At 63.1% G+C, this 57671-nt stretch carries 51 protein-coding genes and 1 pseudogene (1 of these 52 running past the window's edge); 26 read left to right on the forward strand and 26 right to left on the reverse strand.

The features are described from left to right. The 7 genes and pseudogenes from PAN31117_RS08225 to PAN31117_RS08255 all read right to left on the reverse strand — a co-directional run. Window positions 1-724, reverse strand: a pseudogene (locus PAN31117_RS08225) (hypothetical protein); the annotation flags it as partial. A gap of 467 nt (window positions 725-1191) precedes the next feature. Beyond that, a complete protein-coding gene (locus tag PAN31117_RS08230; protein WP_150737765.1) occupies window positions 1192-2400 on the reverse strand; it encodes a porin in 1209 nt (402 codons plus the stop codon). Between the two features lie 92 nt (window positions 2401-2492). Then, window positions 2493-3068, reverse strand: coding sequence for a TIGR00725 family protein (locus PAN31117_RS08235; protein WP_246188974.1), 576 nt, complete (start codon window positions 3066-3068; stop codon window positions 2493-2495). Beyond that, window positions 3049-3882 carry an ABC transporter permease gene (locus PAN31117_RS08240; RefSeq protein WP_370855741.1) on the reverse strand — a complete coding sequence of 278 codons (834 nt, stop codon included), beginning with the start codon at window positions 3880-3882 and terminating at the stop codon, window positions 3049-3051. Before PAN31117_RS08240 ends, PAN31117_RS08235 begins: the two co-directional genes overlap by 20 nt. 71 nt (window positions 3883-3953) lie before the next feature. Further along, a complete protein-coding gene (locus tag PAN31117_RS08245) occupies window positions 3954-5069 on the reverse strand; it encodes an extracellular solute-binding protein (RefSeq protein ID WP_150737766.1) in 1116 nt (371 codons plus the stop codon). 70 nt (window positions 5070-5139) lie between these two features. Then, window positions 5140-6177, reverse strand: coding sequence for an ABC transporter ATP-binding protein (locus PAN31117_RS08250; RefSeq protein WP_150737767.1), 1038 nt, complete (start codon window positions 6175-6177; stop codon window positions 5140-5142). Beyond that, complete coding sequence (locus tag PAN31117_RS08255) at window positions 6174-7073, reverse strand: ABC transporter permease (protein ID WP_150737768.1); 900 nt, start codon at window positions 7071-7073, stop codon at window positions 6174-6176. The genes PAN31117_RS08250 and PAN31117_RS08255 overlap by 4 nt, the downstream gene beginning before the upstream one ends. 261 nt (window positions 7074-7334) lie before the next feature. Here PAN31117_RS08255 and PAN31117_RS08260 point away from each other — a divergent pair, with 261 nt between their 5' ends. From PAN31117_RS08260 to PAN31117_RS08270, 3 genes are all read left to right on the forward strand, one after another. Beyond that, on the forward strand, window positions 7335-8231 hold the full coding sequence (locus PAN31117_RS08260; protein WP_150737769.1) for a LysR substrate-binding domain-containing protein: 897 nt from the start codon (window positions 7335-7337) through the stop codon (window positions 8229-8231). A 65-nt stretch (window positions 8232-8296) separates the two neighbouring features. Next, window positions 8297-9271, forward strand: a complete 975-nt coding sequence (locus tag PAN31117_RS08265; RefSeq protein ID WP_246188975.1) for an alginate lyase family protein — start codon at window positions 8297-8299, stop codon at window positions 9269-9271. A 359-nt stretch (window positions 9272-9630) separates the two neighbouring features. Continuing rightward, a complete protein-coding gene (locus PAN31117_RS08270) occupies window positions 9631-10149 on the forward strand; it encodes a hypothetical protein (RefSeq protein WP_150737771.1) in 519 nt (172 codons plus the stop codon). Window positions 10150-10211: 62 nt separating this feature from the next. Here the strand turns inward: PAN31117_RS08270 and PAN31117_RS08275 are convergent, their stop codons facing one another. The 4 genes from PAN31117_RS08275 to PAN31117_RS08290 all read right to left on the reverse strand — a co-directional run bounded on the left by PAN31117_RS08275 (window position 10212) and on the right by PAN31117_RS08290 (window position 14344). After that, on the reverse strand, window positions 10212-11225 hold the full coding sequence (locus tag PAN31117_RS08275) for an ABC transporter substrate-binding protein (protein ID WP_246188976.1): 1014 nt from the start codon (window positions 11223-11225) through the stop codon (window positions 10212-10214). A gap of 55 nt (window positions 11226-11280) precedes the next feature. Then, on the reverse strand, window positions 11281-12369 hold the full coding sequence (locus tag PAN31117_RS08280; RefSeq protein ID WP_150737772.1) for an LLM class flavin-dependent oxidoreductase: 1089 nt from the start codon (window positions 12367-12369) through the stop codon (window positions 11281-11283). A gap of 140 nt (window positions 12370-12509) precedes the next feature. Continuing rightward, a complete protein-coding gene (locus tag PAN31117_RS08285; RefSeq protein WP_150737773.1) occupies window positions 12510-13667 on the reverse strand; it encodes a DSD1 family PLP-dependent enzyme in 1158 nt (385 codons plus the stop codon). A gap of 11 nt (window positions 13668-13678) precedes the next feature. After that, complete coding sequence (locus PAN31117_RS08290) at window positions 13679-14344, reverse strand: HAD family hydrolase (protein WP_150737774.1); 666 nt, start codon at window positions 14342-14344, stop codon at window positions 13679-13681. Between the two features lie 107 nt (window positions 14345-14451). Between PAN31117_RS08290 and PAN31117_RS08295 the strand changes: the two genes are divergently transcribed. Then, window positions 14452-15426: a LysR substrate-binding domain-containing protein gene (locus PAN31117_RS08295; RefSeq protein ID WP_150737775.1), complete on the forward strand. Its 975-nt coding sequence runs from the start codon at window positions 14452-14454 to the stop codon at window positions 15424-15426. A 5-nt stretch (window positions 15427-15431) separates the two neighbouring features. Here the strand turns inward: PAN31117_RS08295 and PAN31117_RS08300 are convergent, their stop codons facing one another. Together PAN31117_RS08300 and PAN31117_RS08305 are read right to left on the reverse strand one after the other, a co-directional pair. Next, window positions 15432-16697 carry an MFS transporter gene (locus tag PAN31117_RS08300; RefSeq protein WP_246188977.1) on the reverse strand — a complete coding sequence of 422 codons (1266 nt, stop codon included), beginning with the start codon at window positions 16695-16697 and terminating at the stop codon, window positions 15432-15434. A 101-nt stretch (window positions 16698-16798) separates the two neighbouring features. Next, window positions 16799-17773 carry a LysR family transcriptional regulator gene (locus tag PAN31117_RS08305; protein ID WP_150737777.1) on the reverse strand — a complete coding sequence of 325 codons (975 nt, stop codon included), beginning with the start codon at window positions 17771-17773 and terminating at the stop codon, window positions 16799-16801. A 147-nt stretch (window positions 17774-17920) separates the two neighbouring features. Here PAN31117_RS08305 and PAN31117_RS08310 point away from each other — a divergent pair, with 147 nt between their 5' ends. Next, window positions 17921-18655 (forward strand): SDR family NAD(P)-dependent oxidoreductase, encoded by a 735-nt coding sequence (locus tag PAN31117_RS08310; RefSeq protein WP_150737778.1) that lies wholly within the window; start codon window positions 17921-17923, stop codon window positions 18653-18655. A gap of 65 nt (window positions 18656-18720) precedes the next feature. Continuing rightward, window positions 18721-18936, forward strand: coding sequence for a tautomerase family protein (locus tag PAN31117_RS08315; RefSeq protein ID WP_150737779.1), 216 nt, complete (start codon window positions 18721-18723; stop codon window positions 18934-18936). 68 nt (window positions 18937-19004) lie between these two features. Here the strand turns inward: PAN31117_RS08315 and PAN31117_RS08320 are convergent, their stop codons facing one another. The 5 genes from PAN31117_RS08320 to PAN31117_RS08340 all read right to left on the reverse strand — a co-directional run bounded on the left by PAN31117_RS08320 (window position 19005) and on the right by PAN31117_RS08340 (window position 25243). Further along, window positions 19005-21215 (reverse strand): TonB-dependent receptor, encoded by a 2211-nt coding sequence (locus PAN31117_RS08320; RefSeq protein ID WP_174990876.1) that lies wholly within the window; start codon window positions 21213-21215, stop codon window positions 19005-19007. Between the two features lie 97 nt (window positions 21216-21312). Then, a complete protein-coding gene (locus tag PAN31117_RS08325) occupies window positions 21313-21693 on the reverse strand; it encodes a hypothetical protein (protein WP_150737780.1) in 381 nt (126 codons plus the stop codon). 269 nt (window positions 21694-21962) lie between these two features. Beyond that, window positions 21963-22958 (reverse strand): aliphatic sulfonate ABC transporter substrate-binding protein, encoded by a 996-nt coding sequence (locus tag PAN31117_RS08330; RefSeq protein WP_150737781.1) that lies wholly within the window; start codon window positions 22956-22958, stop codon window positions 21963-21965. 104 nt (window positions 22959-23062) lie between these two features. After that, window positions 23063-24604, reverse strand: a complete 1542-nt coding sequence (locus PAN31117_RS08335; protein WP_150737782.1) for a glycosyltransferase family 39 protein — start codon at window positions 24602-24604, stop codon at window positions 23063-23065. 225 nt (window positions 24605-24829) lie between these two features. Next, a complete protein-coding gene (locus PAN31117_RS08340; protein WP_150737783.1) occupies window positions 24830-25243 on the reverse strand; it encodes a hypothetical protein in 414 nt (137 codons plus the stop codon). A gap of 300 nt (window positions 25244-25543) precedes the next feature. Between PAN31117_RS08340 and PAN31117_RS08345 the strand changes: the two genes are divergently transcribed. Then, window positions 25544-26449 carry an alpha/beta hydrolase gene (locus tag PAN31117_RS08345; RefSeq protein WP_150737784.1) on the forward strand — a complete coding sequence of 302 codons (906 nt, stop codon included), beginning with the start codon at window positions 25544-25546 and terminating at the stop codon, window positions 26447-26449. A gap of 88 nt (window positions 26450-26537) precedes the next feature. Here the strand turns inward: PAN31117_RS08345 and PAN31117_RS08350 are convergent, their stop codons facing one another. Next, entirely contained in the window at window positions 26538-27839 is a 1302-nt protein-coding gene (locus PAN31117_RS08350; RefSeq protein WP_150737785.1) for an aspartate aminotransferase family protein, read from the reverse strand. Window positions 27840-27940: 101 nt separating this feature from the next. Here PAN31117_RS08350 and PAN31117_RS08355 point away from each other — a divergent pair, with 101 nt between their 5' ends. From PAN31117_RS08355 to PAN31117_RS08365, 4 genes are all read left to right on the forward strand, one after another. Further along, window positions 27941-28831 carry a LysR family transcriptional regulator gene (locus tag PAN31117_RS08355; protein WP_174990877.1) on the forward strand — a complete coding sequence of 297 codons (891 nt, stop codon included), beginning with the start codon at window positions 27941-27943 and terminating at the stop codon, window positions 28829-28831. A 214-nt stretch (window positions 28832-29045) separates the two neighbouring features. Next, complete coding sequence (locus PAN31117_RS27710; RefSeq protein ID WP_257125724.1) at window positions 29046-29174, forward strand: hypothetical protein; 129 nt, start codon at window positions 29046-29048, stop codon at window positions 29172-29174. A gap of 208 nt (window positions 29175-29382) precedes the next feature. Then, window positions 29383-30921 carry a methyl-accepting chemotaxis protein gene (locus tag PAN31117_RS27715; RefSeq protein ID WP_217429640.1) on the forward strand — a complete coding sequence of 513 codons (1539 nt, stop codon included), beginning with the start codon at window positions 29383-29385 and terminating at the stop codon, window positions 30919-30921. Between the two features lie 114 nt (window positions 30922-31035). Then, on the forward strand, window positions 31036-31428 hold the full coding sequence (locus PAN31117_RS08365; protein ID WP_039398304.1) for a carboxymuconolactone decarboxylase family protein: 393 nt from the start codon (window positions 31036-31038) through the stop codon (window positions 31426-31428). A gap of 35 nt (window positions 31429-31463) precedes the next feature. Here the strand turns inward: PAN31117_RS08365 and PAN31117_RS08370 are convergent, their stop codons facing one another. Then, window positions 31464-32711: an NADH:flavin oxidoreductase/NADH oxidase family protein gene (locus PAN31117_RS08370; protein ID WP_150738056.1), complete on the reverse strand. Its 1248-nt coding sequence runs from the start codon at window positions 32709-32711 to the stop codon at window positions 31464-31466. Window positions 32712-32803: 92 nt separating this feature from the next. Between PAN31117_RS08370 and PAN31117_RS08375 the strand changes: the two genes are divergently transcribed. Further along, on the forward strand, window positions 32804-33259 hold the full coding sequence (locus tag PAN31117_RS08375) for a MerR family transcriptional regulator (protein ID WP_150737788.1): 456 nt from the start codon (window positions 32804-32806) through the stop codon (window positions 33257-33259). A 23-nt stretch (window positions 33260-33282) separates the two neighbouring features. Here the strand turns inward: PAN31117_RS08375 and PAN31117_RS08380 are convergent, their stop codons facing one another. The 3 genes from PAN31117_RS08380 to PAN31117_RS08390 are packed head-to-tail and all read right to left on the reverse strand — an operon-like array spanning window position 33283 to window position 36719. Continuing rightward, entirely contained in the window at window positions 33283-34107 is an 825-nt protein-coding gene (locus PAN31117_RS08380; RefSeq protein WP_150737789.1) for an HpcH/HpaI aldolase/citrate lyase family protein, read from the reverse strand. Between the two features lie 3 nt (window positions 34108-34110). Continuing rightward, window positions 34111-35298 carry a CaiB/BaiF CoA transferase family protein gene (locus PAN31117_RS08385; RefSeq protein WP_150737790.1) on the reverse strand — a complete coding sequence of 396 codons (1188 nt, stop codon included), beginning with the start codon at window positions 35296-35298 and terminating at the stop codon, window positions 34111-34113. A 50-nt stretch (window positions 35299-35348) separates the two neighbouring features. After that, window positions 35349-36719 carry a 2-hydroxycarboxylate transporter family protein gene (locus tag PAN31117_RS08390; protein WP_246188978.1) on the reverse strand — a complete coding sequence of 457 codons (1371 nt, stop codon included), beginning with the start codon at window positions 36717-36719 and terminating at the stop codon, window positions 35349-35351. A gap of 248 nt (window positions 36720-36967) precedes the next feature. Here PAN31117_RS08390 and PAN31117_RS08395 point away from each other — a divergent pair, with 248 nt between their 5' ends. Then, entirely contained in the window at window positions 36968-37942 is a 975-nt protein-coding gene (locus PAN31117_RS08395; RefSeq protein WP_150737791.1) for a LysR substrate-binding domain-containing protein, read from the forward strand. 31 nt (window positions 37943-37973) lie between these two features. Here the strand turns inward: PAN31117_RS08395 and PAN31117_RS08400 are convergent, their stop codons facing one another. Continuing rightward, on the reverse strand, window positions 37974-38405 hold the full coding sequence (locus PAN31117_RS08400; RefSeq protein ID WP_150737792.1) for a carboxymuconolactone decarboxylase family protein: 432 nt from the start codon (window positions 38403-38405) through the stop codon (window positions 37974-37976). A 147-nt stretch (window positions 38406-38552) separates the two neighbouring features. On the opposite strand from PAN31117_RS08400, the gene pdxR reads away from it, so the two are divergent. Together pdxR and epsC are read left to right on the forward strand one after the other, a co-directional pair. Continuing rightward, complete coding sequence (gene pdxR / locus PAN31117_RS08405) at window positions 38553-39998, forward strand: MocR-like pyridoxine biosynthesis transcription factor PdxR (RefSeq protein WP_150737793.1); 1446 nt, start codon at window positions 38553-38555, stop codon at window positions 39996-39998. A 202-nt stretch (window positions 39999-40200) separates the two neighbouring features. Beyond that, complete coding sequence (epsC, locus tag PAN31117_RS08410; protein ID WP_150662707.1) at window positions 40201-41142, forward strand: serine O-acetyltransferase EpsC; 942 nt, start codon at window positions 40201-40203, stop codon at window positions 41140-41142. 18 nt (window positions 41143-41160) lie between these two features. Here epsC and PAN31117_RS08415 read toward each other — a convergent pair whose 3' ends face one another. Next, window positions 41161-42183: a MerR family transcriptional regulator gene (locus PAN31117_RS08415; protein WP_150737794.1), complete on the reverse strand. Its 1023-nt coding sequence runs from the start codon at window positions 42181-42183 to the stop codon at window positions 41161-41163. A 218-nt stretch (window positions 42184-42401) separates the two neighbouring features. Here PAN31117_RS08415 and PAN31117_RS08420 point away from each other — a divergent pair, with 218 nt between their 5' ends. Continuing rightward, window positions 42402-45077 (forward strand): penicillin acylase family protein, encoded by a 2676-nt coding sequence (locus PAN31117_RS08420; protein WP_150737795.1) that lies wholly within the window; start codon window positions 42402-42404, stop codon window positions 45075-45077. Window positions 45078-45091: 14 nt separating this feature from the next. Here PAN31117_RS08420 and chrA read toward each other — a convergent pair whose 3' ends face one another. Next, a complete protein-coding gene (chrA, locus tag PAN31117_RS08425; RefSeq protein ID WP_150737796.1) occupies window positions 45092-46336 on the reverse strand; it encodes a chromate efflux transporter in 1245 nt (414 codons plus the stop codon). 398 nt (window positions 46337-46734) lie between these two features. Between chrA and PAN31117_RS08430 the strand changes: the two genes are divergently transcribed. The 10 genes from PAN31117_RS08430 to vgrG form a co-directional block, all read left to right on the forward strand. Further along, window positions 46735-49863 (forward strand): deaminase domain-containing protein, encoded by a 3129-nt coding sequence (locus PAN31117_RS08430; protein WP_174990878.1) that lies wholly within the window; start codon window positions 46735-46737, stop codon window positions 49861-49863. A gap of 182 nt (window positions 49864-50045) precedes the next feature. After that, window positions 50046-51785, forward strand: a complete 1740-nt coding sequence (locus PAN31117_RS08435; RefSeq protein ID WP_150737798.1) for an ABC transporter ATP-binding protein — start codon at window positions 50046-50048, stop codon at window positions 51783-51785. A gap of 258 nt (window positions 51786-52043) precedes the next feature. Beyond that, window positions 52044-52619, forward strand: a complete 576-nt coding sequence (locus PAN31117_RS08440; RefSeq protein ID WP_150737799.1) for a Pvc16 family protein — start codon at window positions 52044-52046, stop codon at window positions 52617-52619. A 14-nt stretch (window positions 52620-52633) separates the two neighbouring features. Further along, window positions 52634-53566, forward strand: a complete 933-nt coding sequence (locus PAN31117_RS08445; protein ID WP_150737800.1) for a hypothetical protein — start codon at window positions 52634-52636, stop codon at window positions 53564-53566. Window positions 53567-53588: 22 nt separating this feature from the next. Next, window positions 53589-55319: a phage tail sheath family protein gene (locus tag PAN31117_RS08450; RefSeq protein WP_150737801.1), complete on the forward strand. Its 1731-nt coding sequence runs from the start codon at window positions 53589-53591 to the stop codon at window positions 55317-55319. A 127-nt stretch (window positions 55320-55446) separates the two neighbouring features. After that, window positions 55447-55905, forward strand: a complete 459-nt coding sequence (locus tag PAN31117_RS08455; RefSeq protein WP_039398341.1) for a phage tail protein — start codon at window positions 55447-55449, stop codon at window positions 55903-55905. A 142-nt stretch (window positions 55906-56047) separates the two neighbouring features. After that, window positions 56048-56512, forward strand: a complete 465-nt coding sequence (locus PAN31117_RS08460; protein ID WP_150737802.1) for a phage tail protein — start codon at window positions 56048-56050, stop codon at window positions 56510-56512. Between the two features lie 31 nt (window positions 56513-56543). Further along, a complete protein-coding gene (locus tag PAN31117_RS08465; RefSeq protein WP_150737803.1) occupies window positions 56544-56738 on the forward strand; it encodes a DUF5908 family protein in 195 nt (64 codons plus the stop codon). Between the two features lie 3 nt (window positions 56739-56741). After that, the gene (locus PAN31117_RS08470; RefSeq protein WP_150574167.1) at window positions 56742-57425 is read left to right on the forward strand and encodes a CIS tube protein; all 684 of its coding nucleotides are present in this window, start codon (window positions 56742-56744) and stop codon (window positions 57423-57425) included. A 4-nt stretch (window positions 57426-57429) separates the two neighbouring features. Further along, window positions 57430-57671, forward strand: the 5' portion of a protein-coding gene (gene vgrG / locus PAN31117_RS08475; protein ID WP_150737804.1) for a type VI secretion system tip protein VgrG. Its footprint extends 1549 nt past the window's final position; the window shows 242 of its 1791 coding nt (coding positions 1-242); its start codon is at window positions 57430-57432; its stop codon lies off the right edge, out of view.

Here is a 57671-nt window from a genome sequence, read left to right on the forward strand (position 1 = left end):
TAATGGCCACGCGCAAATTCAGCACTTCGGAGTGAATGACGGTGGCGCCGCGCGTGATCGTGTAGAAGATTTGCACGATCTTGCCGATCCACAGATCGACCGTTTCTTTCTGCACGCGGAACCGGAAGTCCATCGGCGACGAGATGGGGATGCTGTCCGTGTATTGATTTCCCTCGCCCTCCCAGAAGAGCTTGATGACGTCGCCCGCTTGCATGTCCTCATGCCGTGGCACGACCGTGCGCACCCCACGCGCAAACGCGTCCTCGGGCAGGTCATCCCCCACGGCCTCCTCGACATACGGGGCAGGCCAGCGCATCGGTGTCATGACATTGAGCACCAGGTCTTCCGAGCGAGCCCACAGCACACCATCCCGGTGCACCGCGTAATAGACCGTCACCGTTGCCGTATCGAAGAACGACACCTTCTCCTTCGGCACATCCATTTGTACCGACCGGCCGACCAGATTATCCGAAATCAAGACGGTGTCGATTTCCTCGCCGCCGCTGCCCTGCCCGAAGAAGATCCACACGATATCGCCGGACGTCATACCTTCATACGGCATGACCGTCACAGTGGCAAAGTCGTCGACATCCTCAGGATTGAGCATGTCGCCTACCGCTTCTTCGACAATCGGCTTGGGTAACTCGGCCGTCGGAAAAGGCAGCAACTTGTCGTCCGGAAGAGCGTTGTTATCGAGCGTGGAGCGGTTGTCGTGAGTCTTCATGACGGACCTCCGAATGACCGGCGAAAAGAGGGGGGCCTCGCACGGCGTGGCGCGATGTGCGAGGTGATCGAAATCGGAAATCGAATACCACTTCTCCATTTCGCCCTCACAACACTCGCCCGACAACTGTCAACGTTGACAGGTGCCGATATTCGCGCTGAATCGTCCCGGGATTTCCGGCCTCCGGGCGCACTGTCTGGTGCGGCCACCCGCGAGGCACAAAAAAAGCGGCACGCCTGCGCACAGCACGGCTTGAGGTAAGGCCGTGCGAGGGGTGTGCGAAAGCGTGCCCAAGGGTGAGCCGGTCCGTCATGCAACGCCACACCATGTCCACAACGTTGCGCGCCGATCCGGTTCTCGCGAAGTCCCCGAGGTGAGGCTCAAGCCCCCCGCCGTGGGGCGGCGGGGGACAGTCCAGCGTGACCCTACATTTACAGCGGTGCTACCACTACGATCCGCTCAGACGCTTAGAACGTCTGGCGGACACCCACGCGCACGAACGTCTGCGTCGCCGTGGCGGAGGAGATGCCGTTGCCCACGTCGCCGACCGAAGCCGTCGCCGAGACAACGTTGCCGAACGTGTCGAGCGTGTTGCCCGACGCCTTCTGATAGCCGACCAGACCGTACAGCGACGTGCGCTTGGACAGCGCGTAGTACGAGGCGAAGTTCACCGTGTGGTACTTCGGACCGCCCGAACCCTTTACGTCGCTGCCTTGCGTGTAGTTGTACGCGGCGGCCAGGCGCAGGGCCGGCGTGAACTGATATGCGATGCTCGTGCCGATCGTGTTGAACGTGAAGGAGCTGGCGAACGTCGACAGCGAGCCCGGCGTGTACTGCACATTGCCGTACTGGATACCGACCTGCGTGGCACCGAACGTGTAGCTACCGGCGGCCGAGATGATGCGCTGGCTGGCGGCCGAAGCGAAGCCTTCGTTGATCGACGAAGAGAACGTGCCGTCATACGAACCGGACCACGTGCTCGACGACGTGCCGTAGGCGTTCGTTGCCTGCAGGTAGCCCACGGCCACGGCGAACGGGCCGCTGGCGTACGAACCGCCGAAGCCCCACGTGTTCTGGTTCTTCACGCTGCCGGGTTGACCACCGAAGCCATAGATCGCGCCGAACTGAAAGCCGGCGTAGTTCGGGCTGGCCCACTTGACCGAGTTGTTCACGCGCGACTGGTTGTCCTGGTTGTCGATGTCGCCCGGGTGTGCACCCATACCGGTCACGAACGTACCGGCGCTGATCGGGCCGACGTAATCGACGATCGGATCGTACTGACGGCCGAACGTGAGCTTGCCGAGCGTGGCGCTTTGCAGACCCATCCACGATTGACGGCCGAACTGACGGTTACCCTGACCTGACGTACCGTTACCGATGTTGAAACCGTTTTCCAGCTGGAAGATGGCCGAATTGCCGCCACCCAGATCTTCCGAACCCTTCAGGCCCCAACGGTCGCCCGACCAGGTGCCGCTCGCAAAGCCCCAGACCGAACCGTTCGTGTAGTTGATCGGTGCGCCGACGCCGCCCTTGGAGTTGGCCGTGCGCTGACCGCTCGCATAACCCACGCCGGCATCGACGATGCCGTACAGGGTCACGCTGCTCTGAGCGTAGACGGGAGCCATGATGCCGGCCATACCGCCAAGGCCGAGTGCAGCGAGAAGAATACGTTTCATAATATTAGTGATCCTAAATTTATATTGCAGGAACATCACGAAAACGCACCGGCAGTTCCCCGGTGTGGGTCGGTTTTATCGAACTGCCGGTGTTACTTTCCGGGGTGGTCACCTCCGGGAAGTCCGGTGACGCTCAGCCAGGTGGCCACCGCCACGACCAATGCGTCGATATCGTCGAAGCTCTCGGTACCCGGCACGGCCGGGGCGTCGAGGACGGTAAAGACCGGTTTGCGCCACTGAAGTCCGAGCGCGATTTCCGAGAGCGTGCCCAGCCCGCCACCCACGGCTACGAGGCAGATCGACGCGCGCGCGATCAGGGCGTTGCGCGTAATGCCCAGCCCGGTGGGCAGCGCCACGCTCAGGTGAGGATTGGCGTCGTTGGCATGCTCCTCGGGCAGCAGGCCGATCACGATGCCGCCTGCGGCCGACGCCCCGGCGGACGCTGCTTCCATCACGCCGCCCTTGCCGCCGCATACCAGTGCGACACCGGCTGCCGCCAGCGCTTCGCCGATGCATTGCGCGGCGTAGAGTTGGGCGGGAGAGGCTTCGCGCGGGCCGATGAGGCCGACGGGCGTCACATGACGCGAGGGACCCGCCTGTCGGGCTGAGAGTTGATCGAGGGCGTGGCGGGCCGCAGCCGACCACTCATTAATGATGACGCCGTACAAGACACTCTCCGAGAGCGAGCACACCGCTGCATACCGCCATCAACACGAGCGACAACGCGGCAGCCTGAGGGAAATCCGTTTGCCCGTCCGACATCTTCAGGAACATGAGCAACGGCAGAATATTGATCTGGGTACCGGCGAGCGCCAGCGCTGTGCCGTACGTCCCGAGCGCAATCGCCGTGACGAGGCACCACGCGGCGACCAGCGTGGGCCACAGTTCGCGCAGGGCGACGTCGACGATCGCGCGCAACGGTGTTGCACCCAGCGTGAGCGCGGCTTCGATGGGGCGGCGGTCGAGGTTGGCGATGGCTGGATACACCATCAGCGCCACGCGCGGGATCAGGTAATACGCATAGGCGGCGACGAGTCCGGGAGCGGTGTAGATCAGGGCGCCGAAGCGCACCGGATCTGCGCCAAGCGACGCGAGGGTCATCGTCACGAAGCCGGAGCGTCCGAACGCCAGAATGAAGCCATACGCAATCACCAGCCCCGAGAAAGCGAGCGGCACGCCCATGGCCGCCAGCCAGATCCGGCGACGGCGTGGCGTCTGACGCGCAAGCGTCACGGCGATCAGCGCGCCCACGATCAGCGAGACGGTGCCTGCACCGACGGCCAGCGCCAGCGAGTTGACGAAGGCATCGCGCACCAGGGGATCGAGGGCGATGGCGGAAAACGCTGCGCCATGCCCCTCGAGCGCCGCCACGACCAGCGACGCGAGCGGCAAGCCGAAGCCCAGCGCGAGCACCACGGCGGCGGGCAGACCGCCGAAGCGGCGTACCCAGCCGCGCGGCGTGTCTTTCGCACGCTGCAGCATTGGCGACACGTGGGGATCGGGGGGCTCGACGATGCCGGTCGATGCGCGCGCTGACGTCATGGTCTGCGAACTCACTTGGCGAGTGCGGCGGCCGACCACAGACGATCGACTTCGGCCTTTTGCGCAGCGGCGCGAGCGACGTCGAGCGGATGCACCTGTGGGGCGTCCGGCATGCGTGCGCGCATCTCGGCGGTGAACGGCGTGCCGGGCACGGCCGGGCGCACATAACCCTGCGCGAACAGCGACTGACCTACCGGACTCATGATGAGGTTCAGCCACAACTTGGCCGCTTCCGGATTGGGGCCGTTCTTCACGAGACTGATGGCGTAGGGCGCGGAGACGCTGGCTTCCTTCGGAATCACGACCTGAGCCGCGTCGCCCATGCCGTCGGTGTACTTGGCCTTCAGGCCGTCGTTCTCGTAGCCGATGAGAATCGGGATCTCGCCCTTGACGAACTTGGCATACGGCGTGGTGCCTTCGACGCGCATCACATTGCCTGCATCACGCAATTTGCCGAAGAACTCGGCACCCGGCTTCGGATTGTCGACGTTGCCGCCGAAGGCGTAAGCCGCAGCAAACACGGCGACCTGCCCCTGACCGGTCGAGCGCGGATCGAGGTACACCACAGAGTTCTTGTACTCGGGTTTGAGCAGGTCGGCCCACGACTGAGGCACGTGCTTGACCAGCTTCGTATTCACGAGGAACGCAATGTTGAGCGAGTGGATGGTGAACCAGCGACCGTCGTTGTCGCGGAAGACCTTCGGCAGCGTGTCGAAGTTGATCGGCTTGAACGGCGCGACCACATCCTTCTGCACGGCGTCGAGCGCCGAGCCTGCGAAGTAGTAGGCCGTATCGGCTTGCGGACGTCGACGGGACTTGTCCAGTGCGGTGACGGTCGCGGCAGAGCCGATGTCGTTGTACGTGATCTCGACCTTCGGATAGCGCTTGCGGAATTCGGCGAACAGCGCCTTCCAGTTGGCCCATTCCGGACCGGTGTCGAACGACACAACCAGACCTTCTTCGGCCGCCTTGGCGTAAAGCTCGGATTCGCCCGGATACAGCGGTGCTGCAGCGTTGGTTTGAGCGAACGCGGAACCTGCGGCGCCCGAGAGCAGCGCAAAGGCAGTCGCGAGCGTGGCCAGTGATGGCAGGGCGCGCGGGCGCAGAGAGGGGGCAGGGTGGATCATCGACATAGCTCCGTCTTGGACGTGAATCGGGAAATGTTTGGTAGATCGCGCGGTCATGAGGGCAGGCATTTCAGGCCCCCACCGGCGGCAATACGCGCAGATGCGCGGGGTCAAGCGCGATGGCGAACGACGCGGGCGTGCGACTCTCGCCGAGGAGCGGGGTTGTCGCGCCTTCAGGCAGGAAGTCGAATCGGCAGGTCGCGCCGAAGAAGCGCACCGCGCCCGGATGGCCGCCGAGGCGGTTGATGGTGCTCACCGGCGGGTCGCATTGAATGTGTTCGGGGCGCACCAGCAGCGAGACCGCCGCCCCCGGCCGCCATGTGCCGGTCTCGACGTGCAGCTCGGCGAAGCCGGTGTCGACCATGCCGGGACGCGTGACCCGCGCAGGCAACACCGTCGACAGCCCGGTAAAGCTCGCTACCGTCGCGCAGGCCGGCGCGTCGTACAGGCGTTGTGGCGTGTCGATCTGCAACAGGCGACCGTTGTCGATGATGGCAACGCGATCCGCCATGCTCAGCGCCTCGTCGCGGTCGTGCGTGACGATCAGCGTGGTGGCTCCGCTGGCCTGTTGCAGCGCGCGAATTTCGTCGCGCAATTGCTGTCGGATACCGGCGTCGAGCGCGGCGAGCGGTTCGTCGAGCAGCAGCACGCGCGGCGAGATCGCTAGGGCGCGGGCGAGCGCCACGCGTTGTTGCTGACCGCCCGAAAGGGACGTTGGGCGACGCGTTGCGAATTCGGCCAGCCCGACACGCGTGAGCATGTCGAGGGCCGAACGCTGACGCTCTGCGGCCTTGACGCCTTGCATCCGAAGTCCGTAAGCGACGTTGTCGACGACGCTCAGGTGTGGGAACAGCGCGTATTGCTGGAATACCATGCCGACGTGACGACGCCAGACCGGCACGCCGCCGACGTCTTCGCCGCCGATGGCGATGCGTCCGCGATAGCCGTCGAGCAGACCTGCGACGAGGCGCAGTACGGTTGACTTGCCCGAGCCGCTGCGGCCCATCACGGCAAGCAATTCGCCCTGCCGCGCTTTCAAGCTGACGTCGTCAAGGCCATTGGCCGCGCCCGCGTAGCGGAAGCTGACGTTTTCGAGAGTGAGACTCATGAACTGACCTTCTGGCGGGAAGCCGCGACGATCGACATGCCGGTCGCGGCCAGCGCGAGCACGAGCAGTACGACGGTGGCGGCGCAGGCGAAGCCGGTCGCACCGTAGAACGCCTGAAGCAACACCACCGGATAGTTGCGATAGCGGAAACCCGCGATGAGATTGGAAATCTGGAATTCGCCGATTGAGAGCGCTGCGACCATCACCAGCCCGGCCACCAGGCTATGGGTGAGGTTCGGCACGGCAATCGTCAGGAACTGACGCAGCGGCGATGCGCCCAGCGTGGCCGCGCAATCCTCAAGTTTGGCAATGTCGAGATGCCGCAGATCGGCAAGCAGCGTCTGTGTGAGGTAGGGCAGCGTGAGCACGGCGTGCGCCAGTACGAGCAGCCAGAGCGAGCCGAGCCACGGCAGCGTGTCGCCGCTGAAGACGGCGATGTAGCCGAAGCCGAGCGTGAGGGCGGGCACGGCGACGGGCAGCAGTGTCACCAGCCGTGCAATCGCCCCGCGGCCGCTGCGCGAACGGTGATGCAGCGAGTACGCCAATGGCAGGCCGATCAGTGCGGTCATCGCACAGCAGCTCAGCGCGACGATCAGGCTCGTCGAAAAGGCCCGGCGAAACGACGGGTCGCCCGCCAGATCGGTGAACCAGTGTCCCGTTACGCCCGTCGGCAGTACGGTATTGGTCCACGTCTGGCCGAACGCGCCGATCAGCAGCAACAGCACGGGCAGGCAGAGGTAGATCAGAAATAGGGCTGCGACGGCGCGCACGACCCAGATCAGCAGACCTGTCTTCGCGCGCGGTGCGGCATGCCCCACGGCACCTGCAACGGCAGGGGCTGGGTTGTGCCGGGGTGGCACAGTCTGGGCAAGGCGGTCGGCGTGAACGTCGGACATCGGGGAAACCTGAACGGCATACGGTGACAAATTCGCATCGGTCGGCCGGGAGTCTTGCAATCCCTTACTGCAAATGGGCTGGCAGGGAGACAGCCGGATCGACGTTGGGCGAGAGTTTCACGGTCTGAAATGTCATCGTCATGAAGAAAACACACGATTCGGGCATCGTGTTGTGCGAAAACGGAACAGTTGCCGCGCCACCGCGACGCGTCGCGAATCGCTGTTTCTGACCGGAAACCAACGCCAGCCTGACATTCCCAGATGCGCCATTGCTATCCGAACATCGCCGAGCTGCTTGCCTTCACCAGCGCGGCAAGACATTTGAATTTTTCTCGCGCCGCCCGTGAGTTGGGCTTGACGCCGAGTGCGGTGAGCCGACAGATCGCGGCACTGGAGACACTGGTCGGCACGCCATTGTTCGTGCGTGAGGGGCGTCATCTGGTGCTGACCGAGGCGGGGCGTCGCTATCACGACCGCGTCGCCGAGCCGTTGCGTGAGATCGGGAATGCATCGCTGGAACTGATGACGTCGCGTGGCGAAAGCGATCTGCTGACGATTGCCAGCGTGCCGACGTTCACCACCAAATGGTTGATCCCCCGTTTGCCCGACTTCCTGGCGAGCACGCCTGGCGTTACGCTAAGCTTCAGCCGTCATCTGGCGCATGGCGACGCTTTCCCGTTCACGCTGGACGCTGCCGTGCGCTATGGCGACGGGTCGTGGGAAGGTGTGGTGAGCGAGTATCTGGACGGGCGTCGTTTCGTTCCGGTGTGTGCGCCGTCGTTCGTCGCACGGTATCCGCTGACGTCCGCGACAGATGTGGCCCGCGCACCGAGGCTCGTGCACAATCAGGCGGAAGAAGTCTGGGGAACATGGGCCACGTGCTACGACGTTGCGCCCCATGCGCAGCGCCCGGGGCCTCGTTTCGAGCAGTACTCGGTGCTGCTACAGGCGGCCGAGGCTGGGATGGGCGTGGGACTTGTGCCGGAGTTTCTGGCGCGTGAGGCGATACAGGCCGGTCGCCTCGTCGTGCCGGTCGATGCTGGTGTGGATGTGCCGCGTCATGGGCATTACCTCTGCTACCCGAAGGAGCGTCTGCAACAACGTTCGGCGTTGCGGTACTTCCGCGAGTGGATGCTCGGTCAGGCATCGCAGGGGTAAGTTATCTATCAGGGAATTGCGTAATGGTTTTGCGTCTCGTCAGGATTGCAGGAGTTACCGCCGCTATGTCGTTCACGATCGGTGCTTACGGCGCACAAGGCGAATGTCCCGCGCCCCCACCGGGCAACCCCGACATCCGGGCGATGGGCTACTACTCGGACGCTGCCAGCTCCGTCATCGATCCTAGGCTCAAGGCCGAAAGCGACGCGGCGGCCAAACCGCTGAACGACTTCGCGTCGCATGTCACTAATTCGGCCGATGCATACGCCCGAACCGCCGACGCGGCCGCCGCACGTTGCGCGTTGACGTGGCTCGATGCGTGGGCCAGCAGCGGCGCGATGCTCGGACGTATGGTGCACGTGAACAACGACCAGTCGGACTACATGCGCCAGTGGATCCACGGCGCGCTCGCGTTGGCGTATCTGCGCACGCAAGCGGAGGCGACACCACAGCAGCGCGCGTCCATCGAGCCGTGGCTGCGCAAATTGTCGTCTGCCAATCTGGCTTACTGGGACAACCTGAAACACAAGCGCAACAATCACTATTACTGGACCGGGATCGGCATCATGGCGACGGCTGTCGCCACGCGCGACGACGCGTTGTTCAAGGCAGCTCAGAGTATCTTTCGCACTGGCGTCGACGCCATCGAGCCCGATGGCAGTCTGCCGATGGAGATGGCGCGCAAGCGTCGCGCGCTGCATTACCACGACTACGCGACGGCACCGCTCGTGATGATGGCCGAGCTGGCGCGTCTTCGCGGCGAAGACTGGTATTCGTACCGTCAGGGGGCGCTGGAACGCCTCGCCGCACGCGTGGCGGATGGTTACCGCGATCCGGCGTGGTTCAATGCGCAATCCGGTTCGGTACAGGAGACGGCCAGCCCTAAGGCGTCCAGCGGCTGGGTCGAGTTCTATCGTCTGCGCTCGCCCGATCCCGTTCGGTTCCAGGCGATGCATGAGGCCGGGCCATTCCGGGATCCGCGCATGGGGGGTAATCTGACGTTCATGGCCACGAACGGCATCGTGTCGTCGGCGAACTGACCGGCTGAAGTCCGTCGTTCTTCCGACGGGCGTCGCGCGGCACGCTGGAAACGGTGGCACTAACGCACGGTAACAGGGAGGTGCAACTGGCGGGGTTCAGGGCCGGGTCTGCGCTTAACGTTGTGCCGAAGTCGGTGCACTAGTCGTTAAAGGATCGACCGGACGGTGGAGTTTGCGGGGACGCCTCGTCCGGCGGCCTTGCCAGCGAACATCTTGAGCGGTTGCCCCAAGGTTTTGTTGGGGAAAGACGCCCCCTTTCGCTACGGGTACGCAAATACCGAAGGCGGAGGGATGTAACGTAAAGCGATGCGCGTTATGGGTGCCAAAGTGAAGTCTCCACTTACCGATGGAGAACCTTTATGAATCCCTCGACAGTCTCGTCAATGGGTGTTCAGCCACCCGCACTCACCTTGTCTGACACCCAGCCTCAAGCGCCGACCAAAGAGGACGTCGCCAGTGACTTGGTCAAGGCCAGTCGAGTGAGCTACCAGACGCTCGAACCCGACTACAGCTACCAGCAGCCGAACTACCAGCAGCCGAACTACCAGCAGCCGAACTATAACTATTCCGCGCCACACGACCCCAGCGCTCATCCAAACGACGCCGGTCAGCCGGGGGCCGGAGGTGCCGTTGGGATGTCGGGCGACCTCTTGGCAAAGACGTCACCACAACATGGGAACAATCCGCCTGATGTTAGGCGCTGGTCTGGCGTTGTTGGCAGGGATGACGGTAGGCCCGTGACTGCGAGCCTATCGGACGCGGTTCAAGAGACGGCTGCCGTGGAGTTCCAACTTAGTTCCGATGGCGCTAACCGCTACGAGTCGGATGAACAAGCGTATTGGAATGCACTAAATTCAAGGAACACCTTGAGCAAATGAGTAAGTGCAAGCCGCCCCTTAAGGCGGCTTGTGCCCGTGTCCCGGAGGTACAGCGATTCCGGTTATCGCGACGCGCTCTGACGCGTCGCCTGTCCCTTCGCCTCAAGCACGGCGTTGAACGACGTGTCGACGATCTTGCTGACATCGAAGCGGTTCGGCAGTGCGCCGGTTTGCGTAAGGAAATCGCTCGTGCCCTGATAATCGACCAAGGCTTGCTTGTCGACGGCATCGAGCGTCATGCCCGCCTGACCGATCCAGTGCCGTGCGACATCGCGATCCAGCCCGGCTTTCTTCGCCCATTGATCGGCATAAACCTCCTTGTGGCTCTCCACCCAGGCACGCGCTTTTTGCAACCGTGCGAGGAAGTCGGCAATTGCCGCGTGCTTCGTACTGACCGACGGCGCATATGCCGCGACGCTGCTCAGACCCGGCATCAGATTGCGCGCAGTGATGATAGGACGCGCCCCGTTGTGCACGACTTGCTGCGAGATGTACGGCTCCCAGACGGGGAACGCGTCGATAGCGCCATTGGGCAGCGCGACTGCGGCGTCGACCGGCATGAGTTTGACGAATTGGACGTAATCAGTCGGCAGTCCGGCTTTCTCCAACGCGCGCAGCGTCAGTTGCTGACTCCACGCGCCCGGCCAGTAGGCGACCTTTTTACCCTTGAGATCCTGGATCGATTTGACGGGCGAATCCTTCGGCACGAGTAGTGCAATCGTGTCCGGGTTCTGACGCGAGATGGCGATCAGTTTGACCGGCGCGCCTTTCGCGGCGAGGAACAGAAAGCCCGAGTCGCCGAGGAAGCCGAGATCCAGCGCTCCGGCGTTAAGACCTTCGGCCACCGGCGCGGCCGACTGGAAGTGTTTCCATTCGACTTGATAGTTCGCCCCTTCGAGTGCGCCTGAAGCCTCCATCGAGGCCCGCACGTTGTAGTAGTTCTGATCCCCGACGCGCAACGTGACGCCTTGCGCATTCGCCACATCGGCGTGCATGACACCGAACGCCGTGAAAGCAGACAGAGAGAGGGCGGGAACGGCAAAGCGGGCGCGACGAATCCAGCGCAGCAACATCATGACACCTATGAAAAGCGATTGAAAAGAGAACGAAGAGGAGAGGGCGCGACGCGAGTCACGCCGCCTGAGGCGTGCGCTGCCGGTCGAGTTCGGCGATATGGCGGCGGATGGCGGGAATCAGCGATTCGCCGTAGCGGATCGTGTCTCCGAGCGGGTCGAAGCCGCGAATGAGGAACGTGTCGACGCCAAGGGTGTAGTAGCGGCCCAGCGCTTGCGCCACCTGTTCTGGCGTGCCGACGAGTGCTGTCGAATTCCAGCGCGCGCCCGTCGCTTTTGCGACGCCCATCCACAGCCGTTCGTCCACGACGTCGCCGCGTTGAGCGGCGGCCAGCAGACGCTGCGACCCGACGTTCTCGGGCGCGTCGGCGCGAAGCCCAAGGCTCGCGCGCGTTGCCTTGACCTGACGCAGCACGTCATCGGCCCGCGCCCATGCTTGTGCTTCCGTGTCGGCGACGATCGGGCGGAACGAGATCGAGAAGCGCGGCTTGCGGCCGTAGCGTTGCGCAGCGGTGCGTACGCGGTTGATCAGCGACTCGACAGCGTCGAGCGGCTCGCCCCACAGCATGTACGTATCGGCGTGGCGTGCCGCGACATCGATGGCCGCATCGGACGCACCGCTGAAGTAAATCGGGATGTGCGGCTTCTGCCACGTCTGTACGGCGGGCGAGGCTTGTTCGAAGCGATAGTGCTCGCCGTCGAAGTCGACGGGACTGTCTGCGGTCCAGATGCGCTTGAGGGCGTCGAGGTATTCGTTGGTGCGCGTGTAGCGCGCGTCGTGATCGAGGAAGTCGCCATCGCGGCGCAGATCGGCGTCGTTCCCACCGGAGACGACGTTCAGCGCCACGCGGCCGCGCGAGAACTGGTCGAGCGTGGCGAGTTGACGGGCCGCGAGCGGTGCCGAGATGACCCCGGGACGGTAAGCGAGCAGAATCCCCAATCGTTGCGTCGCTGCGGCGACGTGGCTACTGACGAGGCTGCCTTCGGGGCCGTTCGAGAAGTAGCCGATGAGCGCGCGGTCGAAACCGGCCGTCTCATGGGCCTGCGCCATGCGCGTAATGAACGTGGGGTCGATGGCCGCGCCCGTGGGTTGATCGACTTCGGACCCCGGCGCCGCCGTGATCATCCCGATAATTTCTACGCTCATGAGTGCACTCCATACAGGCAAAGTGCGAGCGTAGCGGGCGTAGGGCTCGCCGTGAACGAAGGAAATCGGGATACGTTATGCGGCGAGGCGGCATAAGCATCGCTGGCGCGTAGCGCGGTCTTTACGTTGTGATGCGGTGCTTACCAGCCATGCAGACGCGGCCATGTTGCGACATCGCGATCCGGATCGATGGCGTGGTACTCGGGAAACTGTGCACCCGTCGCGCACGCATGATTCGGCAGAATGCGCAGTAGCGTGCCGATGGGGAAGCGGGCCACGATGTCCGGGTCGGCTTCGCCCTCGCGCGACAGAATGCCGTGCTCCTGATTCGCACCGCTCAGTACATAACCGGGCACGACGCTGCCGTCGATGCGGCAGACCTGCCCGTAACCGAAGTCGCGCTTCTGCTTTTGCGTGCCCCGGTCGCGGCTCATGGCCATCCAGCCAGCGTCGACGATGGCCCAGCCTTTGTCGGCCTGATGCCCGATCACGGTCGTGAGTACGCTCAGCGCCAGCTCGTCCGTCGTGCACACGCCGACGTTATGCATCACCAGATCGAAGAACACATACACCCCGGCGCGGACTTCCGTCACGCCCTCGAGGTGTTCGGCTGCGAGCGCGGTGGGCGTCGAGCCGACGCTCACGACCAGACACGGCAGACCGGCATCGCGCAGACGCGTCGCAGCCAGCACGCAGCCCGCGCGCTCCTGTTCGGCGATGGCGGCGAGCGCTTCGGGCGTGTCGAAGTCATAGCTCGAACCGGCATGCGTCATGACGCCACCGAGCGCCGCGCCGCCGTCGTGCAGCACGCGGGCGACGTCGATCAGTGCGTCTTCATTGGGACGGATGCCCGACCGGTGTCCGTCTGTATCGATCTCGATCCAGACGTCGAACGTCTCACCGTACTCGGCCCCGAAGGCGACGATGGCCTGGGCCGATGCCACGCTGTCCGTGATGATCTTCAGGTCGCAACCCCGGCGCCGCAACGCCAGCGCCGCGGGCAGCTTGCTCGCGACCATGCCCACGGCATAAAGAATGTCGGTGACGCCGTCGTCGAAAAAGCGCGCGGCTTCTTTGAGCGTGGACACCGTGACGCCCGACGCGCCTGCTTCGATCTGCGCATGCGCGACCTCCACGCACTTGCTGGTTTTGACGTGCGGCCGGAATCGCACGCCGAGCGCGTCCATGCGCGATTGCATGCGGCGGATGTTTTGTTGCATGCGCGGCACGTCGATAACGGCGGCGGGCGTTTCCAGCGTTTGCAACGACGCGAGCGGAACAGTGTGGATCGAAGTCATGGCGATGAATCTCAGGCGGTGGCGTGGAAGTGGCGAAGCCAGTCGAGCGCAGGTCCAAGCGTAGGCGCTTCGCTGTCGGGCGCGGGCGCGCCGTCGGGACGGGACAGGCCGACACGGTTATGCCAGAACGTGCGCAAGCCAACGGCCGACGTGCCGAAGAGGTCGTAACCGGAGCCGGCGACGAAGGCTGCATCGCTGGCGTCGACACCGAGCCTGTCGAGCGCCAGACGATACGGACGCGGGTCGGGTTTGTAGAACCCGGCTTCCTCCGACGTCACCACGACGTCCCAGTCGATGCCGAGCAACCCGGCGGCCTGATGCCCGAGCGTCTTCGAACAATTCGTGACGACACCCAGTTTGCAGTGCGGGCGAAGCGCCTGCAGCAACTCGCGTACGCCATCCCAGGCGGGAAGCGTCAGCCACTCGGCTTCGAGCGCAAGAGGTGCTGACGACGGCAGGCCGACGTGCGCTGCCGCCTCGCGCACCAGTTGTTCGTAGCTCACATACGCGCCGCAGCCGTAGGTACGTCGCAGATACTCGGCGCGCCACGTTCGGCCCGCAGTTTCGCTACCGGCGGCGCGGTTCCATACGGTCCACGAGTCGAGCAGCGCCGTCAGAAGATCGAAGAGCACGGCGCGCGGCCAGCCGGTCTCGCGGGCGGGGGATGTGTCGGACATGACAACCTCTTTCGTTGTGGTTTTGCGTGAGATGACTGGACGCAGTGTAGGAAGGATAGGGCGTGCCGTGGTTAAATTACGGCACATCAAACATTAAGTTCAGGTGAATGATTCAGATCGAAGACCTGCGTCTGATCGAGGCGCTGTCGCAGTCGGCATCGCTGAGTGCGGCGGCGCGCATGCTCAACGTGACGCCGCCCGCGTTGTCTGCCCGTCTGCGAAAACTCGAAGCGTTGCTCGGGCTGGCGCTCGCGACACGCACCTCGCGTCAGCTCAGCCTGACGGCCGAAGGCGAGCGTCTGGCCCGCGAAGGCTCGGCGTTACTCGCGCAACTGGACGCGCTGCCCGAATCGTTTCGACGTGAAGACAAGCGCCTTACGGGCTCGCTACGTATTTCGGCCCCGTTCGGTTACGGACGGCACCACGTGGCCCCGGTGCTCGCGCGCTTCGGGCTGTTGCATCCGGATCTGAAGTTGCAACTGGAACTGCGTGAAACCCCGTGGCCGGACAAACACGACTCGGATGCCGTCATTCATGTGGGTGCGGTGCGCGATTCGTCGTGGATTGCCCGGCCGCTTGCGCCTAACGACCGCTGGCTGTGTGCGAGTCCCGCTTATCTACAGCGACACGGCACACCGACTGAGCCGCACGCGCTGCTACAGCATCGCTGCATCTGCATTCGGGAGAACGACGAGGACGCTTCGTTGTGGCGGTTTCGACGTCGGACGAAGACATCTGCCAAAGGCGCACCTGCGACGTCCCGGCGTGCCCCGACACGCGACAGTGTGCGCGTGGTGCCTGCGTACACGACCAACGACGGCAGCGTCGCGCGGGAGTGGTCGGAGCAGGGACTGGGACTGGTGTTGCGTTCCGAGTGGGACACGCGCGACGCTGTAGCAGCGGGACGTCTCGTGCGCGTGCTCGCAGACTGGGAATTCGACAGCGCACCCGTCACGCTGCTGGTGCCAACGCGTCGCGGGCGCACCGCACGTCTGCAGGCGCTGATGGCCTTTCTCGAGGATGCGCTGGCGACGTCGGCAACTGTGCGCCGTCCTACACGTTCCGCTCGCGCGGGTCGCTGAAGCGCTCAGGCCGTTTGATGGGAGAGTCGCGCGCTGACGGTGCGTGCCCGGTTGGCCAGCACGCTGCACAGCACGAGCAGGATCGCCGTCATGAAGAACACCGCCGGGAGTCCGAACATCACGGCGATCTGGCCGCCGATGATCGGACCGATGACCTGCCCGCTGAATTGCGCCGATTGCAGATATCCGAGCAGCTTGCCGGTGCTGCGCTCGTCCACGGCGTGACGCGCTAGCTTGCCGATGGCGGGCAGCAGACCGGCCAGCGTCATCCCCATCAGCACGCGCAGCACAGCCAACTGCCACCACTCGGTGACGAACGCCTGTGGAATCATCACCAGCGCGGTTGCGATCAGACACCCGACGATCACGCGCCAACTGCCTACGCGGTCCGCCAGCGCTCCGAGCTTCGCGGCCGTCAACATGCTGCCCAGCGCGGAACTGGCCATCACCACACCGGCCACACGCGTGAGGTGCGCACCGTCCACACCCAACTGTCCGATGTAGACGGTAATGATCGGCTCGATGGACATGTTGGCGAGCAGCACCATCATGCCGGTGAACAGGATGGCGGCGATGATGCCCACGCGCGCACGGGGCATGGGCGCGGTCGTACCCGGTGTGGCTTTGCGTTTGCTGTCGCACGTGCGGTCGAAGTCTTCGCGCACGCCGAAGACGGTGAGCAGCGCCGTGATCGAGATCATGCCCGCACAGGCGAAGAACGTGCCGCGAATGCCGAGCAACGGCGGCAACAGACCGCCGATTAGCGGCCCGGTCAGATTCCCTGCGAGTGCGCCGGTAGAGAGTACGCCCAGCGCCCAGCCTGCACGATCGCGCGGCGCTTGCGTGCCGATCATCACGGTGGAAGCCGACGCGTAACCGCCGATCAGTCCAGTCAACAAACGCAACGCGACGAGTTGATATACGTTGTGCGCAATACCGATGAGCGACGTCACGATCACCATGCCGACGGCGGCGCGAATCAGCATCGGCCGACGCCCGAAGCGGTCGGCCAGATGTCCCCAGATCGGCGCGGTCACAGCGGTGCCGAGAAACGTCGCACTGAACGCGACACCGGACCACTGGATCACCGCTGACTCCGGCGCGACGCCGAGTTGCTTGACGTACAGCGGCAGGAACGGCAGCAGCATGCTGAGTCCGGCCAGCGTCGTGAACGAGCCGAAGACACAGATGGCGAGGTTACGTTGCCAGTAGCGGTGGTTTCGTTCGGTGTAACTGGCGGTAGGGGAACTGGATTCGGACGGGGGATTCACAAAAGCCTCTGAATTTCGCAATGCCCGCGCGACTCGGGGCATCGACATCCGCATACCGTAAGGCAACGCAAGCGTGACTTGACGACGGAGATCTGCCGAGTCTATTCCGTGCGAGGACGCTCGGATACGGCTGCGGCGCGTACGTCACTCTTACGCGGCGCGGATGAATGCGCAAGCGTCTGCATCAAATAATCGATGAAAACCCGCGCACGCGACGGCAGTGTCTTGCTGTGTGGGTACATCAGACTCACCGGGCGAGAACGTCCCGCGTAATCGGCCAGCACCTCGACGAGTTGACCCGACGCGAGATCCGCTTCGACGATGAAGCGGTAGGTCTGGAAAATACCGCCGCCGGTTCGGGCGAGCGTTACACCGGCAAGCACATCGTCGGCACACCGGAAGTTGCCGCGTGCGTGGTACTCGATGTCGTTGCCTGCGTCGCGGAAGAGCCACGGGATCGGGCGTCCCGTACTCGGCAAATCGAATTCGATGCAATCGTGGGCGGCGAGATCGTCCGGCGTCTTGGGTGTGCCCGCGCGCTGGAGATAGCCGGGATGGGCGACAACGACCAGTGCTGCGTCTTCGAGATGTCGCGCCACCATGCGCGACTCGGGTTGTGCCCGGAAGCGAACCGCGAAGTCGAAGCGCTCCTCGTGCAGGTCGATGTTCTGGTTGCTGACCTGAATGTCGAGCTTGATGAGCGGGTAGCGCGCCCGGAACGCGGGCAGAACCGGTAGCAGCCGGTAATGCCCGTAGGTCGTAGGCACGCTGATGCGCAACGTGCCCGACGGCTGCGACTGCGCGCCCGAGACCCGTCGTTCGGCCTCCACCAGCAGGCTCAGCGCAGTCCGGCATTCTTCGAAATACGCGCTGCCGCCCTCCGTAAGACGAATGCTGCGCGTCGAGCGCACGAACAGGCGCACGCCCAGTCGCTGCTCCAGCCGTGCGACCGACCGGCTGACGGCAGCGGGCGTCACGCCTGCCTGATTGGCGGCCGCCGTGAAGCTGCCAGCCTCCGCCGCCAGACAAAACAGCTCGATGCTGCCAAGCAGCACATCGTCGAATTGGCGTTGCATGTTCGCGATTCATTACACGATGTAAAAACACAAGTGTAATCGCATGCGTTTTTCGCGTCTGAAATCATGAATAGAGTGTCTTCAACCAGCGGGGCGGACGGATTGGCCGACGCCCCGGCAGGCGAAATGACATCAAGGACACACATCATGAGCAAGTCGGAACATACGGTCATCATCACGGGCGCCACGAGCGGCATCGGCCTCGGACTGGCACAGGCATTCTTGCGCGACGGGTACAACGTCGTCGGCACGGGGCGCAGTGCAGCGCGTCTTGAACAGACGGCAGGATTGCTGAACGCTGGTGAGCGCTTTCTCCCGGTCGCGGGCGACGTGGCAGATCCGTCGGCCGCCACAACAGCCTTCGCGAAGGCCATCGAGACGTTCGGTCACGTCGACGTGCTGATCAACAATGCGGGCATCTTCGCAGCGAAGCCGTTCATCGACTTCACGCCGGAGGAGATCGAAGTGCAGATCGCCACTAATCTGAAGGGCACGCTGTACTTCTCGCAGGTGGCCGCACGCCATATGAGCGAGCGCCGCAACGGGCGGATCGTGAATGTGACGGCATCGATCGCCCTTCAGGCGAATTCGGGCGTGCCCGCGTTGCTGGCTGCGGTGCTCAAGGGCGGGATGAATCAGGCGACGAAGGCGCTGGCGCTGGAATTGGCGCCGTTTGGGGTGACCGTCAACGCCGTGGCCCCGGGCGTGGTGAATACGCCGATGCATGCGCCCGAGACGCACGACGCGCTGGGGAAGATGCATCCGCTGGGCCGTATCGCAGTGGTCGAGGATGTCGCGCGTGCGGTACGGTATTTCGTGGAGAGCGATTACGTGACTGGCACGATTGCACCAGTGGACGGCGGTTACGCCGCCGGTCGTTAATTGCAGCGACGGCCGGTCATTTGCGATGAGTCGGCCGTCTCCCCCTACATCAAAAGGAGTCAGTCATGCCATTTGTCAGCATTCGCATTACCCGTGAGGGCAACACCGTCGAGCAGAAGACACAGGTTATTCGCGAAGTTACCGAGACGTTGCAACGTGTGCTGGGCAAGTCACCGCATCTTACGCACATCGTGATCGAGGAAGTCGATACCGATAACTGGGGCTACGCGGGCCAGACAACCACCGAGTTTCGGCGTCAGGCAGTCGAGCATAAGGCCTGATCCGGCGCGTTTCCGATGGCACGCCGCCGCCACGCGTCGGGCGGCGGCGTGCTGTCGTTCGGACGTTGTCAGAACGGCTTCGACATCGCCAGATAGAACGTGCGCCGCGGCCCGAACTGCGGTGCGCCGACACCGATGCCGGTGCCGTCGCGCAATTCATAGACACGGTCGAAGACGTTCAGGACCGACAACTTCGCATCGAAGCGACCGACCCCCGGCAAGTTGAACTTCTCGCCGACGCCGAGGTTGACCTGGAGGTACGCGGGCAGGTGCTCGCTGTTGACGAACCCGCTGCGCAACCCCGAGCCGAACAGCGCATCGGCCGACAGCAGCGTCCTGCCCCATTGATAAGACACACCGGCCGAGGCGGTCACCTGCTGGTCGTGATCCAGATGCACCCAGTGATTGGCGATGTAAGCCAGTTCGTCGGCACCGAAGTTGAATTGCCCGGTCTCGATGCCTTGCCCCATCGCGCGCGAGACGGCGACGTTCAGGTACGCACCGACGTTGCCCTGACGGTAGTTGACGGTGCCTTCCACGCCGTAAATGCGACCCTTCTGGTAGTTGAACGTCGAATAGATGAGCGCATTACCGAACTGGCCTTCGTCTTGCAGATGGTTCACGCGACGATAGTAGGCGTCTAGCCCGACGGTGATCGCCGACGTCAGTTGATGCGAGACACCCAGATCGAAGTAATCGGAGCGTTCGGCACGTACTGCGGTGTTCGCGTCCGAGGGCAGGGCATTGGTCGTGTTGAGGAATTTCGCGACCGACGTCGTATCGATTTTCTCGGTGGCTGGGGGCGTGAAGTAGCGTGAATACCCGGCATGCAGACGCGTGCGGCTCGTCAGGTCGTACGTCAGCCCGAGACGCGGCGACAGCTGCCCCTCGTTCGTGACGGTGTTTACATGATCGTAGCGCGCGCCATAGTTGACCGTCAGACGATCGGTCGCCTTCCACTCGTCTTGCAGATAAAGGCCATACGTGGTGCCCCGGTCGTTGGCGTTGTCCACGATGGTCAGCGGCGTGCCGCTCGTCTGCTGACCGTTGTCGTCGGCCGGGAAGACGTTCGACGTGTTGTCGACGCTGAAATGCTCCTGCTGCACGAACAGTCCGAAGCGCAGCGTGTGACGGTCGGTGAGCTTGTAGCTACTGTCGGCCTGCACGCCATACGCTTCATTGCGGCGCGTGATATTCGATGCCACGCCGTTGTAGACGAGATCGCCAATCGGATCCGGTGTGTAATCGACGCGGCTGGTGCGATGGAACAGCGAAATCTGGGTGTCGAGCTTTGGCGAGACGTGGCTTTGCCATGACAGCACCTGGAAGTCGGTCAGCTCGCGCTGGTGTGCGTTGAGGCTCGACGAATCGGGAATCGCACCGTTGTCCAGCGTGAACTGTGGCGCAACGCCCGGCAGGTTCGGAATCTGGAAGCGGTTATTCGCGGTGCCGAACATGAACGACACGCGGTTATCCGGATTCAGTAGGTACGACACCATGCCGAAGGCATTCGTCTGATTCGTATGGTCGTGAATCGCGTTGCGGTCGCCCGTCGGATTCTCGATCCCCATGTCGTTGGCCGAAACACGCGCGCTGAAGTAATAGCTGAGCGCCCCCTTGGTACCGAACAATTGGGTGCTGACCTCGCGGTCGGCATGGCTGCCGAACACCACGCCGACCTCGCCGCCGAAGGCCTTGGGCGGCTCGCCGGTGTCGGCCGTGCCGTCGGCCAGACCGGGCGAGCCTTTGGTGTGAATGTCGACGATGCCCGCCGTGCGATAGCCGAACTGCGCAGGCAGCGCGCCGGTGATCAGATTGATTTGCGACGCGATGCGTGCATCGATAGCCTGACCGAATCCGCTGATTGATTCGGGAATGATCACGCCGTCGATGCGGTATTGCAGGTTCGCGTGATCACCGCGCACATGCAGTTGGCCATATGAGTCCTGCACGACGCCCGGCGCTTGCAGGAGCACCTGATTGAGCGGCGTGTTTGCGCCGAGCGGCAGTGCCTGAATATCCGTCTGGTCGAAGTTATAGACGGAGCTGCCGGTATCGGGCGAGAGCGCGTTGCGTGCAGCATCGAGTCGCTTGGCGGAGACGGTTGTGCCGGAGAGCGCGACATTCGCGTCGCCCGGATTAGCGGTCGATTGGGCGTGCGCGTTGACCGCGAATGCAGACGCCGCTGCTGCCGCGAGAGCATGACGGGTGAAGCGGGCTAGCTGCGGAAAGTGCTGGGAATACGTGAGACGAATGAACGGAATCCATCGGGCAGACATGCCGGACCTCAGTGTGTTTGACGTGTGGACGCCGCGCAGCCGGTGGCAGACGCGCCAGCGTTGGCGCGTCGCGACCTGCGGCGGCGAATCTTCTGATTTAGACGAACGACACTGAGGGACGTGGAGGGTCGCGATTGCGCGTCGGCCCCCGCAAGACGGAGCGCACCTGCACAGGCGCAACCGGCGGATAGTGCCACTCACGCAGCGGCGGGAGCGAGGCGAAGACGGGCAGTGCGGGGAGTGCAACGTCGAGCGCAATGAACGCGAGGCATTGCTCGCAGATACCGTCCTCGTTATCCGAGCGCTGGCCGTTGCTGCCGACATCACTGTGTTGACGTTGCACGTCTGCCGGTTCCTCGGCGGCCACCGACGCAGCCGCCAACGCAGCCGCAGTGTGAAACACTACGTGCCGTGCAAGAGCCATCTGCGAGACGAGCACGCAGATGATCAGCCAGAAAGGAAGCCAGCGACGATGCATGAGCCGACGAGAAGCGCAACGAGAAGCGGAAAAAGGGGAACGTCGAAAACCGGACAACAAATCGCGACAAATTAAGATGCAACTCAATTGCAATGCAACTGAGTTGCGAATTCTGTCACATCCGTGGGGGCTTTGCCAAGTCGGAAAACCGGGTGGGAGGGTGCGGGGAAGATCGGGAGCGTGCGGGGGGAAGGGGCGCGCGATGTGGGCGACGCGCCACCGATGCTGGCCACCCGGCGGTGGCGTCCATTCAGGTGGCGCGCAAGACCTCAGGCAATCGGCTGGCGCAGTGTTGCGTCGGCGACACGAATTTGTCGCGGAATCAGCTTGAGTTGCAGGAACGTGTCGGCAATCCGTTGTTGCGCCGCCAGCACGGACGGTGACACCGGCTTGTAGACATGGGCGTAGTGACGCAGACCCTTCTCGATAATTTTGGCGTCAAGTCCCTGAATCGGAGCCAGTTGCGCGGCGGCCGCGGCATAGTCGCCACGAATCTGCTGACCTGTCTGGCCGAGGGCGTCGAGCGTAGCCTTGATGACGTCGGCACGTTTTTCAGCGAAGGCCCGTTGACTCAGGAAGAACTGATGGTGGTCGGCCGCGCCCTCGGCATTAGCGAGCAGGCGCACAGGACTCTGGTCGAGCACGGCGGTGAGGAACGGGTCCCAGATGGCCCATGCGTCGACCGAACCACGCTCAAGTGCTGCGCGGGCGTCGGCGGGTGCAAGAAACACCGGGCTGACGTCGCCGTAATCGAGCCCGTGCTTGCGCAGCAACGCAACGAGGAACCAGTGGACATCCGATCCCTTGTTGAGCGCCACGCGCTTGCCGCGAAGATCGGCCACCGTTTTGACCGGCGAATTGTTGGGCACGACGACGCCCTCGGCGAGGGGCGTGGGCACCTCGTAGGCGCTGTAGACGAAGTCGGCCCCGGCCGCTTGCGCAAAGACGGGCGGCGCTTCGCCTACGTATCCGAAGTCGATTGCGCCGACATTCAGCGCTTCGAGCAACTGCGGGCCAGCCGCAAACTCGGCCCACGTCACTTCCACACCAAGTGGCTTGAGCCGCGCTTCCAGCGAGCCATTCGCTTTGGCCAGCACGAGGGTGCTCGCCGCCTTCTGATAGCCGATGCGGAACTTGCCCGGTTCGTAGGCGGCGTGCGCCGAAAACGACGGCAGCGCGGCCGCTGCCGCCCCTGCGCTGAGGACCGTAAGGAACTGACGGCGTGAGATAGCTGAGATGGCTGAGATGGCGCTAGGAGGTTTCATGAGCGTTGCCCCTTGCAATGGGGGTTGTAATGGATGTCGATCGATTCACAAGAATTATCCGGACCGGCTCCACGCGGGCAACGAAGCGATTCTGCTTTAGATATTCATGGCTGCGGTGCAATGTAAGCGACGCAAAGCGGCATTACCGAGCCGGGCTTGTTGCCGCCGTGGTACGAGAACGGCAGCGTTTCGCGGGCGTCGATGGTCAACGACGGCCACAGGGCGAGCGTGTGCGCGAAACTGGCTTGCCGACACGACCGTCCGGGGTGGCCGAGCAGGATCGCCCCGCGCGCGCGGACTTCTACCTCGTCGATGTCCTTTGTGTAGATATTTGGGCGCTTTTTCTCCGACCAGCGGGTGATCAGGCGCGGCTGGCCCGGTGCGTAGAACGTCAGCCACGTTGCGAGATGGTCGTTGCCGACGTAAGCCAGCGGCGTGTGATAGCGCGTCTGCCAGCGCTGTTCGAGGGCGATGCTCGCGGCCTTGATACCCGCGAACTTCTCTCCGGCGTTACGCAGGTTCAGGCTCAGCACGGTTGCATAGCCCATCCACACCGTCAGCCCCACGACGGGCAACCAGCGCGAAATTCGCGGAGCGCGCTTTGCCGTGATCGGCACCACGCACGCGACGAGCAGCGCGGGCAGCGGCACGGCGAACGGTTGCAGCCATTCGGAGATGCGTCCGCCTTCGTGCAGCGTGAAGTACACGAGGATGGGCAGTAGCGGCGCAAGCACTGTGACCGCGACGACCCAGACAGACGCGGCCGGACGTCTGAAGCGCAGACCGGCGAGATGCATGACGAAGGCGAGCGTCGCCACAGGGTAGAACGCGGTGAGTGCGCCGCGTAGGCCGCGCGAGTTCAGCCGTTGACGGATCTGGTCGTCGACCCAGCGGAACGCTGCGAAATCATGCTGCATAAGCCAAAGGATGTTCGGCGCAATCAGTGCGAAGAAGATGAGCAGTCCAAGCAGGAAGGCCGGATGACGGTAATGGCGGCGCGTGTCCGATGTCCACAGCGTCATGACAAACATCGCGCCCAGCAGGGCAAACGTCGAATACTTGGTCATGGCGGCCAGACCGGCGACTACGCCGAACGCGAGCCAGAACCGTGGTGAGTCGAACATCGCGCGCACGAAGAGCCAGAGCATCCACGGCCAGAGCATGACCAGCAGATAGTTGTCGTTGTACGGGAGGATGTCGATATTGATCGCACCCGTCAGGTGCAGGCTCAGCATGCCGAGCCACGCGAGACGCCGGTCCCCCGACAACCGTTTGGCCAGATGCCAGACCCCCAGCATCCCGACGGCAACCACAGCGAAGTGCGAAGCGTACCAATAGAACGCAAGCGCTTCGCCGTTCAGCCCTAACCCTAACGCTGGCCACATCGAGAACCCGACCAGCCAGGGGTTCTTCGGTGTTCCCCATTCCGCATTGCGCGCCCAGTTCAGGGCCTCGACGGCGTCGAAAGGCACCGTGGGATCGAGGGTTGCGCTCGTGAGGGTCCAGACGATGGCGTACACCGTCACATAGAGCGACGGCGAAAACTGAACGGAGACGGCCGCTCGGCTGATGAGTGCTCGCAACGTGAGCGTGCGACGCACCGGCGCAACGGTCGGCGAAGTGGAGGTGGCGGCGTGATTTTGCATGCGCGCTTCGACTAGGCGAACACGCGCATGTTCTTCACGTTATTTTGCAATCCGAACCAAAGAAAGTGGTGATAAATTGCAATGTATGTTGTTGTTTTTGTTGGGGTTGTGGGCGTCTTGGCGGCGTGCTGCAAGCCGTTTCCGGTCAAGCTTGTTCACAAACGTCAACAAAACAAAACGAATGAAAAAGGACGACAACAAATTTTCGGTCGACGACCTCGTCCGTCAGCCGTTTTCGAGCGGTGCGTCGACGATCAGTGCCGCGTTCACCTGCCGGATGCGCTGATCGACAAAATAGCCGCCGCCTTCCTGATAGCGCAGATACAGACGGCCGCAGTCGCGGCACCGGCAGACGTTCGCGCGGTTGTAGGGAAAGTAGCGCGGCGCAATGGGCGCGTTCGTTGCCCAGTAGGACGTGCCGTCAGGGTGATATTCACCGAATGTCGGCTCCGGCTCATTTGAGGCGAACAACGTGCCGACGACTTCGAGCTGCGCATCGGGCAACGAGTTGGGCAGGCTCGCCCAACCGTCGAGCGGCGTTCGGGTGCATTGGCAATCGGCGGAAAGGCTGGCTGACGATTCGGCGAGGTCAGCAAGGCGGACGAAAGCGGCGTGATCGAGGTAAGGAAGATCGCTCATGGGGGCTATTGGCGTGGCGTCTGGCCGTCATCGTGTTTCATTCTGCATCAGCGCGGAGGCACGGTGCGACGGTTTTCGCTATGGTAGCGCGAGCGGGGAAATGGAACACGGCTCATCGCCGCAAACCATCGAATTTCGCAGTGCTGCCATGAAGCCGCAGATGGACTCATATTTGATATTCGCTGCCCCGAGATTCATTTCAGATGTTAATCTTTTGCGCGTCCGTCCTCGAAGGCGGATGTTATGCATAACTAGCGATTCACTAGACATCGATTGACATCAGGAGGGTATGTGTTCGAAATGTTCCGTCAACAAGGTGGGCGTCTGACCCGGCAGTTGCCGAAGTTCGCGTCGGGTTTGATGGCAGCGGCAGCATTGCTCAGTGCACCGACGCACGCGAGCGAGGTGTTGTCGAGCGAGGTCTATAGCAAGAATCTGTCGCGCCCGCTGACCTACAACGTGTACCTCCCGACAGGCTACGAAGCCAACGGCAAGACGACGTACCCGGTGCTGTATCTGCTGCACGGCAACGACGGCGTGAAGAACGACTGGGCGGGCAAAGGCCACATGCAATCGACCATGGACAAGCTGATCGGCCACGGCGACATTCCGCCGGCCATCGTGATCATGCCGGACGCCAATACCAACTGGTACGTCGACCTCAAGGAGCGCATGGAAACGGCGTTCTTCAGCGAGTTGATCCCGCACGTCGAGAAGACGTATCGGGCGATCAAGACGCGTGACGGACGCCTGATCGGCGGCCTGTCGATGGGCGGGTACGGTGCGATGCGTTACGCGCTCAAGTATCCGGAGAAGTTCAAGGCGGCTGCGCTCATGAGTCCCGCCATCTACAATCCGGAGCCGCCGAAGGATTCGTCGGCCCGCTTCGTGAAGGTGTTCGCCGAGCCGAATACCAACGGCGAGTACAGCGCACGTGTCTGGCAGCAGAACAACTATCCGGCGTACTTCGACGAGTTTCTGAAGAAGGGCATCAAGGTGCCGATGTACATCAACTCGGGCGACGACGACGATTTCAACATCGAGATGGAAGCCACGCGCTTCTATGAGTTGCTGCGTGCGAACAAGCAACCGGCCGAGTTGCGCATCGTCGACGGCAAGCATGAGTGGCCGGTTTGGGCGAGCACGTTGCCCGACGCACTGAAGTACATCTTCCGCGATGTTCAGCGTCCGCAGCGCAATGACTGACGTTTGAACCAGCGGTTGACGTGATTCAACATCGGCCCCTCGAATCCATGCGATCGAGGGGCCGATCGTTTTGACGCGACGTTGTTGACTACAGCGAACGCTCGATCGCCTGCCCGAGCAACGACAGGCCCAGATCGACTTCCTCCTCGCTGACGGTCAGCGGCGGGGCAATACGAAACACGCCGCCCATGCCGGGTAACTGCACGATGTTCATGCTCAGCCCGAGGTTCATGCATTCGCGCGTGATCTTCGCGCCGAGGCCGTCCGCAGGCGCTTTGGTGTGTCGGTCCTTTACGATCTCCATGCCGAGCAGCAAGCCGCGACCGCGAACGTCGCCCACGCAATCGAAGCGCTCCATCAATCCCAGCAAGCCGTTGCGCAGCCGCTCGCCCATCACGTTGGCGCGGGCGACGAGTCCGTCGCGCGCCACCACGTCGAGCACGCGCAAGCCGACAGCCGCCGGCAGCGGGTCGGAAACGTGGGTCGTATAGAACAGATAGCCGCGTTCGTGGGCGCGCTCCTCGATTTCCGCCGACGTCACGATGGCAGCGAGCGGCAGGCCAGCACCGAGCGTCTTCGAGAGCGTCAGTATGTCGGGCGTCACGCCGTCGCGTTCGAACGCGAACATGGTGCCGGTGCGTCCGACGCCGGTCTGCGCTTCGTCGAGAATCAGCAGCATGCCGCGCTCCTCGCACTTGCGCTTGAGGGCGGCGAGATAGCCGGGTGGGAGTTCGATAATGCCGCCGGAGCTCAGGATCGGTTCGGCGATGAACGCAGCGAGGTTGCCGCTCGATTGACGATCGATGAGGTCGAAGGCGTAGTCCAGCTCGGCGAGATAGTCGTATCGCCCGGCCGGGCCGAAGCGCGGGCGGTACGTGAACGGCGCGGGAATGGCAAATGAGCCCACGGCCGCCGGGCCGACGCCTTTGCGTCCCGCACTGTAGGTTGCGGACGCTGCTGCGCCCGTCATCCCATGCCAGGACTGTGCGAACCCCACGACTTCGTACTTGCCGGTGACGAGTTTGGCCATGCGTATGGCCGCCTCGTTCGACTCCGCACCGGTGCTCAGCAACATCACGCGGTCCAGTCCCTCGGGCGTGATTTCGGCCAGCCGGGTTGCCAGATCCACGACCGGACGCGAAAGCATGCCGCTGAACAGGTGATCGAGCTTGCCGATAGATTCCGTCACGACCGAGATGATGTCCGGATGGCTATGGCCGAGGACCGCACTCATCTGCCCGGAGGTGAAGTCGAGGATCGCGCGCCCGTCGGCGTCGTAGACGAAGCTGCCCTGGGCGCGTTCGACGATCATTGGCTCGAAAGTGCCGCCGTAGCGGATCAGATGCTCGCGGGCATTGCGCCAGAATTCGGCGTCATGGTTCTTTGACACGGGAAATCTCCGGGGAACGGCATTGGACGAAAAGCAACGAGGGCACAACACTCGCTTGCAGTCTAAGCAGCGCTCTGCTTTCATAAAAGCGAATAATGCTAATGAGAGATAGTAGTGAGGCTAATATCGTGAGCGTGACTCTGGAAATCGATTTGCTGCGCTCGTTCGCGGCCATTGCACAAGCCGGTTCGCTCAGTCGCGCTGCGCAGCGCATCGCCCGAACGCAGTCGGCGCTGAGTCAGCAGATGAAGCGTCTGGAGCAGATCGTCGACCAGCCGTTGTTTCAGCGCACGGGGCGTGGGGTGGTGCTGACCGGCTCCGGCGAGCGTTTGCTCGGTCACGCGCAACGCATTCTTCGCGCGCACGACGAGGCGATGGCCGACATGTCGGGGCGCGGACTGGCCGGGACGATCCGGTTTGGCTGTCCGGATGACTATGCCGCCGCGTTCCTGCCCCATTTGCTGCGCGAGTTCGCGGTGGTGCATCCGCACGCGCAGGTCGAGGTGATTTGCGAGCCGACACCAAGATTGCTGGAGCAGTTATCGCGTCATGCACTCGATCTGGCGCTGATTTCGTTACCCGACGGCGTGGACGCACCCAATGTGATCCGGCGCGAAGCGCTGGTCTGGATCGGGAGTCCGGGGCTCGACGGGGTGCTCTCGAACCCTGACGACCCCTTGCCGTTGGCCCTCTCTGACCCCGACACGCTGGACCACATCGCGGCATGCGATGCGCTTTCGAAGGCCGGACGAGCGTACCGGATTGCCTACGCGAGTAGCAATCTGGCCGGACTGACGGCGCTTGCGCGCTCCGGACAGGCGTTCGCTGTGATGACGCAGACGGCAGTGCCACCGGACTTACGCATTGTTACAGCTGATACCTTGCCGACGTTGCCGTCCGTGGGGATTACGGTAAAGTTCGATCGCGCGCATCCCGGTCACCTGAGCGTGGCGTTTGCCGATCACATTCGGCAGACGCTGGCGGTGATGTAAGGCGGACATGCATCGACAGCGCGTCGGTGCGCGTTCCCGTGGCGACGAATTTCAAGCACAATTGCGCGTTGCGCAGGCGGACGGGCCAAGTCCCGGGCAGGCGTAGCAGTCAGTCAAAAGAATCCGGGTTCTGTGCATTGGGGGCATCGATGGCCAGAGATCCGGGGTAATGCAGTCTTCGCAAGTTCTTGCGATTTTTTGTATCGAGGTCGATATGTTGGCGCGTTTCGTGGCGTTTTCTCTGGTAATTGGTTCGCTGTTTGCACTGGCGGGTTGCAATACGGTCGACGGCGTCGGTCAGGACATTTCGGGCGCTGCTCGCACCGTCAAGCGCGCGCTGTAAGTCGTTCGCGCGGCGTCAGTTCGTTTATGCCTCGCTTTGGTGCCAATTCGCCGAAAAGAGGCCCCGCTTGAAGCGCTATCTCAAGTTTTTCGCTTTCTCGCCGTTGGAGCCGCTAACGCTGTCATGAAGGTACGGGTATCGTGCCGGGTGGCAGAGGGTGGCGGCCGCTCTCGGTGGCCACGAAATGGAAAGAAAGGCGGAAGCGCAAATGTTGAAAAATTGGACGATTCGTTGGCGGTTGCGGATGGCCGTGGCCGGTCTGGCGGCCCTTGTGCTGATCATCGGTGGTCTGGCGCTCATTGGATTGCGCGACACCGTGGGGAGCTTGCGCGAGGTCTACGACAAGGAACTGGCGAGCACTCGTTTGCTGGGCGAATCGGAAATCCACATCGGCCGCGCGCGTGCCGTCGTGTTGCGTGCGCCGCAAGCGCCGTCCGAAGATATCAAGGCGGCTGACGTCAGGAAGGGCACCGAGTACTGGGGCGAGTCCGAGAAGGCGTGGCAGGCCTATCTGGCGTTGCCGTCGGACGCCGACGAACAGCGTCTTGCCAAAGACGTGACCGGCGCGCGCCAGGCGCTCAAGGACGCCTTCACGTTGGTCCAGAACAGCATTGCCGCCGGGCAGACCGACGTCTACTACGAGCAGGCGGCGGTGCTGGGCAAGCGTTACACGTCATACGTCAACGCTAACGAAGCGCTCAAGAAGCTTTACGACGATCGGGCGAAGTTCAGCTTCGATTCGGCGGTGTCGACCTACGATCGCTTGTTTATCGTGACCCTCGGGGCGATTGCGTTTGCGATTATCGCGGCCTTCCTGACCGCACGCTCGTTGAATCGTGCGATCACGCGGCCGCTCGACGATGTCCTTGAGCACTTTCAGGAAATTGCCGACGGGAATCTGCAACGCGCCGTGCATGCAACGTCGACCGACGAGATGGGCCAGTTGCTGGGCGCACTCGCCAAGATGAAGACGCAGCTCAACGATACGGTCGCCCGCGTGCGCAAAAGCGGCGAAGCGATTGCGGCCAGCGCGCGTGAGATTGCCGCGGGTAATCTGGATCTGTCGGCCCGCACGGAGCAACAGGCGGCCTCGTTGGAGGAGACGGCGGCCAGCATGGAGCAACTGACCAGCACGGTGCGTCAGAACATGGAACATGCGCGTCAGGCGAACCAACTGGCGCGGCAGGCGAGCGATCAGACGGGGGCGGGTGACACCGCAATGACCGAGGTCACGGACACCATGCGCGCCATCGATGCGGGGTCGGCGCGGATTCGCGACATCATTGCACTGATCGACGGCATTGCGTTCCAGACCAATATTCTCGCCTTGAATGCGGCCGTCGAAGCGGCGCGTGCGGGCGAGCAAGGACGTGGGTTTGCGGTCGTCGCCGGTGAAGTGCGGACGCTGGCACAGCGCTCGGCGAGTGCGGCGCGCGACATCAAGACGCTGATCGAGACGTCGGCCGAGCGCTCGGCGGAGGGAAGTCGCATCGTCGGTGAGGCAGGCGCGGCGATGAGCAGCATTGCGAATAGCGTGCAACGCGTGACAGACATCATGGCGGAGATTTCGGCGGCGTCGGAAGAGCAGACGGCGGGCATCGATCAGGTGGCACGTGCCGTGACGCAAATGGACGAGGTCACGCAGCAGAACGCGGCGCTCGTCGAGCAGGCATCGGCGGCAGCGCAGTCGCTGGCCGAACAGGCCGAGTCGCTGAAGTCCGCCGTCGCGGTGTTTCGTCTGGCGTAAGCCCCGTGAGATCGGGGAACGCCCCCACCATTCGCGCACGACCAAGAAACGCCGCGGACGCAGACGTCAGTGATCCGCCATCTACGCAATATCGCAAAACGGAGCACGTCATCCATGAGCCAGCAAAAGCCTGTCGAATACGTTTGCGCAACGCCTGAAGTCAAAGCCGTCTTCGACGACATCAAAGCCACGCGGGGTGTCCCCGACGTCAACAACTTCTGGAAGTACATCGCACAGCATCCGCCGACCCTGGCGCGGACTTGGGGCAGTCTCAAGGACATCATGGCGGACGGTGCGCTCGATCCGCTGGTCAAGGAGCTGATCTATGTTGCGGTGAGCGTCACGAACAACTGCGGATATTGCGTTGCGAGTCACACCGCGGGCGCGCGTCGTGCGGGGATGACCGACGAGATGTTCGGCGAGCTGCTGGCGGTCGTGGGCATGGCCAACGAAACCAACCGGCTCGCCGTCGGCTATCGGGTGCCGATCGATCCGGCTTTCGAGTAAGCGGCTCGGCAGAAAAACCGACATTCAGTCGACATTCAGCGTGCCAAATTACGTGTCGTGTCCCGCGCCATCCATCGGCGATATCGGCGCGTCTGGCACGCCGCCCCCAGTTGCTGGGCGATCAGCGCTCGCATGGGTGAGACGCTCGGGTTCGTCGCCCGGCCGGTACTCAGGCGCATGAGCTGAAACTTGACGACGGCCATGTTCGCCATCGCCCCCAGCATCTTGTTCTTCCAGCGAATCGGATTGAGTTGCGGCTCCGACGTCTGACCCAGACGCCAGCGATTCGGCAATTCGGGATCGATTGAGAGTGCCGTCGCCATGCCCGCCATCGCTACACCGCTCGCGATCACCTGGTCCGCAACCGTCCGACGGCGAATGCCGCCCGTCACCATCAGCGGCATCGTCGCCACGCCAATCATTTCGCGTGCGAACTCCAGAAAATAGGCCTCGCGTGCCAGCGTACGCTCGTCGCGCGACTCGCCCTGCATCGCCGGGGCTTCATAGCTGCCGCCGGACAGCTCCACGAGGTCGACGCCCAGCGAGCCGAGCATCTGAATGACGCGTCGTGCGTCGTCCGGCCCGAACCCGCCACGTTGAAAATCGGCCGAATTCAGTTTGACGGCGACGGCGAAATCGGCTGCAACAGCCGCACGCACGGACCGCACGATGTCCAGCAGCAAGCGGGCGCGATGCTCGAGACTCCCGCCCCAGCGATCCTTACGCTTGTTCGTCAGCGGTGAAAGGAACTGACTGAGCAGATACCCATGCGCCGCGTGAATCTCTACGCCAGTAAAACCGCTGCGCTCGGCGAGCAGCGCGCTTTGGGTGAAACGTGCAATCACGTCTGCAATGTCCGTCTCCGTCAATGCTCTGGGCATCGCGAAGCGCTTCGAGAAGCTGCCGAGGTCGAGAGCTACCGCAGACGGTGCGACGGTGGTTTGACCCAGCGCGGACTGCATTTGCCTGCCGGGGTGATTGAGTTGCATCCAGATCTGCGCGCCATGCTGCCTCGCCGCCAGAGCCCATTGGCGGAAGCGTTCGAGATGCGCGTCGTCCTCCAGCACCACGCCTCCCGGACCGGTCATCGCTCGCGCGTCGATCATGACGTTGCCAGTGATGATCAGGCCAGCGCCCCCTCGACCCCATGCGTCGTACAGGCGCAGCAGTTCGTCCGACGGCGCGTGATCGGCGTCCGCCATGTTTTCTTCCATCGCCGCCTTGGCAATGCGGTTGGGGATCGACGTGCCGTTCGGCAGGGTAAGCGGAGCAAAGAGAGACATGGTTGACATGGCCGTACCTCGAATCTTCAGTTGACGATGGCACGACCATAACCTTAAAGTTCACTTTAAGGTCAAGTGTTTGGAGCGTGAAAATGAAAATCGGAGAGTTGGCGCAGGTGAGTGGCGTGGCGGCGTCGCGAATCCGCTTTTACGAAGCACAGGGCTTGCTGCCCAATGCGCTGCGACAGACCAATGGCTATCGCGAGTACGACGAAGATGCACTGACGCGTCTGGATTTGATCCGGCGCGCGCAAAACGCCGGATTTTCGTTGGACGAGATCCGCGCGATCCTGCCGCCGGACCTCAACGACTGGCCGCACGATAAGTTGCTGGAAGTACTGCGTCGCAAGGTGGATGAGATTGAGGCCCTGGAGCGGAATCTGGCGCTCTCGAAGCACAATCTGAAGGCGTTGATCGATGCCATCGAGCATCGCGAGGAGGGGGAGGACTGCCGGGCGGCGTCGCAACGCGTGCTGACGTCGGTGCGTCGTGCCGACGACAGTACTGGGCTTGCGTCCCGGCGCGCTCCGGTCAAAAAGCGCGCCTGACGCGGCCGACAGCCGCGATGTATTCAGCGACTGGCGAGAATCTCGTTTGCCTTCGCGATGACAGGCGCGTCGATCATCTTGCCATCCAGTGCGACGGCGGCACCCGCGCTGACATTGGCTGCGGCGACAACCCGTTCGGCCCACGCAATTTCATCGTCCCGCCACGCGAATGCCGCGTGAACCGGCGTGACCTGCCGCGGATGGATGCAAAGTTTCCCACGGAAGCCGAGCGCGCGAGCGCGGCGGGTTGCCGCTTCGATCAGTGCCGGATCGTCGAGCACCGTAGTCACACCGTCGACCGGCGCGGCGATGTCCGCAATACGCGACGCTAGCGTGAGCTGCGAGCGGAAGTACAGCAGTTCGTCGGCGTCGCCCTCGATGCCAATGTCCAGTTGGAAATCGATGGTGCCGAACATCAACCGGTCGACGCGTGGCGCAGTGGCGATCTCTGCCAGCATCGCAAATGCCTGCGCCGTCTCGATCAGCGGCACGAGGCGCAGTGATGGTGCTGCACGTTGCACAACGCGGGCAAGGGTGGCGGCATCTTCCGTCTTCGGTACGACGAGGCCGCTGAGTTGCGACAGGCCAGCGAGTGCTGCGACATCCTCGTCAAACCAGGGTGTCGAGGCAGCATTGATGCGCACATAGACCCGGATCGACGTGGCGGGACTCAGCGCCATCAGCCATTGCACAACCTGCTCCCGGGCAGTGAGTTTGTCGGCGGGCGGCACGGCATCTTCCAGATCGAGAATGACGGCATCGGCGCCCGAGGTACATGCCTTGTCGAAACGTTCCGGACGATTGCCTGGCACGAAGAGCCAGCTACGAATGACGGGATGTTTTTGCATCGCTCACACCGCCTGCGCTGCATGCAGCGCTTCGATCTGCGCCGACGTGCGGCCAAGCTCGGTGAGTATCGCGTCGGTGTGTTGCCCCAACGCCGGAATCGGATCCATGCGGGGCGTGAACGCTGCGCTTGCCGATGGCATGCCCGGCGGAAGCGGTGCCTTGATCGTGCCGTTGGGCGTCGCGACGTCTGCCCAGCGCTCACGCGCGGCGAGTTGGGCGTGCTGCCACACGTCGTGCATCTCGTTGAGGTTGGCGTTGGCGATGCCCACGGCGTCGAGTCGGCTCACCAGTTGCGGTGCCGCGAGCCGCATGAAGACCTCGCGGATGATGGCGCGCAGTGCATCGCGATTCTCCAGACGCTTGGGGTTGGAGGCAAAGCGTACGTCTTCGGCGAGCGCCGGCTGTTCGAGGACCTTGTCGCAGAAAATCTTCCACTCGCGCTCGTTCTGCAAGCCCAGCATGACGGTCTTCCCGTCACCGGTTTCGAACGGGCCATACGGGAAGATCGTTGCGTGCGCTGCACCTGCACGGGGCGGGGGCATTTGATCGTCGACGGCGTAATACAGCGGAAAGCCCATCCACTCGACCATGCATTCGAGCATCGAGATGTCGATGCGAGAGCCTTTGCCGGTCTTGCCGCGCTGGATCAGCGCGGAGAGGATGTTCGTATAGGCGTACATGCCTGCGGCAATGTCGGCAATCGAGCAGCCAGCCTTGGCCGAGGCCTCGGGCGAACCCGTCACCGACAGAAAGCCCGATTCGCTTTGGATGAGCAGGTCGTAAGCCTTCTTGTCGCGATAGGGGCCGTCCGGACCATAGCCCGAAATGCCGCAAACGATGATGCGCGGATAGCGCGCCGACAGCACGTCGTAGCTCAGGCCAAGACGGTCGGCCGCGCCGGGAGCGAGGTTCTGTACGAGGACGTCGGCGTCGGCGAGCAAGTCGTGAAGGACCGACTGAGCAGCGTCCTGTTTCAGGTCGAGCGTCAGGCTTTCCTTCGAGCGGTTCGTCCACACGAAGTGCGACGACATGCCGTTCACGCGCCCGTCGTAAGCGCGGGCGAAGTCACCTGCGCCGGGCCGCTCGATCTTGATGACGCGCGCGCCGAGATCGGCCAGTTGACGGGTGCAGAACGGTGCCGCAATGGCGTGTTCGAGCGCAATGACCTTGATGCCGTCCAAGGGCCTCATGACATAAATCTCCGAGAAAACCAGTTGAGTTGAGCGAGGCGGTGGCCAGGTCAGACGATCTTCGCGAGCACGATGAGGCTCAGCGTAATCGTGATGGCACCGCCGATGCGCGTGGCGATTTGTGCGAACGGCATGAGTCGCATGCGGTTCGCTGCGGTAAGAATGGCGACGTCGCCCGTGCCGCCCATACCGCTGTGCGTGCCGACGACGATGGCTGCGTCGATGGGATGCATGTTCATGCGACGCGCCACGACGAAGGCGGTGGCCATCAGCGTGAGGACCGTCGCGACGATGGTCACAAGCGTCGGCACGTTGAACGAGGCGACGACCTTTTGCCACGGTGTGATCACGACACCGATGGCGAACAGCAGCGGGTACGTCACCGCCGTCGCGAAGAATTTGTAGACGACGCCGGCACCGGCTTCGAGCTTCGGCGAGAAGATGAAGCCGATCTTTGCAGCGACGGCGAGCACCAGCATCATCACCGGACCCGGCAAGCCGAGCGTGTTCTGCGCGAGCATGCCGACGAAGTACAGGCACACGGCGATCATGCCGGCCGCCGCAATATCGGTTGCGTCGACCGCCTTGGCGGGTTCGGCGTGCACGTCGTGTGCGCCGATGTCGTCGCTTCCGGATCGCATGAGCTGCCCGTTACCTGTCAACGAGGGGAAACGCTTTCCGAGCGCGTTGAGCACACCCGAGAACACAATGGCGCAGACGTTGCCGAGCATCACCGCAGGAAGCGCCTGAGCGAGGAGGTCGCCTGCGCCCTGATGCATGACTTCCGAGTAGCCGATGGTCAGCGGAATCACGCCTTCGCCCAGTCCGCCTGACATGACCGGGATCACGACGAAGAACACGGTGTGGAACAGGCCCATGCCGAGCATCGTGCCGACAGCCGTGCCGACGATGCCCGCGAGCACCGAACCGATAGCGAGCGGGACGAAGATGCGCACGAAGCCACCGATCAGCACCTTGCGGTCCATGCTCAGAATGCTGCCGACGATAATCCCGGGAATGAACAGGTACAGGAAGTTGCTTTGCTTCCAGAACGCCACGATGGGCGTCACGACGGACTGGGGCAGCACGTTCGCGAACACCAGCCATGAGGGCAGGAACGTGACGAGAATCACCGGGCCACCGATGCTGCGAAAGATGGGAATTCGCTGACCGACTTCCATGCACGTGAAGCTGCACACGGCCAGCAGCGCGATGATCGGCGAGAGTTCGGCGGAGAGTTTTCCGGTGGTGAGGACCGTCGTCGCGATAGCGGCGATGAGTACCAGATGGACCGGCAACGGCACGATGCCGACGCGCATGTCCATGATGCGCCACCACAAATCGCGCAGCGGGTGGTGCTGTGCTGTCTGAGAAGTTGCCTGACCGCTTTGTGCGGCAGTGGCCGTGAGTCCGTCTCGCATGCTGCTGTCTCCGTCCATTTGGAATTGATTTATTGACGGGACTATAGGCGCGTAGCCGGCGCCGAAGGAAATACCGATTTTGGATGCGGGTATAGGGTGAAGCTATGGCGTGAGCGTCTCGTTGAGTGGGAATGGCGTGGCGATGGCTTTCAATGCAACCAAAACCCGGGTTTCGCGATGCGTCGTATAGCAGTACGCTATGGCTTTTCATTGCTGCCAACTGCTCCGTCTCGGAGGCCGATCCCGTTATGGACGTAAGACAACTCAGGAATTTCGTGGCTATCGTCGACAGCGGCAGCTTGTCGAAGGCGGCGGAGCGGTTGCATATTGCGCAGCCGTCGCTGAGTGCACAACTGCGTGGACTGGAGGACGAGCTGCAAACGCAACTGCTCGTACGCAGTGCGCAGGGCGTGACGCCGACCGAAGCGGGAAAGGCGTTGTATCGCCATGCGCGCGTGGTGTTACGTCAGATGGAGCAGATACGTCAGGAAGTGCGAGAGGGCGGCGGCAGCGAGGCAGGGCCGGTGGCGGTGGGATTCCCGACGACGATTGCGTCGATTCTCGCCGTGCCGTTGTTTGCCCGGGTGAGGGAGCAGTATCCGGGGATTCGATTGCAGATATTCGAGAGCATGAGCGGGTACATAGGCGAGTTGCTCGCCAACGGACGGCTCGACCTTGCGATGCTCTTCCGCGACTCGGAAACGCGGGGCATCTCGGTAATGCCGTTGTTCGACGAAGAACTGTATGTGCTGGGCGGGCACCGGGTGTGTCCATCGATCTATGAGGATGCTGATGACTCGGACGGGACTTGCGCACTGGCGAAGCTCGATAACGTACCGATTGTCGCGCCAAGCGCGTCGAACGGATTGCGCCTGCTGATCGAGCGGAGTTTCGCGCAGGCGAATACGGAATTGAACATCGTCGCGGATATCGACTCGCTGCCGACGCTCATCGACATTGCCCGCTCGGGCGACGCGTGCTCGATCCTGCCGGTGTCGGCGTTGGCGTCGCGCGACCCGGCCTTGCGCCCGCCCTCGCGTCGGATCGTTGCACCGCACCTGCAACGCCCGGCCAGCGTGTGCTGGTCCAACTCACTCCCGGTAGGCTCGGCGACAGTCGCCGTGCGTCAGTGCATCGCCGACCTCATCCGCGAGTTGCAGGCGGACGGGCATTGGACGGGGATCATGTTGCGGGCGGCCGGCAAAGACGCCGTGATCGTGTGACGCGACGATCACGGCGTTCCGACCGAACGACTTACTGACGCATGCTGATCGCCAGACGGTTGAACGCGCTCATCAATGCGATGGCGAACGTCAGGTCGGCGATTTCGGCGTCGGTGAAGTGTTCGCGCAGCGGGTTGAAGACTTCGTCCGGGGCGTTGGTGCGGTCGATGGCGCCGACCGAATCGGCCCAGGCGAGCGCGGCACGCTCACGGTCGCTGAACTGCGAACTCACGCGCCAGCCGCCGACGCTGTCGATCTTGGCATCGGCCATGCCGCCGGCACGCAGCGCCTTGCTGTGCATCTCCAGACAGAAGGCGCATCCATTGATCTGCGACACGCGCAGATAAACCAGCTCGATCAGCGGTTTGCCGAGGCTGCTTTTCTCCAGCGCCTTTTTCGTGGCGACGAACCCTTGATAGGCGTCGTTCGACAGCGTGAAATAGGACAGACGAAGCGTACTCATCGAAATTCTCCAGAAATGAACTGAGCCAGGGGCATTGGTCAATGCTTGATGCGAACTGCAGGGGGCTTGTCGCAACGTCACCAATTTACGAGAATCATGGCCTAGTAGTCAGATGCAAGAATTGACGGAATCAATAGGACATCCAGAATGGATTTTCCGCTTTTGAGCTCACATCTGAAGCCCGGCCCGGGCGACGACGCGCCGCTCTACCTCCAGTTGTATCGCCGCTATCGCGACGCCATCGCCTCCGGAAAACTCCGTGCGGGCGACCGCGTGCCATCCGTGCGTAGTCTTGCCAGCGAACTCAATCTCGCACGTGGCACCGTCGAGCTGGCCTATCAGATGCTCACCAGCGAAGGCTATTTCTCGCCGCGCGGCGCGGCCGGAACGTTCGTGTCGCCACGACTCGAACAGCTCAGCGAGACCGCCGCGCCGGTCGCCACCCGGGCCGCTCCCGTGCCTCCGCCGCGCGATGCGCTCGCCGCCGTCGGTACACCGCGTCCGTTTCAACTGGGCCTTCCCGCATTGGATGCATTCCCCCGCAAGACTTGGGTGCGTCTGGCCGGGCGAAGTCTGCGCGTCATGGATCTCGCGTCGATGGCGTATCCGGAAGCTGCCGGGTACGCGCCCCTGCGTCATGCCATCGCCACCTATCTCGGTATCTCTCGCGGCATCGCATGCTCAGCGCAGCAGGTCTTCGTGACGGCGGGCTATCGTGCTGCCCTCGATCTCGTCTGCCGGACGTTGATCGAGTCCGGCGCGCAAGGCTGGTTCGAAGACCCCGGATATCCGTACGCCCGGCATTTCCTGACGAGCGTCGGCATGCGCCTCGCATCGATCCCGGTGGACGAGGAGGGACTTAACGTCGAGGAGGGCGTGCGCCGTGCACCGAAAGCCCGCTTCGCCGTCGTGACCCCGACGCATCAAAGTCCCACCGGAGCGACGATGTCCTTGCCCCGGCGTCTCGCCCTGCTCGAATGGGCAAATCAACAGCAATCTTGGATCGTCGAAGACGACTATGACAGCGAGTTTCGCTATCACGGGCGTCCGTTACCGGCGCTCAAGAGTCTCGATCACGACGGACGGGTGCTGTACACCGGCACGTTCAGCAAAGTGCTGTTCCCCGGACTTCGTCTTGCCTACCTCGTCGTGCCCGACGTCCATATCGAACGCTTTGCACAGGCCGCCAATCAACTGGGCGGACCGGGCTCGGTCCACGTGCAGGCGACGGTAGCGGACTTCATGGAGCAGGGGCATTTCGCACGGCACTTGCGCAAAATGCGAGCGTTGTACGCCGAACGGCGCGGCTATCTCGTCAATGCGCTGGCCGACGTCTTTGGCGAAGACTTGTACGTGCAGCCACAGGCTGGCGGCATTCAGACGCTGGCATATCTGCGCCAGGCGTTCGCCGAACAGGACGACGAAACCATCGCACTTGCCGCCCACGCGCAAGGGCTGGCGGTGCACGGCCTGCGCCACTGGTACGGCAACGCGCCGTCGCGATCAGCCTTGCTGCTGGGCTTCACCAACATCCCGGATAGAGCGACGGCACTGGCGCTGAGCCTGCGTTTGCGCGCGTCGATAGTGGACTGAGTAGAGACCTGAACGAGACCGGATCGAGCCTCTTGTCTGCGCGCATAGGGGTTTCGGGGCAAGATGCCCGATAAGACCACGTCGGGACAGGTGCTTTCGAAACCCGCTATGCTTCGTTGACTGGCGCACGCGCGTCCCAAAAACACAGTGCTGGTAGCGGCTCAGGCGCGCCCGCATCCCAAGCTTCTCAGGAGTCCCCCTCGTGGCAGCGTTCGACATCGACGATATCGTTTCTTCATTGCATTCGGCCCGCCTGCGCTGGCGCGACGGGCAGCGACGCCTGCTCGAACCCGGTGGCCGCGATCTGCCGTCGCGCGAACGTCTCGCAGACATCGTCGTGCAACTCAAGGGCGCGCTGTTCCCCATGCGTCTCGGCCCGCTCGACTTGCACCAGCAAGGCGAAAACTACTACGTCGGTCATACGCTCACGAGCGCACTGAACGGTCTGGCCGAGCAAGCGCGCCTCGAATGGCGCTACAAGGCGCGTCACGACGCCGCCATCACGGCAACACTCATCGAAGAGCGTGCGCATTCCGCCATTCAGCAATTCGCAGGCAAGCTTCCCGAGATTCGTGAATTGCTCGATCAGGATGTGCTCGCCGCCTATCAGGGCGATCCGGCGGCGGGTAGCGTCGACGAAGTGCTGATCTGCTATCCGGGCATCCACGCGATGATTCATCATCGCATCGCCCACGAGCTGTACCGGCTGGAACTGCCGCTGCTCGCCCGCATCATCGCCGAGCAGGCCCACTCCGAAACCGGAATCGATATCCACCCGGGCGCGCGTATCGGTGCAGGCTTTTTCATCGATCACGGGACTGGTGTGGTCATTGGCGAGACGGCTATTCTTGGCCAGCGTGTGCGTGTGTATCAGGCCGTCACGCTCGGTGCCAAACGCTTCCCGGCCGACGACGACGGCAACCCGCGCAAAGGCCTTGCGCGTCACCCGATCGTCGAAGACAACGTCGTCATCTATGCAGGCGCGACGATTCTTGGCCGCGTCACCATTGGCGAAGGCTCCGTCATTGGCGGCAATGTGTGGCTCACGCAAGACGTGCCGCCGTTCAGCAACATCACGCAGGCACGCTCGCGCACCGAAGCTGGCTCGCCGCCGGTCTCCGGCTGCGATAACGATCGTTCCTGATGTAAGCGACGCGCGTCGTCAGACCCTTGTCGGCGGCGCGGCGATGCGCGCGCGCACCTCGGGCGACGCAAGGCACGTTTGCACTGCCTCGAAGCCCGGCGCGCCCGCATACGGCGCGACGCGCACCGGCGGGCTGTGATTCGCCGGGCAAAGGACGATGGCTTCGTCTCTGCCGACAGCGCTCAGGTCGAGAATCGACGACGAGCGCGTCATCATGAGAAGCGGATGTGCACGCGTTCGCGCGTGCAACCGCAGATAACGAATCAACGCCTCTTGCGTCGGCTGCGCCAGATCCTGCTCGATCATGTCCACGACCAGCGTACCGGTACGATCGGCTTCCAACGCCGTCAGCAATATCGCCAGTGCATCGGAGGGTTCGGCCCCGTCGTCCACTAGCCAGATCAGCGCTTGATCGACACGCTGTTGCAACGCATCGTTGATCGAAGACGGGGGCGAAGTCGCCACGCACGGCGGATCGAATCGGTTCAGTCCTAGAAACACTCCGTTCGGCAAGGCTTGCGCCAGACGCATTGCCAGTCGTGTCTTCCCGCTACCCAGCGAGCCGATGATGTAGTTCAACGGTCGTATGTCGCGCATTTCGAACCACTCGCCGCCCCAAGGCCAGGGGAGTTCGAAGGCGACACTCGGTGCCGCTTGTTCGACAAGACTCGGCAGCTCGCCACGGCCGGGCATTCTGCCGCTCGCAAGCCCGGCGCGAAGGCTTCGCACGGTCTGGAGTCGACGCAGTTGCTGTCGGATCTCGGCGTCGAGGGTGTGCTCGTGCGCCTCAAGGGCTGTCGACAATGTTTGGGCGTTGCCTTTCAAGACACTCGTGACTTGCGCGAGGCTCAAGCCCAATGCCCGCAGTGCGACGACTTCGGACGCGCGCGCCATCTCTGCTGCGTCATACGTCCGATAGCCTGCCGAGGTTCGTTTCGGAGACAGCAGGCCATGTTGCTCATACAGCCGGAGTGCCTTGTTGGAGACGCCAAGCCGCCGCGCCGCCTCGGACGCAGCCAGGCTCACCGCAGAATCCTTCATCGTTCACCTCTTGATGTTGATCGGGGTGACGCCATCGTCGGGCCGTCCCCAAGGGGCAGGTCAAGCCTTTGCGATCGGTCGGGACCATTCACGATCGCACCATACGCTACGCAAGCCCCAGATATCTGTCGAGTTATCTTTCGAATAATTAACCGACCGGTCGGTTTTTGTCATGTTAGGCTTCAATGCGCTTCCTCAAAAGAACTACGGAGACATTGATGACTTTGATTTCCCGCTCGCCTGTTTCAGTGAATGCAACATCCGCTGGCATTCGACATCAAGCCGCGCGTCCTGGCCGTAGTCGGGTTTCGCTGGTGTCTGCAAGCGTCTCGGCGGCGCTGCTGAGTCTGGCGCTGGTCGCGCCGACCGTTGCGACGGCCGCGCCGGGAGCACCGGCGGCCACCGCCGTCGACAAAGTGCCGGGACGTACCGACGTCACCATCAAGCGCGACGAATTCGGTGTGCCGCACATCTACGCGTCGACGACATACGCGCTCTTCTATGGCTACGGCTATGCCATCGCGCAGGATCGTCTGTTCCAGATGGAGATGGCTCGACGCAGCACGCAGGGCACTGTGGCGGAAGTGCTGGGCGAGAAGTTCGTGGACTTCGACAAGTCGATTCGCGGCAACTACTGGCCCGCGTCGATCCGTCGCCAACTGGCCGATCTGCCGCAACGCGAGAGGGATATTCTCGAAGGCTACGCCGCTGGCATGAACGCATGGATCGCTCAGATCCGCGCGAAGCCGGACCAGCGCATGCCCAAGCAATTCAACGACTTCGGTTTCCAGCCGACGAACTGGGACGCGTTCGACGTCGCCATGGTCTTCGTGGGGACGATGGCGAATCGCTTCTCGGATGCGACGAGCGAGATCGACAACCTGGCGTTGCTCACCGCACTCAAGGACAAGTACGGTGCGCAGAAGGGCATGGCGCTGTTCAACGAGCTGAAGTGGATCGTCAATCCGGATGCGCCGTCGACGGTACCCGCGTCGGAAGGCACCTATCCGGTCAAGGTCGGCCCGGCCACCGGCGCGCCCATGCAACCGCTCGCACGCTACGACGGATCGGCACCGATGTTTGCGCGACTGGCACGCGGCAACGATGGCGCGCTTCTGCATCAGGACACGGAGACCAATGCCGCGACGATGCTCGCGCAATTTGCCGAGTCGGGTCAGCCGGGGCTCGCCGGTTTCCCCACGACGAGCAATATGTGGATCGTCGGCAAGAGCAAAGCACGCGACGCCCGCGCGATCATGCTCAATGGCCCGCAATTCGGGTGGTTCGCCCCGGCGTACACCTATGGCATCGGCCTGCATGGCGCGGGCTTCGATCTCGTCGGCAATACGCCGTTCGGCTACCCCTGCATTCTGTTCGGTCATAACGGCAAGGTGTCCTGGGGCTCGACGGCTGGCTTCGGCGACGACATCGACATTTACGCCGAGAAGCTCGACCCGGTCAATCCGAACCGTTACTTCCATAATGGCCAGTGGCACGACATGGAAAAGCGCGTCGAGATCATCAAAGTGAAGGGCGGTGAGCCGGTCGTGCAGGAGGTGTATCGCACCGTGCATGGCATCGTGATGCAACGCGACGCAAAGCAGCCGATCGCCTATGCCAAAGCGCGTGCGTGGGATGGCCTGGAAGTGCAGTCGCTGCTTGCGTGGACGCATCAGGCGCAGGCGCAGGACTGGAAGTCGTGGACGGCGCAGGCCGCGCGTCACGCGTTGACCATCAACTGGTACTACGCAGACGTGTCCGGCAATATCGGCTACGTCCATACCGGTGCGTATCCGGCGCGTCAGCCCGGCCACGATCCGCGTCTGCCGGTGCCCGGCACTGGCGAGTGGGACTGGAAGGGACTGCTGCCGTTTTCCACCAATCCGAAGGTCTACAACCCGAAGCAGGGGTGGATCGCCAATTGGAACAATTCGCCGCAGAAGGGCTACCCGGCGAGCGATTTGTTCGCATTCCTGTGGGGCGGTGCGGACCGCGTGGTCGAGATCGACAAACGCATCGAAGCGCACGACAAACTCGGTGTCGACGAGATGTGGCAGATCCTCAGGGATACGAGTGCGGTGGACGTCAATCGTAGTCACTTCCTGCCGTTCATCGAACGCGCTACGGCGAATCTCCCGGCTGGCGACGCACGCCGTCAACTCGCTATGCAACTGGCCGCATGGAATGGCCTGAGCCGTGATGAGAAGCATACGGACCATTACGACACAGCAGGTCCGGCCGTCATGGACGCGTGGCTGAGCGCCATGCTCAAACGTACGCTCGGTCAGGTCGTGCCCGCGCCGTACGACAAATGGTTCCTGGCAAGCGGTTACGCCGCCCCGCAGGACGGCCCGACGGGTTCGCTGAATATCGGCAACGGCAGCAAGGTGTTGTACGAAGCGCTGCGCGGTGACAAGGCAGGCGTGCCGCAAACGTTCGATATCTTCGACGGCAAGCGTCAGGACGACGTCATTCTGGCGGCGCTGGACGACACCATCGCGTCCCTCAAGACGAAGCTCGGCCCCGACATGGCGGCCTGGCGCGCGCCCACGGTGCCGCTGACGTTCCGCGCGAACAACTTCTTCGGTGTGCCGCAGGCCAACGCGGCGGAAGCGGTGCGTACGCCCGTCTACATGAACCGGGGCACGGAGAACGATCTGATCGTGTTCGGACCGAAGGGTAGCACCGCAAAGGTCGAGGCGTTCGACGTCGTCGCGCCGGGACAGAGCGGTTTCATTGCGCCGGACGGCACCCGTTCGCCGCACTACGCGGATCAGGTGGAAATGTACACGTCGTTCGGCCGTAAGCCCCTGTGGCACGACACGGCGGACGTGAACCGGGCAGCAAAGTCGGTGGAGCGACTGCGTATCGAGCGCGTGTCGGACGGTGAATAAGTCGCACTAAGCCGTCAGACCAGCCCCGTCGCACCGGCGATCACGCATAACGCGACGACCGCCAGCGGCGGGGCATTCCACCGGACCAGCAGCACGAAGGCAACGATGGCGAGCGCGACATCGGCAGCGCTGTGAACAGCGCTGGTCCACACCGGTGAATACAACGCCGATGCCAGAATCCCCACGACCGCAGCATTGACGCCGGCGAGCATGGCCGCTGTCGACGGACGTGCCCGAAGCGTCTGCCAATTCGGGAGCGCCGCGATCACCAGCAGCAGTCCCGGCAGGAAAATGCCGAGCGTGGCGAGTGCCGCGCCCAGCCATGATTGAGACGGTGCGCCCGACATCCACCCGAGATACGACGCGAACGTGAACAGTGGGCCGGGCACGGCCTGCGCCGCGCCGTAGCCAGCGAGAAAGTCGTTCGCGGACACCCATCCTGTCGTTACTGTCTGAGCCTGAAGCAGTGGCAACACGACATGGCCGCCGCCGAAGACCAGCGCGCCCGAGCGGTAGAAGCCGTCGAAGATGGCGATGGCCCGGCCGTTCGTCCACTGATGCAAGAGCGGCAGGCCAGCCAGCAGCACGACAAAGAGCGCGAGGGACACCAGGCTCGCCGTGTGCGAGATATGGAATCGCAGTGTCGATGCAGCGGGAGATGCCGGGATGGCGTTTGACGTGCGAAGCAGCCCGTAGCCGAGCACCGCGCCGAAAACGATGACGATGAGCTGCGCGAAGGCCGTCGTCGTCAATCCAAGGATCGCAATCGCAGCCAACGCGATACCCGCTCGCCGCACGTCGGCGCATAGCCGTCGCGCCATGTCCCAGACGGCTTGCGCCACCACCGCCACCGCCACCAGCTTCAGACCGTGCACGACGCCATCGCCGAGCGTGCCGCCGAGATGTGGTGCGAGTACGGCGAACAAGAGCAACAGGCACACCGACGGCAGCGTGAAACCGCACCACGCAGCGAGACCGCCCAGCCATCCGGCGCGTAGCAGCCCGATGGAGAAACCGACCTGACTGCTCGCCGGGCCGGGCAGGAACTGACACAAGCCAACCAGATCGACGAAGCTTGCGTCGTCAAGCCACCGGCGTCGCGTGACGAATGCGCGTCGAAAGTAGCCGATATGCGCGACGGGGCCGCCGAAGCTGGTCAGCCCGAGCACGAGGAACGCGCGGAGCACGTCGAGTGCAGCACGCGGCCCGGTGGTGGTGGCGGAGGACGGTGTGAGGTCGGACGATGACGGTTCGGGCACGGCGCGTTCAAGAGATAGAGTCGATGTCACGACGGTAGCACGTTCTGATGTCACGCAGCCGCGCGGCGACACGTGCTGCCGGTCGTTGCGGTCCGTCACTGGTTTCCCAATCTTGCAACGAGGTTGGGGCAATCGTCTATTCCCGAACAGTTGCCGGTTCGTTTCAGCAATCGTGTGGCGTGTCGACGCGATAGCGTTTGTTCCCGTGTCGCAAGCGGCGATCTGTCGTGCCTTCGCACGGCGGCCGCTGGCGGCCCGACGCTCAGGAGAGACGTTCCATGACTCGCATGCATCCATCGATGCCACACCATGCCCATCGTCCAAACGCCCACATGCACAATGCGCCACCGCGCAGGCGCTGCCATGCCCTTGCAGACGACTGGGGCGCGGGGCGCGCATTGCCTCGCAGACAGCTGCGCAACAGCGCACGGGCACAGCGCGGCGACGCCGAATCGTCACGTGCGCCGCGAGAGGAAGTGCGCAGCCAGGCGGCCAGCGCTGCGTTCGCGCTGACGCTTCTGGCGGTCGCGAGTGTCGCGAGTGTCGCCAACGCGGCTGCAGCTGACGTGCCACGAGGTCCTTTCACCGGTTTGCGCGCGAGGGGGAGGAGCCGGGTGTCGCCCGTCGTCAGCACGGAGCCTCCTGTGACGCTGGGGCACTCACAGTCCATCGCAGGCATTCGCACGCTGCTGAAATTGCGTCCGGCACGTGACGACAACGGGGGCGTCGCGCATCAGTGTTTGCCGTCACCGGGGACATCGGCGATTGGCATATCGCCGCCCGCTGTCGACAGCGACGCTGCGCTTCGCATGGGACTGTCCGCCTATCGCGAGGACTTGCAGCGTGTCGTCGTCGCCATGATTCGTGATGCCGTGGCTGCCGCCGACCCCGACACGCGCGAAGCATTCGCGGACGCCGAGGCGCTGAGTCCTCGGTACATGACGCTACGTGTTACCCACAAAGGAACGAAGGGCTGGCCGCCGCCCAGTATCTACTTCGCGTCGTCCGGCATCGCGCTTAACCTGCGCGACGAACAGGGCCGCTGGCGACCGTTCGCGCTCACGCTCGCCGCGCAGGCATCTGCACTCGTCGTGCCGCTCTCGACTTGCCGGATGCAGAGTCCGTCCGACGCGGACTGTATCAAGCGGATGCTGGGTCCGTTGTTCTGGGGCGACCGTTGGGCATCGATTGCCGAGAATATCGACGACACCGACACGGTACGGTTCGTATCGATGCGTGCCGGCGCAACGGTGTCGCCGGGATGGCCGTCTCCCGACACACCCGTGCTCGAATCACCCGATATGGAGGAGGTCGCCGAAATCCTGCTGGAGACTGTGATTCGCGGCGAACCGTCGAATGAAAGGCTCGGGTCACGTCCCCGGCGAAGTGCGATTGCCGACGCTGGTGGCGCGCGGTCACTGGTGACGCGGTTGAGCGCGTCCGGTCTGGAGTGCCTCGCCGCTGTGATCGGTGCGGGCACGCTCGACGACGATGCCGTGGCTTTGCTGCGGCACCTCTGGCCGGCAAGTCCCGCACAGGTTTCCGATGTCGTCGCTCTGCCGCAGCCCCACGCGCTGGCGGCGTTCCCGCACGAGTCGTTCAGCGGCCCGCTCGGACGCGGTGTGCAGTGGGTGTTGCCCGCGAACGTCTATGTCGAGTATCGGCCCGACCTCACGCAGAACGGCGTGAAGGTCTTCAACATCGACGGCACGCTGTATGGCACAACCGTCGCCCGCACGCGCAAGCACGCTTCCGACCTGCGTCCGTTAGACCAAATGCGCAACGAACTTGGACCGCTCGCGTTGTGCCGCATTTCGCGCGGCGTTGGCATCGATGTCGACGGCATGTGCCTGGAGTGCCATACCGAACGGGACGGCGAGGTGTCCGTTACGGAGCAGGGCGCAACAGTCACACAACATCAGGTGCCGGAGGCGTCGCCGCTCGCGCGTCTGCGGGTCGCGGTGTATTCGCAGCCGTTCGTAGCCGAGGACGGGCGACGGCAGTTCTTCGCTTTCGGACGTCTGGGCGAATTCGACGCGCAGGGCATCCCACAGGTGACGTCGAGTTCGCCGCTGGTCGCGGGCGACGTCTACGCGAGAGAGCTGGAGGGCGAACTCGGCTACTTCGAGCAGGCGACGACAGCCGGACCGGTGGGCGGACGCCGCATTCGTCTCACGCTCGGGAACATGCACGTTGCTGCGCCCTTCGGCACGTATCGCGACCGTCACGAGGTGTTGCATGGCGTGGTGCAGTTGTCGCGTGAGGTCTATTACCGCTTCACCTTGCCCGGCGGAGGGGATGCGCCTGGGCGAGTGCATTTGCAGTATCGTCACGTCGGGCATCGCGATATCCGCGAATACTGGATCGCACAACATCACCGTGCGGCGGCTGAGAGCGCCAGCGTTCTGCCAACGATCTCGTACGGTGAGACGCGCACACTTTTGCAACTATATCTGCGCATGTGGAATCAGGCGCCTTCACCGTCCGAGGTGTGGCAGGGTCTGGAGGACGTTCCGCTGTCGGTCGCCGAAGCCCGCGCAGCTGTGGGGCAGCTCACGCATGCCATCGAGTGGCACGTGGCCTCGGCGCGAGGCGCAGGCGGTGACGAAACCGGTGGTCTGGGTGCGCGCACGTCTCCCGATGTCGATCCGGAATTGCTTCCGACATTCAACCGTCTCTGGTCGCATTGGCAGTGCTATCCCGGTCAGGCGGACGCTTTCATCGGCGCCGTGGCACGCGACTTCGTATCGCGCCCGTCGCCATTGGCAGTGTGGTCGCAACTGCCGTTCACCGGCGACGTGCAAACGACCCGTGATGTGCTTGCGCTGTTCGAGGAGGTCTTTCCCGGCATGCCGGATCTTCAATCGTTGGTGTCAGGCGAGGCCCGGGCCGCGCGCGACGTCGACAACCGCATGCGGCTAGTGTCGCAGAACGCCAATATTGCGCTCGCGGAAGTCACGCTTGTGGATGGCACGCGAACGATCTACTACTGCCTCTCCGGGCTTCAGCGGCGTGTGCTGCCGACGAACGCTCCGACAGTGCGATTCGTCGACGCTGGTCGCGCCTATCTCGAACGGGAGAACAACGTCATCACGCAGCAAGGCGACGGCCCGCGCTCGCGCGCGCAGGCGTACCCGACCGAGCCGCCCGCATTACGGTTTGTCGTCGCCGATGCCAACCTGCCGACGTATCACGCGGCGTCCGGCGCGGCGAAGTCGCGCACGCTCGACACCGAGCGCCTGATTCTGGCCCAGATCTATGCGGACCATCCGGCAGGCGAGAACGTCGTGCGCTCAATCGTGATGTGCTCGCGCATGCCATTCTGCGACTCCTGTGCGGTGAATCTGGCGATGGTGCCGTATCACTATCCGAATGCGGCGTTGCGCTTCTACTACGTCGCATCCGGGCCTCTTACCCGCATCCCGCCCGAGGACGCACCAGCCCTCACAGAGGCCCCGGTAACTGCGTTGCCGCAGGACCGGGCAGTTGCTCACGCGCCTGACAAGCACGTGCATTCGACCCTGTAATCGCGACGTCTGCGGTTTTTTCCCCTATATTGACCGGTCACGCTGCCTATCGTGGCAACTGCGGCGCGTGATGCTTTACCGGGTCGCCAGCACACGCTGCGGCCCGGCTGCATGACATGCGCATCACGCCTGCATCGCACGGCGATATCTCAGCTATTTCGGCATTAAGGAGCGAAGAACGCATGACGGCGCCAGAAGTTTCCCCGCGCAAACCCGCCATCGGACTCGGCAGTGCCGCCCGTGATCTGTATCGTGCGCTGTGGCGACATGCGCAGGGCGTGCGCACACATTTGCTAGGTGCAGCGGGGTTGCTCTCGGCGGCACAACTGCTCCGGCTGACCATGCCGTGGCTCGCCGCGCAGGCAATCAATGCGCTTCAGCAGGGCAACATGACGGTTGCGGGACGCTGGATCGTCTACCTCGTCGGCATCTATCTCTTGTCGTGGTTGCTGCATGGCCCGGGCCGAATTCTTGAGCGCAACGTCGGCGTTCGGGTGCGCTTGCGTCTGGCCGATCAGTTGTATGCACGCATTGCGGCCGCGCCGCTGGCATGGCGAGACGGACGGCATTCTGGCGAGCTTCAGCATCGCGTCGTGCAGTCCAGCCGCGCACTGTCGGACTTCGCGCAGAACCAGTTCGGTTATCTGCAAAGCGTCTTCAATTTCGTCGGTCCGCTGGTCGCGCTGGCGCTGCTGTCGCGAACCAGCGGTGCAATCGCCGTGACCGGGTATGTCGTCATCGCCATCATCATCCTTCGATTCGACCGAGTGCTGATGCAGCTCGCGCGTGCGGAGAACGATGCCGAGCGTCGCTATGCAGCGGCGCTGCTCGATTTTGTCGGTAACGCGGGCACGGTGATCGGTCTGCGCTTGCAGGCGGCATCACGCAAGCTGCTCGGCCATCGGATGGACGCCGTGATGGTGCCGCTGCGACGCACGGTGACGGTCAACGAAGGCAAGTGGTTCGCCGTCGACATACTGGGCATGGGGCTGACTTGGATTCTCGTTGTGGTCTACGTATTGCAATCGCGCGAACCGGGACAGGCCGTGATGCTCGGCACGGTGTTCATGATCTACCAGTACGCGCAACAGGCGGCGACGGTGGTCGGTGCGATGGCGTCGAACTTCCAGAGCTTCGCGCGGATGCACACGGACTACGGCAGCGCCGAGCCGATCTGGGACGCCCCGAGCGATCCGGATGCCGTCGTCCCGGCGGTCATTGCCGACGCGCCGTGGCAAACGCTGACGTTGCGCAACGTCTCGTGGAACTATGCCGACGATGCCCGCGGCGGGTTGCGTGGCGTCGACCTCACGCTTCGACGCGGGTCGCGCGTGGCGCTCATCGGTCCGAGCGGCGGTGGCAAAAGCACATTGCTGCGAACGCTTGCCGGTCTGTACCTTCCGCAACACGGCGAACTTCTACGCGATGGCAACGTCACCGATTGGTCGGACCTGCGCACATTGGCGACGCTGATTCCCCAGGAAGCCGAAGTGTTCGAGGCCAGCGTCGAAGAGAACCTGACGTTCGGTGAACCCGCCGATGCACAAGCGCTCCAGACAGCTGTGCACGCGGGCGTATTCGACGACGTGCTGCAACATCTCCCGGATGGCCTGTCGAGCACGCTCAACGAGCGCGGTAGCAATCTCTCCGGCGGGCAGCGTCAACGGCTTGCGCTGTCGCGTGGTGCGTTGGCGGCGCAGGGCAGTTCGCTGTTGCTGCTCGACGAACCGACGAGCGCGCTCGACCCATTGGCCGAAGGGCGGGTGTTCGAGCGCATGTACGACGCGTTTCCGACGGCATGCATTGTGGCTTCCGTGCATCGGCCGAGTCTGCTGAGTCGTTTCGACACCATCGTAGTCATGGAAAGCGGTCGTGTCGTCGACGTCGGTCCGAGAGACGAAGTGCTCGCCCGGCGTACATGATCGTTTTTTATTGAAAGACCGCGCAATTCATTACGAATTTTCACGAGCACGCTATTCGCCGCGTGCTTGTGCTACAGTTCCGCAGCAAAAAATCAAAAGCTAACATTCCGGGCGGCGCAAGAACGCTCAAGAATCCAGATCGTCGTGTTTCGCCATACGACACGATGTAAGAAATTTTGCGACACGCCAGTTCCAGTAGTCGAAAGTGTTGTACCGAATCAGATTTTGCAACCGCATTGCGAAAGGGTATCGGGGACCATGATTAACGCTGCTGTGGAGCACCTTGCGGGGCGGCTCAACGAACACTTAAAACAGACGTATACGCTCGACGGCGATATCGTGACGATGTCCGGTCTTGTCGACGTTAACGGTCAGGCTGTCGCCAACACCAGCAACCGTCTGGTCGTGATGCTCACGCACATCGAGCGCGACTCCGGCCCGGTACGTAAGGGTATTCCGGGCGATGCGGGCGCATCGAGCCTGTCGCTCGGCGTGGCGCCGTTGTATCTCAATCTCTATGTGATGGTGGCGGCCAATTTCACCGGCGGCCATTACCAGGATTCGCTCAAGCTGATCTCGGCAGCCATCGCATTCTTCCAGCGCAATCCCGTATTCGATCATCGCTCGTCGCCGTCTCTCGATCCGCGTATCGACCGGCTGATGCTCGAGATCGAGAATCTGGATATCCGCGAACTCAGCAACCTCTGGACGATGCTCGGCGGCAAATATTTGCCATCCGTGTTGTACAAGGTTCGCCTGATGGCGCCGGATACCGGCGACATTACCGGCACCGTGCCGACCGTGCGTGCGCCGGTCCCCGCGATTAGTCACTAAGCGGAATCGAAGGCATGCCTACGTCTGCTTCCACGCCGGTGGTGCCAGGCTATACACGCCTGTTTGCCATCGAGGTCACCCACGCCTACTGGACGGTGCCGCACCTGTGGCTTCGCCATGAGGCTACGCATGACACTGCCCAGTGGGTGCGCCGTCGCGACCTGCTCGTGCGCCCGCATCGTCAGGGCGTGGCCGTGTTCTGCGCATCGGACCGCCGAGATGTTTTGCTCGATGGCCTCCGGCGCGGCGACGCAGTGGCGACCTTCAAGTGGTACGCGCAGGACACCGCATTTTCCCTTTACACGTCGCCGACACGCGCCGCCGCGCAGCAAGGCGCGTCGGTGTATTTCGTCACCAGCGAAGCGAGCGTGCCCGTCAAGGGACAGACGTTGGCACGTCGGCTGCATGCGCAACCTTATGTCGACGCAAGCGATGGCGTGTCTGTCGATATGCCATCGCTCACGCCGTATCTCGAACGCAGCGATCGCGTGAATCCGCCGGTGCTGGTGGTGCAAATCGACCTGGCCGATCAGGTGACGGGCGGCGGGCCGGGAGGCGTGGACTACGTGGCGAATTTCGCCGCGCGCGAGAGTTGCTGGCGCTACTACTACGTGTGTGCTGAAGGAGACGTAGGGGCAGACGCGCTGAACATCGTCGATCTGGACGATAAGGTGAGTTTTGTCACGGCAGGTCGCGAGGCACGTCCGGGCGGACGTCACGCCGTGATCTTCGAGAGTGAGCAAGCGATTGCAATGCAGCAGCAATACCCGCAGCGATTTCAGTTGCGGGAACGGGGCCGGTCGGGTGAACGCGTGTTGATCCGGAGACTGCCCAATGCCGACATCGGCAGCCTGACGCAGAAGACGCCGAAGGTGCACAAACCGCAGGACGCTGAACTAGCGGCGCAAAGCCGGGCAGTACCGGTATCCGAGATCTACATCAATTGACATCGATGACCGAGGTGAACATATGGCGCAATACAAAACACCAGGCGTATACGTAGTCGAGCAAAACGCGTTTCCCAATTCCGTGGTCGAAGTCGCCACGGCCGTGCCTGCCTTCATCGGCTACACGCAGTTCGCCGATAACAAGGGCACGCCCCTGGCCGGTACGCCGTGGCGTATCAGCTCGATGGCCGAGTTCCTCATGTACTTCGGCGGTCCGCCGCAGACGACTTACTCGCTCGACGCGGTGGCCGAAGCGACGGCACCGGCCAAGCCTGCGGCCGATGCTGCGGCCGGTGATGCTGCCGCTGCGCCCGCCGGTGGCGATGCTGCCGCCACGCCGCCCGCACGTCCCGTCGTCACCGATCTCTTCATCGGTGCACAGGGTGCACGCAAGCCGTTCAAGTTCACGCCGCAAGGCATCGAATACCTGCTGTACTACAGCATGCTGTTCTTCTTCCAGAACGGCGGTGGCCCGTGCTACATCGTGTCGGTCGGCACGTACGACGGCGGCAGCGTCAGCTCCGACGACCTGATCAAGGGCATTCAGTCGCTCGTGAAGGAGCAGGAACCGACGATGGTGCTCGTGCCCGATGCGGTGCGTCTGTCGCGTCAGGACTGTGCCTCGGTGCAGAAGGAGATGCTCATGCACTGCGGTTACACAATGCGTAACCGCTTTGCGATTCTCGACGTGTTCGGCGGTGCGTGGGACCGTCAGGCGCCGGGCGGCGATTGCATTACCGACTTCCGCGACGACGTCGGTTCCTCCTTCCTCGACTTCGGCGCGGGCTACTACCCGTGGGTCAACACGTCGATCGTGACGGAGAAGGATCTCGACTTCACCAAGCTCTCCAACCTCAACCAGCTTCAGACGTTGATCACCGCCGAGCTCGATTCGGTGCTCAATCCTCCGGCGCCCGTATCACCGGCCGCACAAGCGAAGGCCGCACAGGTCAAGACCGTTCTGGCGAAGCTCACGGGCGGAGATGCCGCGAAGACGGATGCCGCACCGGCCGCCGAGGGGGACGCAGCCGCAGCTGCCCCCGCCAACGCGGACGCCACGGCCGCCGCCAAGCCCCCGGTCATGACGAAGGCTGCCATCGCCGATCTGCACAAGACGCTGAGCGTCATCAGCACGGTCTATGTGCAGGTGCTTCAGTCGCTTCAGAAGAAGATCAACCTGATGCCGCCCGCCGCTGGCATGGCTGGTCTTTACACGCTCGTCGACAACACGCGCGGCGTGTGGAAGGCCCCGGCCAATATCAGCCTGAACGGCGTAGTGTCGCCGTGCGTGAACATCTCGAATGCCGATCAGGAAGACCTGAACGTGCCGACCTCCGGCAAGTCCGTCAATGCCATTCGCAGCTTCATCGGCGAAGGCGTGATGGTCTGGGGCGCACGTACGCTCGATGGCAACAGTCTCGACTGGCGCTACCTGAGCGTGCGCCGCACGATGATCATGATCGAAGAGTCGCTGCGCCTCGCGTGCAAGGCCTACGTGTTCGAGCCGAACACGGCCAATACGTGGGTGACGATCAAGAGCATGGTGCGCAACTTCCTGACCAGCGTGTGGAAACGCGGCGGGCTGGCGGGTGCAAGCCCGGACGATGCCTTCCAGGTCTTCGTGGGTCTGGGCGAGACGATGACCGGCGAGGACATTCTCGAAGGCATGCTCAAGGTGACGGTGCTGGTGGCGGTGAGTCGTCCGGCCGAATTCATCGAGTTGACGTTCCAGCAGCAGATGCAGAAGTCCTGAGCACGCTCGGGCGCGATCCGCTAGGCCGGACGATAGCTGCCGCGCTACAGGAACATCGACAGGCGTCGATACGAAGCGCGAGCGTGGCCCGGCATTTTCCGCATGCAATCAATAGACGAGGTGTGTGATGGCAGACGATGGTTCGAAACAATCCACCACGGTTTGGCCCCTTCCCAAGTTCTACTTTCAGGTGAAGTGGGATTCGCAGGTCATGTCGTTTCAGGAAGTGAGCGGCCTGGACGTGCAGTCCGAAGAAATCAAATACCGTCATGGCGATAGCCCCGAGTTCTCCGTGATCAAGATGCCGGGCATGAAGAAGTACGGCAACGTGACCATGAAGAAGGGCGTGTTCAAGTCCGATAACAAGTTCTGGGACTGGTTCAACCAGATCAAGATGAACACGATCAAGCGGGTGCCGGTGACGATCAGCCTGCTCGACGAAGCGGGCAAGCCGACGATGGTCTGGACGCTCGCCAACGCGTGGCCGACCAAGATCACGGGCACCGATCTGAAGTCCGAAGGCAACGAAGTCGCCATCGAGACCATCGAGATCGTGCACGAAGGGTTGACCATCGCCAATAGCTGACGTGCGCGTGCCGCACTGGTGCGCCCGCCTCGCGGGCCGCCAGCGCTGGCCGCCGTCGTGCTTTTCCGGGGTATGCGTTCGATTCTGCTCGTCCCCATTTTCTCGATTGTCCCTGCTGTTCCGATTACCACGCGTCTGCGCTATGCCTTCATCGCCGTTCGATCCCTATCCACCGTCAGCCTTTCATTTCCGCGTGATGTTCGCGTCCACCGCCGGCGCGATGGATGCTTCGTTTCGCGACGTGTCGGGTATCGCGACGGAACTCGATACGGAAGCGGTGCCCGAGGGCGGCGAGAACCGCTTTGTGCATACGCTGCCGAAGGGCGTCAAGCATCCGCATCTGGAGCTCAAACGGGGCATCGCTTCGATGACGTCGCCCTTGGTGATGTGGTGCCGTTCGGTGTTCGAGGGCGAGTTCGTCGTGCCGATCCGTCCGCAGTCGCTAATGGTGCAACTGCTCGACGAATTGCACCTGCCGATTCGCATCTGGACGTTCGCGAACGCTTTTCCGGTGAAGTGGGAAATCGAGAGTTTCGGTTCGACGAAAAACGAAGTGGCCATCGAGAAGATCGTACTGAGCTACACCTACTCGAACCGCATGGCGTAAAGACAAGAAGCGCACACAAGGGGATTCACCGATGCCAATCGAAATCGGTCATCTGAGCATCAAGTCGACGGTGGTACAGCGTGCGTCCGACACCGCCGGTGCACTCACGGCGCCGATCGACGAGCCGGGCGTGTCGCGCAGCTTCGACGAACAGGCGCGAGCCGATTTGCTCGCCGAATGCCGTTCGCTGGTGCTCGATCTGCTCGAACGGGCGAAGGAGCGTTAAGCCGTGGCAACCAGTCTCACCCGCCGCAAGTTCAGCATTGCACCGTGCACGGTGTCGAGCGGCCAGATTGCCGTAGACAACAGCCGCACGCCGTTCGAAGCGCTGATCAACCCGGTCGGCTACAAGCGCAAACTGAGCATCGAGTACAACAAGAAGCAGACGCTCGGACAGCCGAGCGCAACGCCGCGCTTTAGCGCTGTGCGACCGGAGACCATCAGCATCGACAATCTGGTGCTCGACGGTACCGGCGTGGTGGATGGCACCGACTCGCGCAGCGTAAAGGACATGATCGACGCCATGCTGGCGGTGATCTACAAGTACGACGGCAAGAAGCACGAACCGAATTACGTGCGTCTGTTGTGGGGCACGTTCATTTTCTTTGGACGTGTCGAATCCATCGGACTCGACTACACGATGTTCAAGCCCACCGGCGAGCCGCTGCGCGCCCGTGTGTCGCTGGGTATCGTCGGCTGGGTGAGCGCCACCGAGAGTTCGCTGCGTGCGAATCTCAGCTCACCGGACCTGAGTCACCTCGTGGAAGTCACGGCGGGCGACACGCTGCCGCTGCTGTGCAACCGCATCTATAACGATCCCTCGTATTACCGCGAAGTCGCGCGCATCAACAATCTGACCGGCTTCCGCAAGTTGGAGCCGGGCATGATGCTACGCTTCCCGCCGCTCGTCTAACGCTATGGCCGACTCTCCCGCACTCAATACCAGCGGCGTGCTCAAGCTGACGATCACCAGCAATGGCGCGCCCCTCGCCGACACGATCCGCGTGATTTCGGTCGATATCGAACGCGCCGTCGGGCGCATATGTCAGGCGCGCATCGAGATCCTCGACGGCGATATGCCCGACAACGACTTCCCAGTCAGCGACATGGACACGTTCGCGCCCGGCGCGGCCATCGTGATCAGCGCTGGCTACGGATC

Origin of the sequence: Pandoraea anapnoica (assembly GCF_902459765.1) — a bacterium.
GTDB classification, from domain to species: domain Bacteria; phylum Pseudomonadota; class Gammaproteobacteria; order Burkholderiales; family Burkholderiaceae; genus Pandoraea; species Pandoraea anapnoica.

Coding starts and splice junctions, on each gene's coding strand:
- PAN31117_RS08230 (WP_150737765.1), bottom strand. CDS start 2,400: ATGAAACGTATTCTTCTCGCTGCACTCGGCCTTGGCGGTATGGCCGGC.
- PAN31117_RS08240 (WP_370855741.1), bottom strand. CDS start 3,882: ATGCTGCAGCGTGCGAAAGACACGCCGCGCGGCTGGGTACGCCGCTTC.
- PAN31117_RS08245 (WP_150737766.1), bottom strand. CDS start 5,069: ATGATCCACCCTGCCCCCTCTCTGCGCCCGCGCGCCCTGCCATCACTG.
- PAN31117_RS08250 (WP_150737767.1), bottom strand. CDS start 6,177: ATGAGTCTCACTCTCGAAAACGTCAGCTTCCGCTACGCGGGCGCGGCC.
- PAN31117_RS08255 (WP_150737768.1), bottom strand. CDS start 7,073: ATGTCCGACGTTCACGCCGACCGCCTTGCCCAGACTGTGCCACCCCGG.
- PAN31117_RS08260 (WP_150737769.1), top strand. CDS start 7,335: ATGCGCCATTGCTATCCGAACATCGCCGAGCTGCTTGCCTTCACCAGC.
- PAN31117_RS08265 (WP_246188975.1), top strand. CDS start 8,297: ATGTCGTTCACGATCGGTGCTTACGGCGCACAAGGCGAATGTCCCGCG.
- PAN31117_RS08270 (WP_150737771.1), top strand. CDS start 9,631: ATGAATCCCTCGACAGTCTCGTCAATGGGTGTTCAGCCACCCGCACTC.
- PAN31117_RS08275 (WP_246188976.1), bottom strand. CDS start 11,225: ATGATGTTGCTGCGCTGGATTCGTCGCGCCCGCTTTGCCGTTCCCGCC.
- PAN31117_RS08280 (WP_150737772.1), bottom strand. CDS start 12,369: ATGAGCGTAGAAATTATCGGGATGATCACGGCGGCGCCGGGGTCCGAA.
- PAN31117_RS08285 (WP_150737773.1), bottom strand. CDS start 13,667: ATGACTTCGATCCACACTGTTCCGCTCGCGTCGTTGCAAACGCTGGAA.
- PAN31117_RS08290 (WP_150737774.1), bottom strand. CDS start 14,344: ATGTCCGACACATCCCCCGCCCGCGAGACCGGCTGGCCGCGCGCCGTG.
- PAN31117_RS08295 (WP_150737775.1), top strand. CDS start 14,452: ATGATTCAGATCGAAGACCTGCGTCTGATCGAGGCGCTGTCGCAGTCG.
- PAN31117_RS08305 (WP_150737777.1), bottom strand. CDS start 17,773: ATGCAACGCCAATTCGACGATGTGCTGCTTGGCAGCATCGAGCTGTTT.
- PAN31117_RS08310 (WP_150737778.1), top strand. CDS start 17,921: ATGAGCAAGTCGGAACATACGGTCATCATCACGGGCGCCACGAGCGGC.
- PAN31117_RS08315 (WP_150737779.1), top strand. CDS start 18,721: ATGCCATTTGTCAGCATTCGCATTACCCGTGAGGGCAACACCGTCGAG.
- PAN31117_RS08320 (WP_174990876.1), bottom strand. CDS start 21,215: ATGTCTGCCCGATGGATTCCGTTCATTCGTCTCACGTATTCCCAGCAC.
- PAN31117_RS08325 (WP_150737780.1), bottom strand. CDS start 21,693: ATGCATCGTCGCTGGCTTCCTTTCTGGCTGATCATCTGCGTGCTCGTC.
- PAN31117_RS08330 (WP_150737781.1), bottom strand. CDS start 22,958: ATGAAACCTCCTAGCGCCATCTCAGCCATCTCAGCTATCTCACGCCGT.
- PAN31117_RS08335 (WP_150737782.1), bottom strand. CDS start 24,604: ATGCAAAATCACGCCGCCACCTCCACTTCGCCGACCGTTGCGCCGGTG.
- PAN31117_RS08340 (WP_150737783.1), bottom strand. CDS start 25,243: ATGAGCGATCTTCCTTACCTCGATCACGCCGCTTTCGTCCGCCTTGCT.
- PAN31117_RS08345 (WP_150737784.1), top strand. CDS start 25,544: ATGTTCCGTCAACAAGGTGGGCGTCTGACCCGGCAGTTGCCGAAGTTC.
- PAN31117_RS08355 (WP_174990877.1), top strand. CDS start 27,941: ATGAGAGATAGTAGTGAGGCTAATATCGTGAGCGTGACTCTGGAAATC.
- PAN31117_RS27710 (WP_257125724.1), top strand. CDS start 29,046: ATGTTGGCGCGTTTCGTGGCGTTTTCTCTGGTAATTGGTTCGCTGTTT.
- PAN31117_RS27715 (WP_217429640.1), top strand. CDS start 29,383: ATGTTGAAAAATTGGACGATTCGTTGGCGGTTGCGGATGGCCGTGGCC.
- PAN31117_RS08365 (WP_039398304.1), top strand. CDS start 31,036: ATGAGCCAGCAAAAGCCTGTCGAATACGTTTGCGCAACGCCTGAAGTC.
- PAN31117_RS08370 (WP_150738056.1), bottom strand. CDS start 32,711: ATGTCTCTCTTTGCTCCGCTTACCCTGCCGAACGGCACGTCGATCCCC.
- PAN31117_RS08375 (WP_150737788.1), top strand. CDS start 32,804: ATGAAAATCGGAGAGTTGGCGCAGGTGAGTGGCGTGGCGGCGTCGCGA.
- PAN31117_RS08380 (WP_150737789.1), bottom strand. CDS start 34,107: ATGCAAAAACATCCCGTCATTCGTAGCTGGCTCTTCGTGCCAGGCAAT.
- PAN31117_RS08385 (WP_150737790.1), bottom strand. CDS start 35,298: ATGAGGCCCTTGGACGGCATCAAGGTCATTGCGCTCGAACACGCCATT.
- PAN31117_RS08390 (WP_246188978.1), bottom strand. CDS start 36,719: ATGCGAGACGGACTCACGGCCACTGCCGCACAAAGCGGTCAGGCAACT.
- PAN31117_RS08395 (WP_150737791.1), top strand. CDS start 36,968: ATGGACGTAAGACAACTCAGGAATTTCGTGGCTATCGTCGACAGCGGC.
- PAN31117_RS08400 (WP_150737792.1), bottom strand. CDS start 38,405: ATGAGTACGCTTCGTCTGTCCTATTTCACGCTGTCGAACGACGCCTAT.
- pdxR (WP_150737793.1), top strand. CDS start 38,553: ATGGATTTTCCGCTTTTGAGCTCACATCTGAAGCCCGGCCCGGGCGAC.
- PAN31117_RS08415 (WP_150737794.1), bottom strand. CDS start 42,183: ATGAAGGATTCTGCGGTGAGCCTGGCTGCGTCCGAGGCGGCGCGGCGG.
- PAN31117_RS08420 (WP_150737795.1), top strand. CDS start 42,402: ATGACTTTGATTTCCCGCTCGCCTGTTTCAGTGAATGCAACATCCGCT.
- PAN31117_RS08435 (WP_150737798.1), top strand. CDS start 50,046: ATGACGGCGCCAGAAGTTTCCCCGCGCAAACCCGCCATCGGACTCGGC.
- PAN31117_RS08440 (WP_150737799.1), top strand. CDS start 52,044: ATGATTAACGCTGCTGTGGAGCACCTTGCGGGGCGGCTCAACGAACAC.
- PAN31117_RS08445 (WP_150737800.1), top strand. CDS start 52,634: ATGCCTACGTCTGCTTCCACGCCGGTGGTGCCAGGCTATACACGCCTG.
- PAN31117_RS08450 (WP_150737801.1), top strand. CDS start 53,589: ATGGCGCAATACAAAACACCAGGCGTATACGTAGTCGAGCAAAACGCG.
- PAN31117_RS08455 (WP_039398341.1), top strand. CDS start 55,447: ATGGCAGACGATGGTTCGAAACAATCCACCACGGTTTGGCCCCTTCCC.
- PAN31117_RS08460 (WP_150737802.1), top strand. CDS start 56,048: ATGCCTTCATCGCCGTTCGATCCCTATCCACCGTCAGCCTTTCATTTC.
- PAN31117_RS08465 (WP_150737803.1), top strand. CDS start 56,544: ATGCCAATCGAAATCGGTCATCTGAGCATCAAGTCGACGGTGGTACAG.